The following is a 56734-nucleotide window of genomic DNA, read 5'->3' on the forward strand; positions in this document are numbered from 1 at the left end:
ATCACTTCGTGCTGGGCTGCATGGGCCGAATCGAGGCGCTGGGTCAGCTGCTGGACGGCCGGGCGGATGCCGCGCGGCTGGTCCACCTGCACTTGCTCCGTGATCGACAGATGCATGGACAGGTGCAGGAAAGGATTGGCTTGTCCCCCTTCGACGGAGTAATCGCGCGCCAGCGCCGCTTCCACGTCGGAGAGCTCGTTTTCATACTCGGGATGTTCGAGGATCCAGTCGAGTGCGATGGCTTCCATCGGCGTGAGGATGTCATGGGCGCGGTGCTTGCGCAAGGTGTCGCAAAAGAAGCGGCGCACATCGTCGGAAGAAGGATTGAACATCGTTTTGGCACGGGGCTGAAAAGGGCAGGCGATATTGTACCGCGTAGCCGTGATAAGTTCTCAGGCCCGGTCGATCCTGCCCGCATAACAACCACGCTTGGCATTGTGCACGTGGATATAGCTGACAGCCGGGTTCTCAAACAGCCGCGCGATCACGGTTTCGATGGCCGTGCCTTCCACCACATCGGCGTCGACCATCATCCCATCTTCCGTATAGCCGCGCAGCGACAGCAGCCGAATGCGCATCGATTCCGGCACCTGGTCGACGGCGTCATAGGTTTGCGTGGCTCCCTCACGGATAAAGATGGCGTGCGAGGCCCGGTAGGGCGTGTCCGCATCCTGGCAAACATGGTTCAGCAGCAGCACCGTGTCGCCGATCGCCGCGTCGCGCAGTTCGATGCGGTCCGGATAACCGGGCTGGCTGTCGACCACGTGGCGGATCATGCCCAGCGCGGCCAGTTCGGCGTCGGGCAGGCCGAAACAGGCCAGGAAAGGGGTGGGCAACAGGCCGCGGATACGAAAAGACATGGTCAAGCTCCGGTGTGGTCAAAGCGTTATCACACCACGATGGATACGGGCCCGCCATCCGTATCTTGCTCCGTATTGCGCCGTGCATTGCTGCATCAACTGGATTTTAACGCCTGGTTACCGTTAAATTAATACTCCACAGTAAGTGTTATCCACGATCCTGAGGGCCCGGCAAGGGCAAATAACGGTGATAAAATCGCTGTTCTTGATATTTGCTATGGACATTCGCCGTGTTGTGAGCTTGGCCCCGCGCGAGGGCCATCACAGCAGCGGCGCCGTGTTTTCCTTGTCCGCACCATCGCCACCCGATCGCTGCCGCAACTTGCGGCGCGGCGGCAGCATGCTTGCTTCATCACCATCGTTATCCTTTGATCCGGCCGTTTTTTTGCTGGAGGGATAGCCATTTCCGATGATCTGGCACTTGCCGCCCGGTGGCCTGGAAGAGCCACCCCTCAGTATTCATAACGGAGTTACCCATGCGTAAATCGCTATTACTTTTGATGTCGTGCCTGATCCTGGCGGCATGTAACAAGACCCCTCCGGCCTCGTCCGAAAAACCGGTCGACGTGCTGCTGATCGGCGCCGGCACCATGAGCGCCACCCTGGGCAGCATGCTCAAGGAACTCGACCCGTCGCTGACGATGGAAATGGTCGAGCGCCTCGATTCCGTGGCCGCCGAAAGTTCGGACGCGATGAATAACGCGGGCACGGGCCACTCGGCGTTTGCCGAACTGAACTACACGCCGGAAGCGGCCGATGGCAGCATCGAGACCAAGAAAGCCGTTGCCATCAACGAGCAATTCGAAATTTCCAAGCAATTCTGGGCCTATCAGGTCGCCAACAAGCATCTGGGTGCGCCGCAAACCTTCATCAACAATGTGCCGCACATGGCCTTTGTGTGGGGCGACGACAATATTGCCTTTTTGAAGAAGCGCTATGCCGCGCTGCAAAAGGAAAACCTGTTCAAGGGCATGCTGTTCTCGGAAGACCAGGCGCAGATCGAACAATGGGCGCCGCTCGTCATGCAAGGCCGCGACAAGGGCCAGAAAGTGGCCGCGACGCGCATGGAAATCGGTACCGACGTCAATTTCGGCAACCTCACGCGCGGTCTCGTGAAATACCTGACGGACAGCCACGGCATGGTCTTGCACCTGCGCCATCAGGTGGAAGACATCCAGCGCGGCGCCGATGGCGTGTGGAACGTCACGGTGAAAGACCTGGCCGCCGGCAAGGAAAAGACCATGCGCGCCAAGTTCGTCTTCATCGGCGCCGGCGGCGGTTCGCTGCCGCTGCTGGAAAAATCGGGCATTCCTGAAGCCAAGGGCTACGGCGGCGTGCCGGTCGGCGGCCAATGGCTGGTGACCACGAATCCGGAACTGGTGGCGGCGCATGCGGCCAAGGTCTACGGCAAGGCGTCCGTCGGTTCGCCGCCGATGTCCGTGCCGCATCTCGATACGCGCATCATCGACGGCAAGAAAGCCCTGCTGTTTGGCCCGTTTGCCACCTTCTCGACCAAGTTCCTGAAAAACGGTTCGTGGATCGACTTGCCTGCCTCGATCGGCACGGGCAATGTGAAACCGATGCTGCAAGCCGGTTACGACAATATTCCGCTGACGAAATACCTGGTGGAACAGGTCATGAACTCGCCGGAAGACCGTTTGAACACCCTGCGCGAGTACTTGCCGAACGCCAAGATGGAAGACTGGACCTTGCAAAACGCCGGCCAGCGCGTGCAGATCGTCAAGGATGACCCTGTCAAAGGCGGCTTGCTGCAGTTCGGCACGGAAGTCGTCGGCGCCGCCGATGGCAGCATCGTTGCCCTGCTGGGCGCATCGCCAGGCGCCTCGACCGCGCCGCCGATCATGATCAAGGTGCTGCAAACGGCATTCAAGAGCCGTCTGGCCACGCCAGAGTGGCAAGCCAAGATGGTGGAAATGGTGCCGTCGTATGGCCAAAAGCTGAACAACGATCCGGCCCTGGCCAACAAGATCCGCCACTACAGCAGCAATATCCTGGGCTTGAAAGCGATCACCCTGGATGTGGCACCAGCGCCAGCACCGGCGCCTGCGGCAAACTAAGTCAGCCTGACCGGCAGGGAAGTTTCCTGCCGGCATGAAAAAAGGGGCAGCCTGGTCAGGCTGCCCCTTTTGCGTGGGAGAGTGCGTTCATGGTGCGGCGGACTACTCCTTGCCTGGCAGAATCAGCTCCGGCGTACACCCTTCGGCGGCGATGCCGTCGCAAGGCTTGGCCAGTGCCGTACCATCCTGCGCCCGTGGCGCATGGGGCTGGCGCAGGTAGCGCGACGTGTGGCGGTGCGCTTGCTGTGCGTTGCCATGCACGGGCCAGGTCAGGAAGCGGGACAGCTCCTGCAAGGCGCGCTGGTAAACATCGCGCTTAAATTCAATGACGACATCGAGCGGGACCCAATATTCATGCCAGCGCCAGGCGTCGAACTCGGGATGGTCGGTCAGGCGCAGATTGACGTCGTTATCGCGCGCGCACATTCTCAGCAGAAACCAAATCTGCTTCTGGCCACGGTAATGGCCGCGAATCTCGCGCTTGATGAAGTGGTCTGGCACTTCATAGCGCAGCCAGTCGCGGGTGCGGCCGACAATTTTGACGTGTTCCTGTCTGAGTCCGATTTCCTCTTCAAGTTCGCGAAACATGGCTTGTTCCGGTGTTTCGCCATATTTGATACCGCCTTGCGGAAACTGCCATGAGTGCTCGCGCACCCGCTTGCCCCACCACACCTCGTTCTGGGCGTTTAGCAGGATGATGCCGACGTTGGGCCGAAACCCTTCACGGTCGAGCATAATGCACCTCAAACTTTCTGCGACAGTGCGTCTTTTTTTACATAATTACCCACAACTTCGCAAGCCGGTGACCTTTTCGGGGTGCGAAAAGCGCCGGAATCGCACCAATTGAGCGCATTTGTGTAAAGTATGGACGCATCAGCCAGCTAATCCTTTAAAATTAGGTTGATTATAACCCTCTCTTTTTAAAAAGAATTCACCGTTATGCGCGCCTCCCGTTTTTTTATTTCCACACTTAAAGATGCACCTTCTGACGCGGAAATCGTCAGCCACCAATTGATGATGCGTGCAGGCATGATCAAACGCCTCGGTTCCGGCATCTATACCTACATGCCGATGGGCTTGCGCGTGATCCGCAAGGTGGAAGCCATCATCCGTGACGAGATGAACAAAGCCGCCGGTATCGAACTGCTGATGCCGCTCGTGCAGCCAGCCGAACTGTGGCAAGAGACGGGCCGCTGGACCAAGATGGGCGACGAACTGATGCGCGTGAAAGACCGCCACGGCCGCGAATACGCGATCCAGCCGACGTCGGAAGAAGTCATCACTGACGTCGTGCGCACGGAAATCAAGTCCTACCGCCAGCTGCCGTTGAATTTTTATCACATCCAGACCAAGTTCCGCGACGAGCGCCGCCCACGCTTCGGCCTGATGCGCGGCCGCGAATTCACGATGAAGGACGCCTACTCGTTCGACCGCGACCTGGCCGGCATGCAAGCGTCGTACAAGGTCATGTTTGACGCCTACACGCGCATCTTCACGCGCTTCGGCCTGAAATTCCGCGCCGTGGCAGCCGACAACGGCGCCATCGGCGGTTCCGGTTCGCATGAATTCCACGTCATCGCCCACACGGGTGAAGACGCGCTCGTGTACTGCCCGACCTCCGACTACGCCGCCAACATGGAAGCGGCCGAAGCGCTGCCGCCAGCCGGCGAGCGCCCAGCCGCCGCCCAGGCACTGACGAAAACGGCCACGCCGGACACCGTCAAGTGCGAAACCGTGGCCGCCTTGCTGGGCCTGGAACTGTCGCGCACCGTGAAAACCATCGCCCTGACGGTGGAAACGACGGGCAAGGACGAGAAAGTCACGAAACAGCACTTCATGCTGCTGCTGCGCGGCGACCATGAATTGAACGACATCAAGGTGGGCAAGGTTGCCGGCCTGGCCGGTCATCGTTTCTCGACGGAAGCGGAAATCCTGGAAGTTTACGGCACGATTCCTGGCTACCTGGGCCCGATCGGCACGCAAGCCCCCGTCACCGTGGTGGCGGATCGCACGGTCGCCCACATGAGCGACTTCGTCTGCGGCGCGAATGAGGCCGGTTTCCACTACACGGGCGCCAACTGGGGCCGTGACGTGGCCGAGCCTGCCATCGTGGCTGATTTACGCAATGTCGTCGCCGGCGACGCTTCGCCGGACGGCCAGGGCGCACTCGCCATCGAGCGCGGCATCGAAGTGGGCCACGTGTTCCAGCTGGGTACGGCGTACTCGGAAAGCATGAAAGCCACCTTCCTCGACGAAAACGGCAAGCCTGCGCCGCTGCAGATGGGCTGCTACGGCATCGGCGTGACGCGCATCCTGGGCGCCGCCATCGAGCAGAACTTCGACGACAAGGGCATCATCTGGCCCGCGTCGATCGCGCCATTCGAGGTCGTGCTGTGCCCGATGGGCATGGACCGCAGCGAACTGGTCAAGGAAGAGACGGAGAAGCTGTACGCGGCCCTGCAAGGCGCTGGCGTGGACGTCATCGTCGACGACCGCGGCTTGCGCCCTGGCGCCATGTTCGCCGACTGGGAACTGATTGGCGTGCCGCACCGCATCGTCATCGGCGAGCGCGGCCTGAAAGAAGGCAAGCTGGAATACCAGGGCCGCCGCGATACGGAAGCTTCCGGCGTGGCACCGGACGAGATCGTCGCCTTCATCCAGGGCAAAATGGCGCAGTGAAGCGTTTATCTGTAAGCAAGACGGCTGGCGCGCTCGCGCTGGCCGCCGGCCTGGCCTGCGTCTCTCCGGCGCAGGCCGGCAACCAGAAGGAGGAGGCGCTGGCCGACTCCGTCCGTCTGGCCCTGTCGCACGCGATCCGCGACGAACGCCCGCCGCAACCCAAATTTGCCACGCCCGCCGACTTGCAGCGCTACCAGCAATGGCTGGCGCAGATGTCGTCGCGCCTGCAGCGCAAGCTGCCGGACGCCCAGCTGCGCACGGAATTCCTGGAAACCGTCTGGTATGAAGCGCGCCGCGCGGGCCTGGAACCGGCCCTCGTGCTGGGCCTGATCCAGGTGGAGTCCGCCTACCGCAAGTACGCCGTCTCGCTGGCCGGCGCGCGTGGCTACATGCAGGTGATGCCATTCTGGACGGGCGTCATCGGCGACCATGACCGCAGCAAGCTGTTTCACATGCAGACGAATCTGCGCTACGGCTGCGCGATCTTGCGCATGTACCTGGATATGGAAAAAGGCGATTTGTACCTGGCGCTGGGGCGGTATAACGGCAGCCGGGGGCGGGCCGAGTATCCGAATGCGGTCAGGGCGGCTTGGCGGCAGTGGGAATTCAAATGAAGGCTGGGGTCAGACCCAACGGGTCTGACCCCAAAAAAATGCCCCGCTCGCAGTAAAGCGGCGGGGCACTCACACGGCGCGAAACGCCCTGTGCGTATCTGATTATTTCAAATGATCGGAGATCAGTTTCGTCATTTCAAACATGGAGACTTGGGCTTTGCCGCCGAAAACTGCTTTCAGCTTGTCGTCCGCATTGATCATGCGGCGGTTGGCCGGATCTTGCAGATCGAGTTTTTTGATGTAATCCCATACCTTTTTGGTCACTTCCGTGCGCGGCAGTGGTGCTGCGCCAACAACGGCGGCCAGCTCTTTCGATGGCGTCATTGCTTTCATGAATGCTGCGTTTGGCTTGCGTGGTGTTGCCGGTGCTGCCGCTTTCTTCGCCGCTGCTGGTTTAGCTGCTGCTTTGGCTGCGGGTGCTGCTTTCTTGGCGGCTGCAGGCTTGGCTGCTGCTGCTTTGGCTGGCGCTGCTACTGGGGTTTTTTTGGCTGTTGCCATCTTCGAGCCTCCTTAACAAACACATGGGAAATTGCGCAATTAATCGCACGGCTAATATTGGTGTGGATTTACCTTGTATGCAAGTGTTTTTCACGTTTTCACGAGGAAAAAGCAGGGAAATGGCAATGCTGTCGCCCGGGCGCACCGCTTGGGAGCGCAGAACGGCGTTTTTGCCCGTAAATGGCATGGTTGCTGGCTATGCGGGGAGGGGCGCTGCCGGGGGAGGGAAGAGTGATGCCGGACACATGAAAATGCAATCTGGCATTATTTTATAACGGTGTTTCTTGATTCGAGATACGCCTCACGCGGCGTAAAAAAGGCCTTCAAAATCACAGCGAGCGGATGGTAATTGTGGCCGAGAAGCGCAACCGTACTTTAGTACGGTGAGCATCGCCGGCCGCAAAGACCACCGCGCAGCGGATTTTGAAGCCTTCCACTACCTCATGCCGGGCATCATGCCTTTCATACTGCGCATCATCTTCATCATGCCGCCGCCCGACAATTTCTTCATCATCGTCTGCATTTGCTCGAATTGCGTCAGCATGCGGTTCACTTCCTGCACTTGCACGCCGGCGCCGGCGGCGATGCGGCGCTTGCGCGTGGCCTTGATCAGTTCAGGCTTGGCGCGTTCCTGCGGCGTCATCGAATCGATGATGCCGCACATGCGGCGCACCTGTTTGTCAGCTTGATCCATGTTCTTGCCGCCTGCCGCCTGCTGGAACTGGGCCGGCAGCTTGTCCATCAGGTTGGCCATGCCGCCCATTTTCTTCATCTGGCCCAGTTGCGCCTTGAAGTCGTTCATGTCGAACTTGCCGCCGACCTTGATTTTTTGCGCCAGGTCGGCCGCCGCCTTGCTGTCGACGCCCTTGCGCGCCTCTTCGACCAGGGCGAGGATGTCGCCCATGCCCAGGATGCGGTTGGCCATGCGGGTCGGGTCGAACGCTTCCAGGCCGTCGAGTTTTTCCGAGACGCCGGCAAACTTGATCGGTTTGCCCGTGATGTGGCGCACGGACAGGGCCGCACCGCCGCGCGCGTCACCGTCAAGCTTGGTCAGCACGATACCGGTCAGCGGCAGCGCATCATTGAAGGCCTTGGCCGTGTTGATGGCGTCCTGGCCCAGCATGGCGTCGACGACAAACAGGGTTTCGATCGGTTTCACGGCGCCGTGGACGGCGGCGATTTCGCGCATCATCTCTTCGTCGATACCGAGACGGCCCGCCGTATCGATGATCAGCACGTCGTGGTAATGCTTTTTCGCCCAGTCCAGCGCGGCCAGGGCGATATCGACCGGCTTGTCCGTGCTGGTGGACGGGAAGAAGTCGGCGCCTACCTGGGCGGTGACCGATTGCAGCTGGGCGATCGCGGCTGGGCGATACACGTCGGCCGAGACGGTCAGCACTTTCTTCTTCTTTTCTTCCTTCAGATACTTCGCCAGCTTGCCGACGGTGGTGGTTTTACCCACACCCTGCAAACCGGCCATCAGGATGATGGCGGGCGGCTGCTGCGCAAAGCTGATCTGCGACGCTTCCGGTCCCAGGTCGGCGCCCATCAGGGCGGCCAGCTCGCGCTGCACCACGCCCACCAGGGCCTGGCCTGGCGTGAGCGAGGAAATGACATCCTCGCCCATGGCTTTTTCTTTGACTTTGGCGATGAATTCGCGCACGGCGGGCAGGGCGACGTCAGCTTCGAGCAGCGCCAGGCGCACTTCGCGCAGCATGTCGGCGGTGTTCGCTTCGGTCAGGCGCGCCTCGCCGCGCATGGTCTTGACGACTTTGGCAAGCCGTTGGGTGAGATTATCTAGCATGATGAACCTGCAATGAAAAGCTTGGGGGTGGGCGGCGCAAGCCGGACGATGGGCGCCATTTTACCCCATCGCGGGTGGCTGGCGGTCCCGCGCTGCGCCGCCTGGCGGTTGGCCTGCTTTTGAATTACTTGGTATTTCTGGCAATGCCGCGATTGCATGAATGGCAGGAACGCGGTTAGAATGAGAATAATTCTTATTTACATTCTCGGGCGCCGCACGCCCGGGCGGAAAGGGATGCCATGTCGGCCGCCGATTTTGCACAGCAACAAGACCTGCACGCGCTCTACAGCAGCCATCACGGCTGGCTGCAGGGCTGGCTGCGGCATAAGCTGGGCAATGCGGGCGAGGCGGCGGACCTGGCGCAAGATACCTTCGTCAGCGTGCTGACGGCCGATGCCGCGCCGCAGATCCGCGAAGCGCGGCCTTTCCTGGCCACCATCGCGCGCCGCCTGGTGGCGCACCGCTACCGCCGGCAAGTGCTGGAAGATGCGTATCTGGAGGCGCTGGCCTGCCTGCCGCCCGAGGTGGCGCCCGCGCCCGAGGAACGGCTGCTGGCGCTGGAAGCCTTGCAGGAAATCGACCAGGCCCTCGACGGCTTGCCGGCGCCCGTGCGCACGGCGTTCCTGCTGGCGCAGCTCGAAGGCCTCAGCTATGCCGAGATCGCCGCACGCCTGAACGTGTCTGCCAGCTCGGTCAAGCAATACCTGACGCGCGCCAACCGCCAGGTGTTTTTCTCGCTGCCGGCATGAGCAAGGTGGGCAATGCTGCGGCCCCGGCGGCCATCCGCGAGGATGTGCAGCAGCAGGCGGCCGAGTGGCTGACCATGCTGATGTCGGGCGAGATGGACGCGGCGCAGCACGCCGCATGGCAGCGCTGGCGCGAGGCCGGCCCTGAACATGAACGGGCCTGGCGGCATATCGAAGCCGTATCGCAGCGCTTCAACGGCTTGCACCGCGGTGCGGCCGCGCAGGCGCTGGCCGGCACGCAGCAGCAAGCCGTCAACGGCAAGCGGCGCCAGTTGCTGGCGTGGCTGGGCGTGGCGGCCGGCGGCGGCATGCTGGCCGCGCAGACGGATGCCTGGGATGGCGTGCGCGCCCTGCGCGCCGACTACCGCACGGCCACGGGCGAGCGGCGCGAGGTGGTGCTGGACGATGGCAGTGTGCTCAGCCTGAATACGGCTTCGGCCGTGAACGTGCGTTTCGACGCCAGCCGGCGCCTGATCGAGCTGCTGGCTGGCGAGATCCTCGTCACCAGCGGCCATGGCGCCGGCAGCGGCGCGCCTTTGGTGGTGGCCACGCGCGAAGGCCTGGTGCGCGCGCTGGGCACGCGCTTTGCCGTGCGCCAGCAGGATGACTACAGCACCGTGGACGTGTTGGAAAGCGCCGTTGAAATCCTGCCCCGCGATGGCAGCGGCGCGCCCTTGCTGCTGGCGGCCGGCCACGGCGTGGCGTTTTCCCGCCAGGCGCCTGACGCGCCGCACGCCATCGATGCGTATGCGCACGCCTGGTCGCGTGGGCAGCTGATCGTCGACGACGTGACCCTCGGCGATTTCCTTGCCGACCTGGCCCGCTACCGCCCCGGCGTGATCGATTGCGCACCGGCAGTGGCCCAGCTGCGCCTGTCGGGCGTGTTCCCGCTGGCCGATACCCAGCGCATCCTGAGCATGCTGCCCAATTCCTTACCAGTGCAGGTGCGCAGCCACACGCGGTATTGGGTCAGCGTCGAACCGGCGCCGTAGTACCCCACAAAAAATACTTGCAGCCGGACTGCCCGTTTTTCGTTTTCGCGGCACCTACAGAGTAGGGCGCCTGTTTTTCACCGTCTGATGATGCCACTACTATCAGGAACTTGCATGTTTCACGCTTTGAATTTTGTCAGTTTGCCATCTCCTCACTGCGCATTGCGTCCGCTGGCGCAAGCGGCTGCGGCCCTGTGCCTGGCCGCCAGCCTGCCGGCGCTGGCGCAGCAGGCCACGCCTGTCCTCCCTGCTGCCGAACAGACCATGCTCGGCGTGTCCGTCACGGCAGGACGCGATGCGACAACGGAAGGCAGCGGCTCCTACACGACGGGCGTGAGCAATACAGCCACCAAGCTGAACCTGTCGCTGCGCGAGACGCCGCAGTCGGTCAGCGTGCTGACGCGCCAGCAGATCGATGACCTGGGCATCACGACCCTGGACGACGCGGTGCAGTCGATCACGGGATTGGTTATGCAAAAGGGCAACTTTACGGGTGATTCGGGCAGTTTCAGCGCGCGCGGTTTCCCCGTCGAGAACATCCTGTTCGATGGCTTGCCTACCAGCCTGGGCGCGAACGGCACCTTCAATGGCGACAATGACGATCTGGCCATCTACGACCGCATCGAGGTGGTGCGCGGCGCCACGGGCTTGATGACGGGCAGCGGCACGCCCAGCGCGGCCATCAACATGGTGCGCAAGCGCCCGACGGCCACGCCGCAAGCGTCATTCTCGGCCAGCGTGGGCAGCTGGAGCAACTACCGCCTGGAAGCCGATGCGGCCAACGCGCTCAATGAAGCGAAGACCCTGCGCGGGCGCATCGTCGCGACGGTGCAGGACAAGAAGGATTTTGTCGACGTGCTGCATGGCCGCAATCACCAGCTGTACGGCATCATCGAGGCGGATCTGCGCCCGGACACCACCTTGACCGTGGGCGCCCACTACCGCAAGACGGATAACGACGGCGTCGCGACGGGCGTGGTGACGGCCGCCGACGGCAGCTTTTTGAACTTGCCCCGCTCGACTTACCTGGGCACCGACTTCGATGGCTGGCGCCAGACGGATAAAACCATCTTCGCCGAACTGGAACACCGCTTCGGCAATGGCTGGAAGGCCAAGCTGGCCGCCACGCGCAAGACGCCCGAGATCGACACGACGTTTTCCGGCATCAACCGCCGCGGCGACACCCTGCGCTTCAATTCGCAAAGCTACCGCGCCGAACTGGCCAATACCAGCTATGACGCGTATGCCAGCGGCAGCTACAGCCTGTTCGGCCGCGAGCACGAGCTGACGGTCGGCGCCAGCCACCGCCGTTCGTCGAAAAACAGCTATGGCGGCTGGGCGGCGTACACCCGGCAAGCGAGCGCGCCGGTGATCGACCCCTACCACTGGGATGTGGGCAGCGTGGCGCGCCCCGTCATCAATTACGCGCAGTGGGGCACGGCCAGCATCACCGAGCAAAGCGGCGTGTATGCGGGCACGCGCATGCGCCTGGCCGAGCCGCTGTCGCTGGTGCTGGGCGGGCGCGTGAGCTGGTACAAGGACGATGCCGGCTACTCGGTGGCGCGCGAATTCACGCCGTACGCCGGCGTCGTGTATGACCTCGACAAGCAGCATTCCGTGTACGCCAGCTGGACCGAGATCTTCCAGCCGCAAGCGGCCACCGACGCCAATGCGCAGCCATTGAAGCCGATCAGCGGCACCAACTATGAAGCGGGCGTAAAAGGCGAATACTTCGGCGGCGCCCTCAATGCCAGCGCGGCCGTGTTCCAGATCCGCCAGCAAAACCGCGGCGTGGACGACCTGGCCGGCCCGGATCCCTGCCCTGGCAGCACGTGGGGCTATTGCCAGCGCGCGTCGGGCGAAGTGCGCAGCGAAGGCGTGGAGCTGGACGTGGCGGGCGCGCTGACGCCCGACTGGCAGCTGTCGGCCGGTTTTACGTATGTGAAGGCGCAATTTACGCGCGACAGCGATCCGGCCAATATCGGCAAGGATTTCAACAGCCGCTATCCGCGCCAGCAGCTCAAGCTGGCCACCAGCTACCGCCTGTCCGGCGCGGCGCAGGGCTGGCGCATCGGCGCTTCGGTGTACGGGCAGGGCGCGACCGAGTCGAAGGAAGGCACCTACCATCTGCGCCAGGGCCGCTACGCGATCGTGGGTCTGAACGCGGCGTGGCAGATCGACAGCCGCGCCGAGCTGCGCCTGAACGTGAACAATGCGCTCGACAAGCGCTACTACCAGAGCATCTACTCCGATGTGGTGGGCAACCTGGTGGGCACGCCGCGCAACCTGATGCTGACCTTGAACTACACACTGTAAATAACCGCTTTTGAATGATCTATCTTGATGAAGGATGCATGGCTTATGGAAGTGCAGTTGAATCTGGCCCGCGCTGGCGCGCGCCAGCGTATGCCGCAGGGAGCGCCGCGATGATGAAATCGGCCCACATGATGTTGTTCTCGCGCGTGCTGGCCGCCATCTTTGGCGGCTATGCACTGACGTCCGGCGTGGCCGTGCTGCTGGCCGCCGTGCTGCCGCTGTCGCGCGCCGAAGCCGTGCTGACGGCCACCCTGAGCGCCTTCGTCGTCTACACCTGCGCCGTGATCTGGGTCTTTGCCGTGCAGGATCTGCGCCGCGCCTGGCTGGGCATGCTGCTGCCGGCGATTTTATGCGGCGGCCTTGGCCTGCTGCTGTCGCGAGGTGCAGCATGAACGCCGTCAAGGTAGATAAAGTGGTGAAAACGCCGCAGCAGGGCGGCTTGCGCCAGGCCATGGCCTGGCTGCATACGTGGAGCGGCCTGTGGATTTCCTGGCTGCTGTTCGCCATTTTCCTGACCGGCACCCTGGCCGTCTTCGACGACCCGATCGGCCACTGGATGACGCCCGAACACGCGCTCGAAGAGGCGGCGCATGCGAACGATCCGCCGCTGCCGAAGGTCACGGACCGTGGGCACCGCCTGGAACTGGCGCTCGACTTCATGGCCAAGGAACATCCGAAGGCGGACATGTGGGAAATCTGGCCCGTGCAGCGTCCCGGCCACGGCTTGTCCGCCTACTGGTTCCAGCCCGCCGGCGGCTACGGCTCGGCGGACCTCGATCCGCTGACGGGCGCCGTCATCGAACATGCGCGCGAGGCAACGCAGCGCGAGACCATCGGCGGCCACCATTTCGTCGATTTTCACTACGAGCTGCACGCGGGACGCATCGGCGTATGGATCGTCGCCATCACCACCATGATCATGCTGGTGGCGCTGGTGAGCGGCGTCATCACGCACAAGCGCATCTTCAAGGATTTCTTCACCTTCCGCCCGGCCAAGGGCCAGCGTTCGTGGCTCGACGCGCACAACGCGGTGGCCGTGCTGACCTTGCCGTTCCAGTTCATGATCGCCTACACGGGCCTGGCCTTCTTCAGCGATGACTATGTGCCGGCCCCCGTGGTGGCGCAATACGGCATGGACAATGCCAAGAAGGCCTTCCTGGCCGACTGGAACGATGTGGGTAAACCCGCGAAAACGGGCCAGCCGCTGGCCATTCCCGCGCTGGAATCGTACGCGCTGCGCGCCGAACAGGCCATCGGCCAGGAAATTCGCGCCGTGGTGCTGGACAACCCGAACGACGCGTCCATGCGCGTGTGCATGTACGGCTGGAATGAAGAGACGGACACGATGGAACGCCTCAGCGCCAACACGGGGCGGGCCTGCTATGCGCTGGCCACGGGCGAACAGGTCGCCTTGCGCCGGCCCGGCGAGTCGGATACGGGCGGCGCGGGCCTGACGCGCTCCGTCATGTCGAACCTGCACATGGTGGGCTTTGGCGGTACGCCGATGCGCTGGCTGTACTTCTTCTGCGGCCTGGCCGGCACGGCCATGATGGGCACGGGCGCCATCCTGTTCATGGTCAAGCGTCGCCAGAAGTCCGGCGGCGAGTTCGGCGCTTACACGCAGCGCGTGTACCGCGTCATCGCCTGCCTGAACGTGGCGGCGATCGCCGGCCTGTCCATCGCCTGCGTGGGTTTCCTGTGGGCGAACCGTTTGATCCCCGTCGGCATCGAGCACCGCGCCGGCTGGGAATTGCGGGCCTTCTTCGGCGTGTGGTTTGTGATGCTGGTGCACGCCTGCCTGCGTGCGGAAAAGCGCGCGTGGATCGAGCAACTGGGCTTGCTGGCCGCCCTGTGCCTGCTGCTGCCGGTGCTCAATGTACTGAGCACGGGCGATAACCTGGCGGCGCAAATCGCGCGCGGCGACTGGGAAAGCGCCGGCGTGGAGCTGGGCTGCATGGCCTTCGGCCTGCTGGCCGCCTGGGGCGCATGGAAAGTCCACAAGCGCAAGGAAAAACCACTGAAAAAGGCCGCGGCCAGGGAAAACGCTGCGCCCACGGCCAGCCTGCACGTCACTACGGAAGGACAGTCATGATCAATACCATCCTGTGCGCGCTGGGCCTGTCGTATGCGGGCATGGCCAGCCTGTCGCTGGCGATGGACCGCCACCATGGCCAGGTCTGGGGCAGGGACGCGGCGCCGAACGTGCGGCGCGCGCTGCAACTGGCCGGCACCGTCCTGCTGGCGCTGGCCATCTGGCCCTGCGTGGCCGGCTGGAGCGCCACCGTCGGCGTCGTCGCCTGGCTGGGATTCATCGGGGCGGGCGCGCTGCTGGTGGCCCTGCTGTTGCCGTATGCCCCCCGCTTGCTGTTTCGTAGTTCCCTGCTGGCAGCCGTCGCCGCGCTGGCAGGTCTTGTGACGTTCCTGCGGTGATGTTCACCGCCATTTTCAAGGATAGACTGATGCACTTTTCACGCCTGGCGACACCGATTGATGTGTTGAATGTATTGAAAGCGGCTGCCTGATGGCGGCCCGCCTGCCTACCCGCCGCGCCCGCATCCTGGGCGGCGTGGTCTTGCTGGCGCTGTTCGGCGCCGGCGCACTGTGGGCCACGCGCGGCCCGAAAACCGTGTTCGACACGGCGCCCGTCAAGCGGGGCAACATTGAGGCCAGCGTCACGGCCATCGGCACCCTGCAGCCGCAAACCTATGTCGACGTGGGCGCGCAAGTGTCGGGCCAGATCACGCGTTTGCACGTGCAGCCGGGCAGCGCCGTGGAAAAAGGCCAGCTGCTGGCCGAGATCGACCCCAGCGTGCAGCAAGCCACGGTCGACGCGGGCCGCGCCGCGCTGGCGGGCTTGCGCGCGCAGCTGGCCGACCAGCAGGCGCAGCACCGCCTGGCGGGCCAGCAGCATGTGCGCCAGAAACAGATGGCCAAGTTCGATTCCACGCCCTTGGCCGACCTGGAAACGGCCGAAGCCACGCTGGCCTCGGCCGGCGCCAAGATCGATCACCTGAAGGCGCAGATAGCCCAGACCCAGGCCAGCCTGAAGGCGGACGAGGCGCGCCTCGGTTACACGCGCATCTACGCGCCCATGGCCGGCAAGGTGGTGGGCCTGGATGCAAAAGAGGGGCAAACCCTGAACGCCACGTACCAAACGCCGAACATCCTGCGCATCGCCGACCTGTCGGCCATGACGGTATGGACGGAAGTGTCGGAAGCGGACGTGCGCCGCGTGCGCCCGGACATGCCCGTGTATTTCACCACCCTGGGCGGCGACCAGCGGCGCTGGAGCGGCAAGGTGCGGCAAGTGCTGCCGGCCCCGCCGGTTCCCGGTGGTTCCGCGGCCGGCACGGCCCTGGCGCCGTCGACCAGCAAGGTGATTTTATATACCGTGCTGTTCGACGTCGATAACGCCGATGGCGAATTGATGCCGCAGATGACGGCGCAAGTGGTATTCGTCACGGCCGCGGCGAACAATGTGCTGGCCGTGCCCTTGCCGGCCCTGAAACCGTCGACGGAAGAAGGCGCCAAGCCGGGGCAGTTCACGGCCCGCGTGATGGATGCGGACGGCAAGGTCGATACGCGCGCCGTCACCGTCGGCGTGCGCAACCGCCTTAGCGCGGAAGTGCTGCAAGGCTTGCGCGAAGGTGAATTGCTGGTCACGGGCGAACAGCCGGCCGGCAGCGGCAGCAGCAGGTTCCAGCTGTGAGCGCGATGAGCGAGGCCGTGTCGCTGGGGCAACCCGGAGAAGCTGGCCAGCCGGTTCCTTTGATTGAACTTGCCGGCATCCGCAAGCGCTACGGCGGCCATGACGGCGCACCGGCCGTGGAAGTGCTGCGCGGCCTGACCCTGTCGATTGGCGCCGGCGAATTCGTCGCCATCGTCGGCGCCTCCGGTTCCGGCAAGTCGACCCTGATGCATTTGCTGGGATGCCTGGACCGCCCCAGCGACGGCACCTACCGCTTCGCCGGCCAGGACGTGGCCAGCCTGAATCCCGATGAACTGGCGTGGCTGCGGCGCGAAGCGTTCGGCTTCGTCTTTCAGGGCTATCACCTGATCGCCACGGAATCGGCGCGCGAAAACGTGGAAGTGCCGGCCCTGTATGCGGGCATGCCGGCCGCCGCCCGCCATGCGCGTTCCGCAGCGCTGCTCAAGCGCCTGGGACTGGGAGAACGGCTCGATCACCGGCCAAACCAGTTGTCGGGCGGGCAGCAGCAGCGCGTGTCGATCGCGCGCGCGCTGATGAATGGCGGGCGCATCATCCTCGCCGATGAACCGACGGGGGCATTAGATAGCAGCAGCGGCGCCGAAGTCATGGCGCTGCTGGGCGAACTGGCCGACGCGGGCCACACCATCATCCTCATCACGCATGACCGCAAGGTGGCGGCCCAGGCGCGCCGCGTAATCGAGATCAGCGATGGCGAAATCGTCGAAGACTCTGGCGCCATCGCCATTCCCGCCACGTCGACGGCCCTGCCGCCGCTGGACATGTCGCGCGCCGCCCACGATACGGGCGCGTCGCTGGGCACGGAATTGCTCGACGCGGCGCGCGCGGCATGGCGCGTGCTGTGGATCAACCGCTTCCGCACGGGCTTGACCTTGCTCGGCATCGTCATCGGCGTCGCCTCGGTCATCGTCATGCTGGCCATCGGCCTGGGCACGCGCCAGCAGGTGATGGCCCAATTGGGCGCGTTCGGTTCAAACTTGCTGTACATGGCGTCGCGCGGCGAAAGCTCGCGCATTCCGGGGCGCAGCATCACCCTGGCCGACCTCGATGCGCTCAAGGACGTGCCGGGCATCACCCACGTGCTGCCGAATGTCACGGGCAACAAGGTGATACGCCACGGTAACCTCGACGTGCAGACCTATGTGCGCGGCACGGGGCCGGCCCTGCCGCAGATCCAGACCTGGCCCGTGGCCAAGGGCGGCTTCTTTACCGAGGAAGACGAGCGCGAGATGGCCACCGTGGCCGTGCTGGGCGCGCACCTGGCGGAAAAGCTGATGCCCGACGTGGCCAATCCCGTGGGGCAGAATATCCTGATCGGCAACGTGCCGTTCCAGGTGATCGGCGTGATGAGCGCGAAGGGTGCGCTGACGGGCGAGAAGGATGAAGACGACGTGCTGCTGCTGCCGTTTTCCACGGCCGGCATCCGCGTCTTCGGCCAGCGCGAGCCCACGTACACCGTCATGGCGGTGGCCGACGTCAAGCGCGTGACGGAGGTGGAGGCGGCGGTCGACGCCACCATGTTCGAGCGCCACCGCATCCGCGACTACGGCATCAGCAACGCGGCCGCGTCGATTGCCGCCGAAGCCAAGACGCAGGACAACATGACCATGATGCTCAGCCTGATCGCCGCCGTCTCGCTGGTGGTGGGCGGCATCGGCGTCATGAACGTGATGCTGATGACGGTGCGCGAGCGCACGCGCGAAATCGGCATCCGCATGGCGACGGGCGCGCGCCGGCGCGACATCCTGCGCCAGTTCCTCACCGAAGCCGTGCTGGTGTCGGTGGTGGGCGGCGTGGCCGGCATCGTGGTCGGCGTGACGGTGGCCGGCTTGCTGCTGGTATGGGACGTGCCGGTGATTTTTTCCCTGAGCGCCATCGCCGGCGCATTCGCCTGCGCCGTGGTGACGGGGCTGGTGTTTGGCTTCATGCCGGCGCGCAAGGCGTCGGGACTCGACCCCGTCGTGGCGCTGGCTGGCCAGTAAGGCCGGCTGTTGTAAAAACGCCGGCGCAGTGCCTGCCATCGCGGCCAGGCATTGCGCCGCCGTTGTTGTTTCGGCTAAAATGAGAATAATTCTTATTTGCATTGGTGCCAGGCGCCTGACAGGAAAGGATGCCCATGTCGGCCGCCGACTTCGCCCTACAGCAAGACCACTCTTCTCCCACGCATGCCGCCGGGGCGCTGTACCAGCAGCACCACGGCTGGCTGCATGGCTGGTTGCGCTACAAGCTGGGCAATGCCGCCGACGCGGCCGACCTGGCGCACGACACCTTCATCCGCGTCCTGGCGCGGCGCGACCTCGGCGCCATCAGCCAGCCGCGCGCCTACCTGACGACGGTGGCGCGCGGCATCCTGATCAACTGGTATCAGCGCCAGGCGCTCGAACGCGCCTATCTTGACGCCATCGCCCTGCTGCCCGAAGCGCAAGCGCCTTCATGCGAAGAGCAATTGCTGATCCTGGAAACCCTGCACCAGGTCGACGCCATGCTCGATTTCCTGCCGGCCGCCGTGCGGCGCGCCTTTCTGCTGTCGCAGCTGGAAGGGTTGACGTATGACGCCATCGCCGCGCGGCTGGACGTGTCGCTGGCCAGCGTGAAGCGCTATATGAAGCAGGCGTTCCTGGCGTGCCTGCGGCTCGATGGCGACTAGCTTGGGCGCCCGCGTTCCCATCGATCCGCGCGTGCTCGAACAGGCGGCTGACTGGCTGATGCAACTGCACTCGGGCGCGGCCAGCGCGCAGCAGCGGCGCGAATGCGAACGCTGGCGCGCGAGCGACCCGGAACATGCGCGCGCCTGGCAGCGTGCCGAAGCGCTGCTGGGCAAGCTGGGTGGCCTGCCGCCGGAGCTGGCCATGCCGGCGCTGGACCGATCCCGCGCATCGCGAACCTTGGCGCGCCGCGCCGCGCTGCTGAAACTGGCGGCCTTGCTGGCCGTGGTGCCCGGCGCCTGGCTGCTGATGGAGCAGCAGGGCTGGCGCCATGACTACCAGACGGCGACGGGCGAGCGGCGCGACATCGTGCTGGCCGATGGCAGCCGCATCAGCCTCAACACGGCCACCACCCTGGACGTGCAATTCGATGGCGCGCAGCGCCTGCTGACCCTGCGGCGCGGTGAAATCGCCGTGCACACCGCGCCCGATGCGCAGCGCCGCCCCTTCTTCGTCGCTACTGCCGAAGGCCGCCTCGAAGCGCTGGGCACGGTGTTTTCCGTGCGCCAGGAAGATGGCCAGACGGCGCTGGCCGTGCGGGAAAGCCGCGTGCGCGTGCAGGCGCGCAGCGGTGCGCAGCACATCATTGCGGCGGGTTCGCAGGTGGACTTCACGGCGGCGGCCATCGGCGAACCGCGAGCGCTGGACGGCGGCGCGCTGGCGTGGCAGCGCGGCATGCTGCTGGCCGACGCCATGCGCCTGCACGACTTCGCGCTGGAACTGGGCCGCTACCGGCCCGGCATCGTGCACTGCGATCCCTGCGTGGCCAATGTGCGCGTCTCGGGCGCCTTCCCCATCACGGATACGGATGCGGCGCTGGTGATGCTGGTGTCGACCTATCCCGTGGCGGCGCGCACGCGTCTTGGCGGCTACTGGGTCACCCTGGATGCGCCTGAATAAATAGTTGAAGAAACCTGACACTTTTTTCGCGCCGGGCTGGCAAGGGGAGGAAGATCCCATTGCCATGTAAAGGAAACGTCATGCCCGCCGCCCCCCTCCGTTCCATCGTTTTTCTCTCCGTCCACCTTGCCATGCTGGCCATGGCGGCACCGGCCCATGCGGTGTCGCTCGATGCGCCCGCCGCGCGCAGCATTGAACTGCCGGCCGGCCCCCTGGGCCGCAATCTCTCCACCGTGGCTGTCGAAGCGGGCATCGCCCTGTCCTTCGATCCAGCCCTGGCGGCGGGGCTGAGCAGTCCCGCGCTGAGCGGCAGCTATACCCCGCGCGCAGCGCTTGCGCGCCTGCTGGCCGGCAGCGGCCTGGAAATCACCGGCCGCAGCGACGGCAGCTACACCTTGCAAAAAGCGCTGCCCGCCACCGCAGCCACCGCTGCCAGCGCCGCCGGCGCCGCCGGCGAACAAACCCTGGCCGCGATCCGCGTGCGCGCGCGCCGCGCCGCCGATGGCAGCACGGAAGGAACGGCTTCCTACACGAGCCGCGTCACCAGCATCGCGTCGAAGACGGACCAGTCGTTCCGCGAGATTCCCCAGTCGGTGTCGGTGGTGACGCGCCAGCAGCTCGATGACCAGGACGTCAAGGATATCGGCGGCGCCATGGCGCTGACGCCGGGCATCACTTTGCAGCGCGTAAACGGCCACGCCTACAATTTCTACTCACGGGGCTTCCAGATCGACAGCATGCAGATCGATGGCGGCGCGCCCTTCAATATCGGCAGCTACACCGCGACGGCAATCCAGGACATGGCGATGTACGACCGGGTCGAGGTGATGCGCGGCGCGTCCGGCCTGCTGGCCGGTGCCGGCGATCCCGGCGGCATCATCAACCTGGCGCGCAAGAAACCGCTCGAGCACCGGCAGCTGACGGCCGGCTTGTCGGCGGGCAGCTGGAGCAATTATCGCGCCGACATCGACGCCACGGGCCCGCTCACTGACGACGGGCGGCTGCGCGGGCGGGTGGTGGCCATGTATGAAAATGATGGCTCCTTCATGCGCCACTTCCGCACGGAAAAGGCACTCGTGTATGGTGTGCTGGAAGCGGACCTGCCCACGGGATCGCTATTGACCGTGGGCGGTTCGCATGGCAAGCGCGATACGACTGGCAGTGGTTCCGGCTTGCCCCGTTATGCGGACGGCGCAGATGTGCACTTGCCGCGCTCGACCAACCTGAGCCAGCCTTGGGGCTACGTCGACAATGAGGTCACGGAACTGTTTGCCCAGCTTGAACACCGTTTTGCCACTGGCTGGAAGCTGAAATTGAATGCCAGCCATGTCGAGCAGAGCGCCAAGGGGCGCGGCACGTTTACCACTGGCGCCGTGCAGCCCGGCGGCAGCGACGGCGTCGTGTGGGCCGGCACGCGTAACAATGCCTGGAATCACCAGAATGTGCTGGACCTGAACCTGACGGGCAATTTCAAGCTGCTGGGACGCACGCATGAGTTGCTGCTGGGGGCCGACAGGCAGAAGGTCACGAGCTACTGGGATTCGGCCCGGCAGACGGGGGCGGGCATCACGCCGGCCAATCCCTTCGATCCCGATGCCACGCCCTGGGCGGGTGGCGATAATGGCCCTGTCTGGTACCGTTTCCATCCATGGGAGCAGGAACAATATGGCGCTTACGGCACCGTGCGCCTGCATCCCAGCGACCAGCTGCACGTGGTGCTGGGCGCGCGCCTGGCCCGCTACAAGTTCAAGCAATATGTGGCATCCCTGGACGGCGACACGGGTGTGTGGTCGCCCGATTCGGACAGCCGCTTCAGCGAGCCGACCAAGCTGACGCCGTATGGCGGCATCATTTACGACCTCAATCCACAGTGGTCGGCGTATGCCAGCTATTCCGCCATCTTCAAGCCGCAGGCGCTGTACAAGGCGGGGCCAGTGCCGGGCACCTCGCTCAAGCCCATCACGGGCAAGAGCTATGAAGGCGGCCTCAAGGGCGAATTGCTTGAGGGCCGACTGAATGCCACCTTCAGCCTGTTCCATGTCGAACGCAGTGGCGAGGCCGTGCTTGACCCTGGCTATCCGGAAGAAACCGACCTGTATGCTGGCAATTGCTGCTATTTGCCGCAGGGCAAGGTGACCAGCCGCGGCGTGGATATGGAAGTGGGCGGCGAACTCTTGCCCGGCTTGCAGGCCGCCGCCGGCTATACCTTTAACCACAGCAAGAATGACAGCACGGGCTTGCCTTTCAGCAGCATCACGCCCAAGCATCTGTTCAAGCTGTCGACGGCGTACACCTTGCCTGGCGCCTGGTCGGCCTGGAAGGTGGGCGGCAATGTCGCCATCCAGAGCGCCAACTACACGAGCGGCACGGTGGTCACGCGCGATGGCGGCGAGCAGGACTTTCAGTTTACGCAGGGCGGCTATGCCGTCTGGAGCGCTCTGGCGCAGTACCGCATCGATCCCCGCTGGTCGCTGGCCCTGAACGTCAATAACGTCTTCGACAAGCGCTACTATGAAAAGACGGGCTACACGGGGGGCGGCAACTGGTATGGCGCGCCACGCAATGCGAGCCTGACCCTGCGCGCCACGTTTTAAGCAGGATGGGCTGGCCAGGGCAAAAAAATGTTGCCCTGGCTCCAACACGCGGTACTATCTCCTGATAATAAAAGCAGTGTTTCGCGTGCCCTTGCGGGCACACACCAACCACCACAGGAGAACCCGATGCAGAAAAAATCAACCTTGAACAAAGTGAGCTTGAAGAGCGGTATCGCCGCCGCCCTCGTGCTGGCCTTCGGCATGGGCGCCGTGCAGGCGCAGGAGGTCGTGCGCCTGGGTAATTTGAAATTCGCCCATTACGGCGCCGTGTCGTACATCAAGGAAATCGCGCCCAAGTGCGGCATCAAGGTCGAAGAGCATATCTTCGCCAAGGGCCTCGACGTGATGCAGGCGATTATCGCGGGCGAGTTGGACGTGGGGGCGACGGCGTCCGAGGCGGCCATTTCCGGCCGCGCCGGCGGTGCCCCGATTTACGTGGTGGCCGGTTTTGCCAAGGGCGGCGCGCGCCTGGTCGCGGGTGCGGGGCAAAAAATTACCAGTGTCAAGGAACTCAAGGGCAAGCGCGTGGGCGTGACGCGCGGCGGCATCCAGGAAGTGTTGCTGCTGGCCGAGCTGTCGCAAGCGGGCCTGACGTATTCCGAAACCAAGGGCAAGGATGTGCAACTGGTGTTCCTCGCCTACGCCGACTTGAACCAGGCGCTGATGGGCAAGAATATCGACGCCATGATGCAGTCGGAGCCGCAATCGTCGCAGGCCATCAACAAGGGCTTCGGCACCGAAGTCATCAAGCCGTACGACACGCCGATCGGCGAACCCGTGCGGACCATGGTGATGACGGAAAAGTTCTACAAGGAACGCCGTCCCGTGGCGGAAAAATTCATGCGCTGCTTCGTCGAAGCCACCAAGACCTTTATCGACAACAAGGCGACGGCGGAAAAGTATGTGCGTGAAGTGGTGTTCCGCGGCCAGATCACGAAGGATGACTTCGACGACGCGATCAGCAATTCGCCGTATTCATATGACATCTCGCCCGAGCATATCCAGATCACCACCGACGTGATGGTGAAAACGGGCGTGGGCCGCATGACGAAGCCGCCCGTGGCCAAGGACTGGGTCAAGACGGACTTGCTGGAACAGGCGAAAAAGAGCCTGAACGTGAAGTAAATCAGGCAGCCATGAAAAAACCTCCGGACCAGCGATGGCGCGGAGGTTTTTTGATGGAGGAGTGGCCTTAGCGGGCGTTAAAACCCATCCAGCCCTTCTCGGTCTGGCGGAAGCTCAGCGTGTAGATGCGGGTCAGCTCATCGCCTTTCTTCAACTGGCGGTTGATGATGGCGCCGTAATTGTCTTGCACGATCTGGTCAGACCACTGCAGCAGGTTCTCGAAACGCTCGGCCGTCATCGCCGCCTGGCGGGCCCGCAGGGGCGCGGGGATCGCTTTCTTTTCCTGCTGCTGTACCCAGAATTCGCGGAAAACCTTGTTTTCGCCGCCCATGCCGCGCGCCATCAGGCCCAGGCCCATGGTCATGCCCACGGAGCCATCCGTCTTCGCCTCCGCCTCGAGCTTGTTGGCCACGTCGGCCAGCAATTCCAGGTAGCCAACCTTGGCGCGCAGCACGGCCGAGCCCTTGATTTCGTACTGTTCGTTTTCTTTCCAGCCATTCAGCTTTTCCAGCTTCGCGATGTCGAAGTATTCCTTGTACAGGTCATAGCTCTGGATGGACGTACGGAAGTATTCCTCGTACGTGGATTGGGAAGGCGCGTCTTTCATGCAGCCGCTTAATAGAGTGCAGGCAGCCAGCAGGAGGCAGGTCCAGGACAATTTTCGAAAAGACATGGCGAGGGGCGGTGGCGTAAGGGTGGATAAATATTGCTATGTGGACATAATTATAGGACTGGCTCATAGGGATGGCAACGTGGCTGCGGCGCGGCGACCGTGCGCCGCAGGAAAGATTGCCGAAATCTTGAGGGTGCGCCACCCCGTCATGCCTCAGGCGCGATATCATGGCAGGCTTGCGGCATTGGATGGCGGCGTCGTGCCTGTCACCCGGGCTGTCGCCTGAATCGCGCTTGCCGGCTATGGTGTAAACTTAAACTATGCAGATCTATTTCTTTTTCATCGCCGCCCTGTTGTACGCGGCGTGCGCGGTACTTCCTTCTTCCCGTGCCCGGCTCATTGCCGGCCTGACCGGCGTCGCCTGGCTGGCGCACGCCGCCACCCTGTGGTTCGACCTGATGGCGCCGGGCACCTTGCGCTTCGGTTTTTCCGCCATGCTGTCGGCCGCGCTGTGGGTCTCGGTGGGCGCCTACTGGATAGAGAACCGCAATTTCAGCCTGGACGGACTGCGCCGCATGGTCATGCCCAGCGCCGTCCTCGCCATTGGCCTGGCCTGGGCCTTTCCGGGCAGCCAGGTCAGCATGGAAGGCAAGTCGGCCGTCTTCGGCTGGCATATTGCCGTCGCCGTGCTCGCCTACAGCACCCTGACGATTGCCGCCTTTCACGCCGTGCTGATGGCGCTGCAGGAATCGCGTTTGCATACGCGCAGCGAAAGCCGCGGCTTCATCGGCACGGCGCTGGACCAGCTGCCGGCCCTGCTGACGATGGAAAAGCTGCTGTTCCGCATGATCGGCCTGGGTTTTATTTTGCTCAGCCTGACCGTGCTGTCGGGCATCGTATTTTCCGAACAACTGTTTGGCAAGGCCCTGAACTGGGATCATAAATCCGTGTTTACCATGCTGTCGTGGCTGCTGTTTGCCTCGCTGCTGGCAGGCCGGCGCTTTCGCGGCTGGCGCGGCAAGACGGCCCTGAGCTTTACCCTGGCCGGTTTCGCCACCTTGCTGCTGGCCTATGTCGGCAGCCGTTTTGTACTGGAAGTGGTTTTACACCGAGGATTCGCATGACACGTGTTTTATTCTGGCTGGCGCTGGTGTTCCTGGTGCTGTTTGCTATCCGCAGCAAGATCCGTGGCATGCAGCAGCGGGCCCGCGCGCAGCAGCAACAGCAGCCCAATCCGTATGCGTCGCCCGCGCGGCCGCAGGAATTGCCGGATGCCGAGCTGATGCTGTGCTGCGCCCATTGCGGCGTGTATTACCCGGCCTCGGAAAATGTGCAGGCCAAGGGCCACGATTACTGCAGCCACGCGCACGCCACGGTGTAAGGGCAGGCCGGCAGGTTTGCGCGCGTTGCTCAGCCGTATCGTAACGTCGTCCGGCATCCGTCCGGCGTAGCATCTGCATGAGGCGGTTCGTCGCCGCCATTGCGGAAAGGCGCGCTCCCCATGTCAAGTCCAAGCCCCCGTCCCAGTCCCAGCCAGCTTCCTGTCGCCGGCATGCCGCCGGCGCCGCAACTGAGCGGCAACTCGCTGCCCATGCAGGCGCTGCGCGCGCAGATCGGCCGCATCGCCCGCTGCGGCGCGCCGGTGGCCATCCGTGGCGAATCGGGCACGGGCAAGGAACTGGCGGCGCGCGCCATCCATGCCCAAGGCGCGCGTGCCAGCTTCCCGTTTATCGCCGTCAACTGCGGCGCCATTCCCGAAGCGCTGATGGAAGCGGAATTCTTCGGCTGCCGCCCGGGCGCCTATACGGGCGCGCTGCACGAGCGCCAGGGCTTGTTTCAGGCGGCCCACGGCGGCAGCTTGCTGCTTGACGAAGTCGACGACCTGCCGCTGGCCATGCAGGTAAAACTGCTGCGCGTGCTGCAGGAGCGCCGCGTGCGCAAGCTGGGCGGCAGTAGCGACGAAGCCATCGACGTGCGCATCCTGTGCGCCAGCCAGCATGGCCTGGCGCGCGGCGTGGCCGCTGGCACGTTTCGCCAGGACCTGTTTTACCGCCTGCATGTGATCGAGCTGGCGCTGCCGCCGCTGCGCGAGCGGCGCGGCGATCTGCAGGTATTATGTGAGGTGATCCTCGCGCGCCTGTCGCCACGCCGGACCGTGAGTCTGGCGCCGCCGGTGCTGGCGGCCCTGGCCGCGTATGCGTTTCCCGGCAATGTGCGCGAACTGGAAAACGTGCTGGAGCGGGCGCTGGCCTTTGCCGACGGCGGCGTGATCGCGCTTGACGGGCTGGCCTTGCCGACCGAGGCGGGCGGCATGCCCTTGCGGGCGGCGCCGGCACCGCCGGCCTTGCCGGAACGGCAACTGTGCCTGCCCGGCATGGCGGCGCATGGCTTGGCCCCGGCCTTGCCGCTGGACGTGTATTTGCGCCAGGCCGAGCGCGACATGATCGTGCTGGCGCTGGTGCAGGCGCGCTACCACCGGGCGCGGGCGGCGCGCCAGCTGGGCCTGAGCGTGCGCCAGTTGCGTTACCGCATGCAGAAATTGACGATACAGGAAAGCCTACTTGATGCGCGCATGGACGATAGATGAAGACGGCTGGTGCGACGGCGCGCTGCGCTACGACTCGCCATACCACGACGCGCGCCCGGACGGTGCGCAAGTCGATTTGCTGGTGATCCATAACATCAGTTTGCCGGGCGGCCACTTCGGCGGGCCGCATGTGTCGGACTTGTTTACGGGCCGGGTAGATTATAATGCCGATCCTTCTTTCGCCGACCTGCGTGGCTTGCAGGTGTCGGCGCACTTTTTTGTGCGGCGCGATGGTGCGCTGCTGCAATATGTTTCTGCTGATCAACGTGCCTGGCATGCGGGCGCTTCCACCTTCGAAGGACGCCCGCAGTGCAATGGCTATTCCATCGGTATCGAAATGGAAGGCGCGGACGATGTACCCTTCCAGCGGCGGCAATACCATGTGCTGGCGGCGTTGACGGCGGCGCTGGTGGCGCGCTACGGCTTGTCGCAGGTGCGCGGCCACGAGCATATCGCGCCGGGGAGGAAGACGGATCCGGGGCCATTTTTCGACTGGTCTTTTTACCAAGAGTGCTGGCTGGAAACCTTGCGCGGGCAGCCTGCGTTAGCGCTTACTTCGCGGGGATTGGGCTTTCCATCCATACCCTGAAAAGTCAACCGAAATCGTATATGAAAATACAAAAAATTACGCCGACGGATGCCGGAAAACTATTGCATCGCCCTTCGATGGGCACTACAATTAGTGCAGAAGTTGGACGTAAAGACTATATGTAGTGCCATCACAGACGTTTTCAGAATTATTGTCAAAGCTACCCGGATTGCTGATAAAGCACTGGAACTGGCGGTTCACCACCCTTGATCGTGTTTCGCGCCAGCCGGGCAGTGCGGTGTGGCGAGATGGATTCTGACACTGTTTTATGCATTATGAATTTACTATTTAGCAACAAATACCTGAAGAAACCCTGACCATCGGGCGTTCTATTCAACAACACACGCGGCAGCAAAACTGCAGGCTGACTTTAGCTGACAACGGGAGCTTCAATGCAATCACCACAAGATATTTCCATCCATCCAACGCCAGTATCGCCAGCGCCAGGCGCGGCCAACAGCGTGGCGAGCACGGGCGCGGCATTGGGCGACTATCGCATCATCCGCCGCAACGGCGCGGTGGTGGCATTTGAGCCTTCGAAGATCGCCATCGCCATGACCAAGGCGTTTTTGGCCGTTAACGGCGGCCAGGGTGCAGCCTCGGCACGCATCCGCGAACTGGTGGAACAGCTGACCGACGGCGTCGTCGCCGCGCTGGTGCGCCGCCATCCGGGCGGCGGCACCTTCCATATCGAAGACGTGCAAGACCAGGTGGAACTGTCGCTGATGCGTTCGGGCGAGCACGACGTGGCGCGTGCCTACGTGCTGTACCGCGCCAAGCACATGGAAGAGCGCCGCCTGCAGAAGGAAGCGCTGGGCGCTTCCGCGCAAGTGACCGCGCCCCAGCTGAACGTCACCGACAACGGCGTGCGCCGCCTGCTGGACATGCAGGAAGTGCGCGACCTGATCAACGCCGCCTGCGCCGGCCTGGAAAAGCACGTCGATGCCGACGCCATCCTGGCGGAAACGGTGAAAAACCTGTACGACGGCGTGCCCGTCGAAGAGCTGCACAAATCGGCCATCCTGGCGGCGCGCGCGCTGATGGAAAAAGACCCGGCCTACAGTCAGGTCACGGCCCGCATCCTGCTGCACACGGTGCGCAAGGAAGTGTTCGGCAAGGAAGTGCCGCAAGCGGCCGCTGCCGCCGAATACCTGACGTATTTCCCGCAATACATCGCCAAGGGTATCGCCGCCGAGCTGCTGAACCCGGTACTCGCCAGTTTCGACCTGGAGCGCCTGGCCAAAGCCATCGTGGCCGACCGCGACTTGCAGTTCGGCTACATCGGCCTGCAAACCCTGTACGACCGCTACTTCCTGCACATCCAGGACGTGCGCATCGAAATGCCGCAGGCGTTCTACATGCGCGTGGCCATGGGCCTGGCGCTGAACGAAGCGGACCGCGAAGCGCGCGCCATCGAGTTCTACAGCCTGCTGTCCTCGTTCGACTTCATGAGCTCGACCCCGACCCTGTTCAACTCGGGCACCCTGCGCTCGCAGCTGTCGTCGTGCTACCTGAGCACCGTCTCGGATGACCTGGAAGGCATCTACGACGCCATCAAGGACAACGCATTGCTGGCCAAGTTCGCCGGCGGCCTGGGCAACGACTGGACGCCAGTGCGCGCCCTGGGCGCCCACATCAAGGGCACCAACGGCAAGTCGCAAGGCGTGGTGCCGTTCCTGAAAGTGGTCAACGACACGGCCGTGGCAGTCAACCAGGGCGGCAAGCGCAAGGGCGCCGTCTGCGCCTACCTGGAAACCTGGCACATGGACATCGAGGAATTCCTCGACCTGCGCAAGAACACGGGCGACGACCGCCGCCGCACGCATGACATGAACACGGCGAACTGGATTCCCGACATGTTCATGAAGCGCGTCATGGAAAAAGGCGACTGGACCCTGTTCTCGCCATCGGACACGCCAGACCTGCACGACAAGGTCGGCAAGGCCTTTGAGCAGGCTTACCTGGGCTACGAAGCCAAGGCCGCCGCCGGCGAAATCCGCGTCTTCAAAAAGATCGCCGCGCTGGACCTGTGGCGCAAGATGCTGTCGATGCTGTTTGAAACGGGCCACCCATGGATCACGTTCAAGGATCCTTGCAACATCCGCAGCCCGCAGTCGCACGTCGGCGTCGTCCACAGCTCGAACCTGTGCACGGAAATCACGCTGAACACGGGCCCTGACGAAATCGCCGTCTGCAACCTCGGTTCCGTCAACATGCCGGCGCACATGAAGGAAGGCAAGCTCGATCACGTCAAGCTGGCCAAGACCGTGCGCACCGCCATGCGCATGCTCGACAACGTCATCGACATCAATTACTACGCCGTCGAGAAGGCGCGCAATTCGAACATGCGCCACCGTCCGGTCGGCATGGGCGTGATGGGCTTCCAGGACTGCCTGCACATGATGCGCATCCCGTTCGCCTCGGACGCCGCCGTGTCGTTCGCCGACACCTCGATGGAAGCCGTCTGCTACTACGCCTACCTGGCGTCGACGGAACTGGCCGAAGAGCGTGGCCGCTATGAATCGTATGCCGGTTCGCTGTGGGACCGCGGCATCCTGCCGCAAGACTCGGTCAAACTGCTGGCCGAAGAACGCGGCGGCTACCTGGAAGTCGATTCCTCGTCGGCCATGGACTGGACCCCGGTGCGCGAACGCATCGCCAAGTTCGGCATGCGCAACTCGAACTGCGTGGCGATCGCCCCGACGGCGACGATCTCGAACATCATCGGCGTGTCGGCCTGTATCGAGCCGACGTTCCAGAACCTGTACGTGAAATCGAACCTGTCGGGCGAATTCACCGAGATCAACGGCTACCTGGTGCGCGACCTGAAGGCGCGCGACCTGTGGGATGAAGTCATGATCTCCGACCTGAAGTACTTCGACGGCTCGCTGGTGAAGATCGACCGCATCCCGCAAGACCTGCGCGACATCTACGCCACCGCCTTTGAAGTGTCGCCAAGCTGGCTGGTGGAAGCGGCTTCGCGTCGCCAGAAGTGGATCGACCAGGCCCAGTCGCTGAACATCTACATGGCTGGCGCATCGGGCAAGAAACTCGACGAGACCTACAAGCTGGCATGGCTGCGTGGCCTGAAAACCACCTACTACCTGCGTACCATCGCCGCTACCCACATGGAGAAATCGACCTCCAAGACAGGCGCCCTGAACGCCGTGGCAGTCGATGGCGGCATGTCGGCCAGCGCCCAAAGTGCACAAACCAGCGCCCAGGCAGCCGTCGTGGCGGCAGCAGCGGTGGCCGTGGCGCCAGTGACGGCAGCGGCAGCGGACGACGCCGATGGCGAAGCCTGCTACCTGCGTCCGGGTGATGACGGTTTCGAAGAATGCGAAGCCTGCCAGTAAGATTTTAGTTGTCAGCCCAGTACTTCTGGGCTGATTCAATGTTGTCAATGTCCGCATTGTCCGATTCAACGGGCCTGTTGCGGATCGCCGGCTCGCCGGCATGGAAAGGAAGAAGAATATGTCGTTGTCATGGGATGATGAAACCACGTCGGCAGCTGTGCCGCGTTCGGCGCAGCAAGCGCCACTGGGTAATACCGAATTGAACCTGCCGGCAGGTGCCGAGCCGTCCGAAGCGAACGCCGAGCAAGTGGCGCGCCGCGTGAATGCCGACGACAAGCGCATCATCAACGGCAAGACGGACGTCAACCAGCTGGTGCCGTTCAAGTACAAATGGGCGTGGGACAAATACCTGGCCGGTTGCGCCAACCACTGGATGCCGCAGGAAGTGAACATGCAGCGCGATATCGAGCTGTGGAAAAACCCGAACGGCCTGACGGACGACGAGCGCCGCCTGGTCAAGCGCAACCTGGGCTTCTTCGTGACGGCCGACTCGCTGGCCGCCAACAACATCGTGCTGGGCACCTACCGCCACATCACGGCGCCCGAGTGCCGCCAGTACCTGCTGCGCCAGGCGTTCGAGGAAGCGATCCATACGCACGCCTACCAGTACATCGTCGAATCGCTGGGCCTGGACGAAGGCGAGATCTTCAACGCCTATAACGAAGTCAAGTCGATCCGCGACAAGGATGAATTCCTGATCCCGTTCATCAACACGCTGACCGACCCGGCGTTCGTCACCGGCACGGTGGAAAACGACCAGAAGCTGTTGAAATCCCTGATCGTGTTTGCCTGCCTGATGGAAGGCCTGTTCTTCTACGTCGGCTTCACGCAGATCCTGGCGCTGGGCCGCCAGAACAAGATGATGGGCGCGGCCGAGCAGTATCAGTACATCCTGCGCGACGAATCGATGCACTGCAACTTCGGCATCGACTTGATCAACACGATCAAGATGGAAAACCCGCAGCTGTGGACGGCCGAATTCCGCGAAGAGATTAAAGTGTTGTTCATGCAGGCCGTGGAACTGGAATACGCATACGCGGAAGACACCATGCCGCGCGGCGTGCTGGGTCTGAACGCGCCGATGTTCAAGGGCTATTTGCGCTTCATCGCCAACCGCCGCGCGCAGCAGATCGGCATCGAGCCGCTGTTCGCCCAGGAAGAAAATCCATTCCCGTGGATGAGCGAAATGATCGACATGAAGAAGGAACGCAACTTCTTCGAGACGCGCGTGACCGAGTATCAAACGGGTGGTGCGCTGAACTGGGAGTAAACCTTTTTCAGTCAACGACAAGAAGCGCCGTCATCGTGACGGCGCTTTTTTTTCGCGTGCATGGCGGCAGAAAAATGCGTCCATCATCGGGTCATGCGACGACGCTTGCGCCACGATTTTCGGCTGCCGCGAATGGCCGCATCACGAACCCAAAAAATCATTTCCGGAGACGCTGGCGGCGGCATTTGCCGCGCGATTGTGCGATAGCACGCGTATCGTGCAAAAAAGCGGGCGAAAACGTGTCGTGCCGGTTGCGCATTGACAAGGTTTTCGTGTACTTTATGAGATTGCAAATGCGAGCGTTAGAATGCGGGGTTTTTTAACCAGCGCGGTAGCGAAAAAACCTCGCAAAACAGGGATACAGATTTACACGGATATGCACAAAACCACACCGTTTTCGTCTGCCGCCGTGCCCGAATTTTTTCAGGCATGGCGGTTTTTTATTTGACGCATCGGTGTTGTGGCGAGCGCGATGCGAGGAGCGAAAAAACGCACGGCATCGAAAACGAATGACCGAATTCAGACTTTGCCACCAGCTGCGAGATAAAGCAGGGTGGCACCGACGATGGCTGAAGTGCTGCAAACGTGAGGAGTTGCAGCAGTTCAGCTGGTGCCGAATTCATTAGCGCAAACGACCGTTTGTGCCGATGAATAATTCGCCTGGCCTATCCCTGTGGTGGGTCGGACGGGTTTAAATCTTGTAGCTTAAATTTCTCATCTCAGATGAAGGAGAGACAAATGGCAACAGCCGCTAAGAAATCAGAAGTAAAGAAACCAGCCGCCAAGGCTGCTCCTGCCGCGAAGAAGCCGGCAGCCGCAGCGAAGACGGTTGCCGCTAAACCAGTCGCTAAACCAGCTGCCAAGGCCGCAGCGAAACCAGCAGCAAAACCAGCAGCAAAACCAGCCGCCAAAGCAGCAGCCAAGCCTGCGGCAAAAGTGGCTGCCAAGCCAGTAGCGAAAGCCGCAGCGAAACCAGCGGCCAAGGCAGCAGCGAAACCGGCAGCCAAGCCAGCAGCGAAAGCCGCAGCGAAACCTGCCGCCAAGGCAGCAGCCAAGCCTGCCGCGAAAAAAGCCGCAGCCAAACCGGCCGCCAAGCCAGCAGCAAAAGCCGCAGCAAAACCAGCGGCCAAAGCAGCAGCGAAGCCAGCAGCAAAAGCTGCAGCCAAGCCAGCAGTGAAAAAAGCCGCAGCGAAACCTGCAGCCAAGGCAGCAGCGAAACCGGCCGCCAAGGCAGCAGTCAAGCCAGCAGCGAAAAAAGCCGCAGCAAAACCAGCAGCCAAGCCGGCCGCCAAAGCAGCAGCCAAGCCAGCAGCTAAGCCAGCAGCAAAAGCTGCAGCCAAGCCAGCAGTGAAAAAAGCCGCAGCGAAACCTGCAGCCAAGGCAGCAGCGAAACCGGCCGCCAAAGCAGCTGCCAAGCCAGCAGCGAAAAAAGTCGTCGCCAAGCCAGCAGCAAAAGCTGCAGCGAAGCCAGCCGCAAAAGCGGCAGCCAAGCCAGCCACCAAGGTAGCAGCGAAGCCAGCCGCAAAAGCAGCAGCCAAGCCAGCCGCCAAGGTAGCAGCGAAGCCGGCAGCAAAGGCAGCAGCCAAGCCGGCAGCCAAGGCAGCAGCGAAGCCAGCAGCCAAGCCGGCAGCCAAAGCAGCAGCGAAACCTGCCGCCAAGGTTGCAGCAAAACCTGCAGCCAAGCCAGCGGCCAAGGTAGTAGCGAAGCCAGCAGCAAAAGCTGCAGCCAAGCCAGCCGCCAAGCCAGCAGCGAAAGCAGCAGCGAAACCTGCCGCCAAGCCAGCCGCAGCGCCAGTCGTGGCAGCCGCACCAGCAGCAGCGCCGGCAGCAGCTCCAGCGGCACCAGCCGCCGTGGCAGCCAAGCCAGCCGCCAAGAAGGCCGCGCCTAAAAAGGCCGCACCGAAGAAGGCAGCTCCTGTCGCCAAGCCATCGGCGCCTATCGCACCTGTAGCAAAAACCGTGTTGGCACCGGCTGCAGCCTGGCCATTCCCAACCAGCACCCGCCCATCGTAATTCCTGCGATACGGGTGCCTGGATGAGGCAACACGCCGCTGTGTGACTCAATCACACAGCGGTTTTTTTTTGGAGAATTAGTCGTGCTGATCGTTATCCTTACATTGATCGTTGATACCATCGCTACCTTGCTGGGCGGCGTGTTGCTGCTGCGCTTCTGGATGCAGGCGGTGCGCGTGCGGCCGCCCTCGTCGGTGGCGCAATTCACGTTTCAATTGTCCGACTGGCTGGTGCGCCCCCTGCGCCGCGTGGTGCCGGGCGTGGGCGGGTACGACTGGGCCAGCCTGATCGGCGCCTTCCTGATCGTTCTGCTGGCCAGCTCGGTGCTGTTTATTACCGGCGCTCCCGTCGAAGTGGTGCTGCTCAAGTCGCTGCAACGCTTCCTGCAATGGATACTGTACGGTTTCATGGCCTTGCTGATCATCGAAGCCATCTTCAGCTGGGTTAACCCGCATGCGCCGCTGGCGCCGTTTGTACGGGCCCTGAACGAGCCGCTGCTGCGTCCGATCCGCAAGGTGGTGCCGCTGGTCGGCAGCCTGGATTTATCTTTGCTGGTGGCTTTGATCCTGCTGCAGATTGCGCAAGTGCTGGTGGGGATGATTATTGTGCTGCGATGATGGTGATGTGGTGGCGTAGGTCGGGTTAGCGTAGCGTAACCCGACGTTACCCGCCATGCCAATGATGTTGTCGGATTACGCGTGGCTGCGCCCCGCTAATCCGACCTACGAGCTACATATTAATAGCGGTAAGCAAACGCCGCTTCGAACTGATCGGCGATGCTTTCAGGCGTAAACACATGGTTTTGCGCGCCCTGGGTGGCGATCTTGATGGCGCCCAGCAGGCTGGCCAGGCGGCCGCTGGTTTCCCAGCCCAGGTCGTTGGTGATGCCGAACAGCAAGCCGGCACGGTAGGCGTCGCCGCAACCGGTCGGGTCCAGCACTTCCTTGGCGGTCACGACAGGAATGTCGATGCGCTTGCCGTCCGTATAGATTTCCGATCCTTTTTCGCCACGCGTGACGATCAGCGCTTCCAGGCGGCTGGCGATGTCCGCCAGGGTCAGGCCCGTGCGTTCCATCAACATTTCCATTTCATAATCGTTGGCCGACACATACGTGGCTTTGTTGATGAAGTCGATCAGCTGTTCGCCATTGAAACGTGGCAACTGCTGGCCCGGATCGAACATGAAGGGGATGCCCAGTTCGGCCAGGTCGGCGGCGTGCTTGAGCATGCCCTGGTCGCCGTCCGGCGAAATGATGGCGACCTTGGCCGGGCCCGCATTGGCGATCGGGTTTTCATGCGCAAACGACATGGCGCCCGGGTGGAAGGCATTGATCTGGTTGTTGTCCGCGTCGGCCGTGACGAAGCACTGCGCGTTGTAGCTGTCGGCCTTGATCAGGATGTTGGCGGTGGAAATGCCCAGCTTTTGCAGGCGCTCCAGGTAGGCGGCGCTGTCTTGCCCCATGACGCCGACGATGCGCGGGTCGCCGCCCAGCATTTTCAGGCTGTAGGCGATGTTGCCCGAGCAGCCGCCGAACTCGGTGCGCATGGTAGGTACGAGGAAGGAGACGTTCACCTTGTGCAACTGGTCGGCCAGCAGGGATTCGCCGAAGCGGCCAGGGAATTGCATGATGGTGTCGGTGGCAAGCGAGCCGCAGATCAGCGATGTTTTGGTCATGATAGTGTCGGTTAAGGGTAAAAGATGGCGATATGGTAGCCAGACGCCGTGAGCTGGTCTAATGCAAAGTACAGTTTGATGGTTTGTTCCGAGCGCGGCGCAAAGCCCTTGCTCACGTCGATCGTGGCCGGCAGGTAGTCGCGCGGCGCGATCACGCGGCGCAAGACGGGCTTGTCGTTGGCGTCGTTGAGGATCAGTTCAATGCTGGGCCAGGCTTGCACGCTGCGGCTCTGGTTGCGCAGCAGCGAGACATAGGAAAAGGTGTGCTCCTTGATGGTCTGCAACTCGCCTTGCTCGATGGCCAGCGCCTCGATCTGCGCCGGCAAGTCGACCTGGCAGCCACTGAGCTTGCACAGCGTGACCAGGGTCGGCTTCCACTGCGGAAATTGCGCCGCCAGCGGATTGCGGAAGGTGGTCATTACTTGCAGGAACAACAAAAGCAGCAGCACCACGGAGCCTGCGGCCATGGCGACGCGCAGGGCCTTGCCGCTCTGTTCGCGGCGCCGGCCCAGGGTCACAAAGGCAGGCTCGTCGTCGGCTGGCGGCTGGACGGGGACTTGCTGCTCTTCGGCTGCTTCCGGCGCGATGGGGGCGGCGGGCAGCGGCGTAAAGGAATGGTCGGCCAGCGTCGGTTCCCGGCGTGCGGGCGCAGGCTTGTCCAGGCTGACTTTTTCGGCCGCGGGCAGCGCCGGTGCGGCGCCAGTTTCCAGATTCGGTTCGCGGCGGCTATCGCGCAAATACGTGGCGAAGGCGGGCGCGTCATCGACCTGGCGGCGCTTGAAGGGCGCCATCGGCTGGGGCAACGGTGGTTCGGGCAGTGCTTCCGGTGCTTCTACCGGTGTTGCTTCAGGTTCAGGTCTATCGAGCGGTATGTCGAGCGGTGCGGCGGCCGGTACCTCTTCGGGCAGGGCCACGTCGAGGTCCAGTTCGATGTGCTCGCCATCGTCTTCATCGTCCTTGAGCTGCGCCGTTTCCGGCAGGATGCCGAACGGGTCGAACGAGGTGTCGAAGTCGAGGGAATAAATGGGTTCGTCGTCCGTGGCGGACGGCAGGCTGGCGTCAAGCGGATAATCGGTCGGCAGCGGGGCGGCAGTGCCGGGAGCGGAGGTTAAAAACGGCGATGCCGCGGCTGGATCGACCAGCGCGGCATTGCCGTCAAACACTTCCCTGCACGTGCCACAGCGCACGATGCCCCCACGTAACTTCAACTGGTCAGCAGCGACCCGAAATATCGTGTTGCAATGGGGGCATTTGGTGGCGAGGGCCATTGCTGTGCTTATGCACCTTCCGCGCGGGGCGCAGGCGCTTGCGTGCTGCCCAGGCGGCCATGCAGGGCCACCCAGCCGTCTTGCTCGGCCCACACACCCAGTTGGATGAACGGAGCGTAGGCAGCGGCCACTTCTTCCGCCTGGCGTGCCAGCACGCCGGACAGGATCAGCGCGCCGCCGTCGGCGACACGGCCCGACAGCATCGGCGCCATCAGCTTCAATGGGCTCGACAGGATGTTGGCGACGACGATGTCAAACTTGGCCGTGGCGTGTGCCGAGGTGGCAAACGTGTCTGGCAAGAAATATTCGATGTCGCACTGGTTGCGTTCGGCATTGTCGCGCGCCGATTCGATCGCCTGCGGGTCGATGTCGACGCCGGCCACCGTTTGCGCGCCGAGCTTCTTGGCCACCATGGCCAGGATGCCGGAACCGCAACCGTAGTCGAGTACGGTCTTGCCTGGAGCGGGGTTCGCTTCCAGCCATTCCATGCACAAACGCGTGGTCGGATGGCTGCCCGTGCCGAAGGCCAGGCCCGGGTCCAGTTCCAGGATCAGGCCGTCAGGGTCCGGTGCCTCGTGCCAGCTGGGCACAACCCAGATATTCTTGCCGATGTGAATCGGGGCGAATTGCGACTGCGTCAGGCGCACCCAGTCCTGCTCTTCCACAGGACGCATGGTAAAGGCAGGCACTTCCGTCATGCCGACCGCCTGGGCGGCGGCGGCCACGATGGCGGCCTGGTCGGCGTCGACGTCGGTCAGCGCCACCACGCGGCTGCGTTCCCACGCCGCTTCCTTCGGTTCCATGCCGGGCTCGCCAAACAGGGGCTGCTCGGCATCCGTGCCTTCATCGGCGTCTTCCACCGACACCGACAGGGCGCCCGCTTCCATCAACGCGTCGGACATGGCCTCGGCGTTGTCACGGGCGATTTCGATGACGATTTCCGTCCAGCTCATGCGCCCGCCTTGATTTCGGACTTCTTGGCGATGCTGGGGCTGCCGCCATTCAGGTTCTTGCCCAGATCCGGCATGTCGGCCAGTTTCTGTTCCAGATAGTGAATGTTGGTGCCGCCTTCGATGAAGCGCGCGTCGATCATCAGTTCGCGGTGCAGGGCGATGTTCGTGTTGATGCCTTCGACCACCATTTCGGACAGGGCGATCTGCATGCGGCGGATCGCTTGCTCGCGCGTGGCGCCGTAAGCGATCACTTTGCCGATCATCGAGTCGTAGTGCGGCGGCACGTAGTAGCCGGCGTAGGCGTGCGAATCGACGCGGATGCCAGGGCCACCCGGTGCATGCCACGACACGATCTTGCCTGGCGATGGCGTGAACTTGAATGGATCTTCAGCGTTGATGCGGCACTCGATGGCGTGGCCAGACAGCAAGACGTCGCGCTGGCGGAAACGCAGTTTTTCGCCGGCGGCGATGCGGATCTGCTCTTGCACGATGTCGATGCCGGTGATCATCTCGGTGACGGGATGCTCCACTTGCACGCGGGTATTCATTTCAATGAAATAGAACTCGCCGTTTTCGTACAGGAATTCAAACGTGCCGGCGCCGCGGTAGCCGATCTTGCGGCAAGCTTCGGCGCAACGGTCGCCAATTTTCTCGATCAGTTTGCGCGGGATGCCCGGCGCTGGTGCTTCTTCGATCACTTTCTGGTGGCGGCGCTGCATGGAGCAGTCGCGCTCGCCCAGCCAGACGGCGTTCTTGTGTTCGTCGGCGAGGATCTGGATTTCCACGTGGCGTGGATTTTCCAGGTACTTCTCCATATACACTTCAGGGTTGCCGAAAGCCGTGCCGGCTTCCGTCTTGGTCATCGCCACGGCGTTGATCAGGGCTGCTTCCGTGTGCACCACGCGCATGCCGCGTCCGCCACCGCCACCGGCGGCCTTGATGATGACCGGGTAGCCGATCTTGCGGGCAATTTGCACGATCGCTTTCGGATCGTCCGGCAACGCGCCTTCCGAGCCGGGTACGCACGGTACGCCAGCCTTGATCATGGTTTGCTTGGCCGACACTTTGTCGCCCATCAAACGGATCGATTCGGAGCGGGGGCCGATGAAGACGAAGCCCGATTTCTCGACGCGTTCGGCAAAGTCGGCATTTTCCGACAGGAAGCCATAGCCTGGGTGAATCGCTTGCGCATCCGTCACTTCAGCGGCGCTGATGATGGCGGGCATGTTCAGGTAGCTCAGGGACGACTGTGCCGGGCCGATACAAACGGATTCGTCGGCCAGCTTGACGTATTTCGCGTCCTTGTCGGCTTCGGAGTGGACTACAACCGTTTTAATGCCCATTTCGCGGCAGGCGCGCTGAATACGGAGGGCAATTTCACCACGGTTGGCAATCAGGATTTTTTCAAACATGGTAGGTTCGCGTATGTCTGTGAGAGCCGGCGAGCCGGCGAAACAACAAGTGTGAGGGGCTAAAACTGCAAACGGCCGTTGCCGGCCGTGTGGACTGGGTTTTAGCCGATCACAAACAAGGGTTGACCGAATTCGACCGGTTGGCCGTTTTCGACCAGGATCTGGGTCACGACACCGGCTTTATCGGAGTCGATTTCATTCAGGAGCTTCATCGCTTCGATGATGCACAGGGTATCACCTTCCTTGACAGTCGAGCCCACTTCAACATAGGCGGCGGTGCCAGGAGCGGAGGAGCGGTAGAAGGTACCGACCATCGGCGACTTGACCACATAGCCCGTTGGTTCGGCGGCGACCACGACGGCGGCTGCCGCAGCGGGGGCGGCGGCTGGCGCGGCTGGCTGGTATTGGGCTTGCATGCCTTGCGGCTGCATCATGACCATCTGGTTTTGCGGCATGGCCGACGATTTGACGATGCGAACCTTGCTTTCGCCTTCGGTAACTTCCAGCTCTGCGATATCCGATTCGGCGACCAGGTCGATCAAGGTCTTGAGTTTTCGTAGATCCATGTAAAACCCCTAGGAATGTAGTTTGTTTTATGAGTGATGCGGTGATGTCCAGAACCTATCGCCGCGCTAAATGCGTGCAGATCGCGTAGATTAACGTTTTTTAAGCGCAAAGTCGATGGCAAACCGATATCCATCGATACCCAGGCCGCAGATCGTCCCCTGCGCGATCGCGCTGAGAAATGAGTGATGTCGAAACGTTTCGCGTTGATAAATATTCGAGATATGGACTTCCACGAACGGGATGGCGACCCCGGCCAGCGCATCGCGCAAGGCAACGCTGGTATGGGTCAGGCCGCCCGGATTGATGACGATGGCATCGATCCCTTCCGCTCGCGCGGCATGGATGCGGTCGATCAGCGCGCCTTCATGGTTGCTTTGAAAGCAGACCAGGTCGGCACCGGCCGCCATGGCTTGCGCCATTGCTGCCTGCTCGATATCGGCCAAGGTGCTGGCGCCGTAGACCTCAGGCTCGCGCGTTCCCAGCAAATTCAGGTTGGGACCGTTGAGCAGAAGGAGGTTTTTTGCCATGTATGGAAGACCGTTTTAGCGAAAGTTCCGCATTTTGCCGCCAAAGATACGCATTGGCAAGAGAAAAAAGCACGCTCCGAATTTACAATTTATCCAGATCGGCGCGCAACTGATCAAATTTCAAGCGGCCCAGATAGGTCTTTTTGACTTCGCCATCGGCGCCGATCAGCACCGTAAAGGGCAAACCGCCCGTGGCATTGCCAAAATGGCGCGACAGGTCGGTACCGCTCATGCCGGACACATACACGGGATAAGCAATCTTGACCTTGCTGGCAAAAGTAGCAATATTGCTGGCCGAATCGATGCCGATACCGATCACCTGCAGGTTTTTCCCCGCATAGTGGCCTTGTACTTCGGATAACTCCGGCATTTCTTCAACACACGGCGGGCACCACGGCGCCCAGAAATTCACCAGCAAGTTCTTGCCTTTCCATTGCGACAAGGCTTGCGTGGCGCCCGCCGCGTCCGGCAGGGACAGCGCATACAGTTCGTTGACGGGGCCCGTCGCGCCTGGTGCGATGGCGGTCGTCTGCGGTCCCGCTTCCTTCGCTTTTTCCTTGCTCAAACCGACGTAAGCGCCCATGCCGGCAAACATCAGCGCCACGATGGCGCAGGCGATCCAATTCTTTTTTGTCATAACTTTATCTATATCAATGTTAGTCGGCAGCCGGCACGCCATCGGCGAGGCTGGCGGCCAGCAGGCTGCGCAGCCCGGCGATGTCGGTGCGCAGCACCTTGCCGTCCGCCTTGGCTTTCAACGCGCCGCGCATATCGTCGAGCTCATACATGGCCGCGTGCACGCCTTCGTTTTTCCACAAGAAACTGGCTGTCTCGACCGCATCATAACGCGCTCCCTTGAAATGCGGGCTTTCCGACATATCGAGCACGATATTTTTATTCAGCAGGAAGATGTGGATTTCCTTGGCGCTCTCGGCAAACAGCTGCAGATAGATCTCGTCGTGGGGGCCGGCCGTGCCATTGAGCACGGGGCCGCTGAGCAGAGGATGAAATTGTTGCAACGCTTCCATCACCTGCAGCGCAATCGTGCGCAGCTGGAACAATCGTGCCGGCTGGCTGTCGGCCAGGAACAGGGCATTGTATTGCCGCACCTGCTCTTCGATCATGTCGTTGTCAGGCAGTGTATTGGGCCGATTCGTGGGCCGGTTCGGCGCGTCGCCGAGGACTTGCCGCGCCGCCTTGCGCTTGGCGCTGCCATAATCGGCGCCATCCTGCGCCACGAGGCGCGCGGCAGCGGCGGCGATTTCCAGGCGCAACTGCGCGCTATCGTCAAATGCATCGTTCGTCATGAGCGAGATGATACTCCGAAGCGGAAAAAGTCATGGCGTCAGGTAAAATCCTGCACTTGCTGTTTTTTATCTCACCGTCTTCTTACTTAAGCGTGCACCTTTCGCACTGATCACATGCATATTCATATTCTCGGCATTTGCGGTACCTTCATGGGCGGCCTGGCTGTCCTGGCCAAGGAAGCCGGCCATAAAGTCACCGGTTGCGATGCCAACGTGTATCCGCCGATGAGCACCCAGCTGGAATCGCAGGGAATCGAACTGATCCAGGGTTTCGATCCGGAACAAACCAAGCTGAACCCGGATTTGTATGTGATTGGCAATGTGGTTTCGCGCGGCAACCCGCTGGTGGAAGAAATCCTCAACCGCAGCTTGCCATACGTGTCCGGCCCGCAGTGGATCGGCGAACACATCTTGCGCAATCGGTGGGTACTGGCCGTGGCCGGCACGCATGGCAAGACGACAACATCAGCCATGCTGGCCTGGATACTCGAAGACGCGGGCTACGCGCCGGGCTTCCTGATCGGCGGCGTGCCGATGAACTTTGGCATTTCCGCCCGCCTCAGCGGCAAGATCGACGGCAAGAGCGCCGATTCGGACTTCTTCGTCATCGAAGCCGATGAATACGATACGGCCTTCTTCGACAAGCGCAGCAAGTTCGTGCATTACCACGCGAAGACGGCCATCATGAATAACCTGGAATATGATCACGCCGACATCTTCCCCGATCTGCACGCGATCGAGACGCAATTCCACCATCTGGTGCGCACGGTGCCCGGCATCGGCCGCCTCGTCTTCAACGGCGACGAAGCGTCGCTGCAGCGCGTGCTGGCGCGCGGTTGCTGGAGCGAAAAAGAAAGTTTTGGTCAAGATGCTAATTGGCAACTGCAAGAGCAGGCCGATGGCAGCTTCGACGTGTATTTCAATGGCCAGCAGGAAGGCCATGTGGCGTGGGCGCTCACGGGCAAGCACAACCGCAGCAATGCGCTGGCGGCCATCGCCGCCGCGCGCCACGTAGGCGTGCCGATTGCCCAGGCGTGCGCTTCCCTGGCCAGCTTCGAGAGCGTCAAGCGCCGCATGGAAGTGCGTGGCGTCGTCAACGGCATGACCGTGTACGACGATTTCGCGCATCACCCGACGGCCATTGCCACCACCGTGGGCGGCCTGCGCCAGAAGATAGGCAACACCGGCCGCATCCTGGCCGTGCTGGAACCGCGTTCAAACACCATGAAGCTGGGCGCCATGAAAGATGCGCTGCCGGGCAGCCTCAAGGATGCGGACCTCGTTTTCGGTTTCGGCAGCCATGCCGCGCTGGGCTGGAGCCTGGGCGACGCGCTGGCGCCGCTGGGCAAGATTGCCAGCGCCTATGAAGACATCGACACCCTGGTGGCGGCCGTGGCGGCCAGTGCCCGTCCCGGCGATCAGATCGTGGTGATGAGCAACGGCGGCTTTGGCGGCGTGCACCAGAAGTTGCTGGAGGCCCTGGGCCGATGATTCTGTACCTGCATGGATTCCGCTCGTCGCCCCTGTCGATGAAGTCGCGCCTGCTGGCCGCGCAGATGCAGGCGCTGGGCCGCGAGGCACAGTGGCTGTGCCCGCAATTGCCGGCTTCGCCCAAGCTGGCCATAGCACTGGCCTTGTCGCTGGTCAAGGACGTGGCGCCGGCTGAGCTGACGATAATCGGCTCGTCCCTGGGCGGCTATTACGCCACCTGGCTGGCCGAGCAGCTCGGTTGCCGCGCCGTCTTGCTCAACCCCGCCATCGTGCCCTTGATCGACCTGGAACAGCATGTGGGCGTGACGACGGAGTTCCATTCGGACAAGCCATTCGAGTTCAAGCGCGAGTACATCGATGAGCTGCGCACATTTTCCGTAGAGAAAATTACGCAGCCGCAACGCTATTTCCTGATTGCCGCCACGGGCGATGAAGTGCTCGACTACCGCGACATGGTGGCGCATTATCAGGGGGCGCGGCAGTTGGTCATCGATGGCAGCGACCATGGCATCAGCGAATTTGCCGATTATCTGGCGCCCGTGCTGGCCTTTTGCGGCATCGATGCGGACGCCGCCAAGTGAGGCCGGGTTCGCTGCGGCAGGCGCAATGGCATGCGCACGTGAATGCCGTCAATGCGCCGCCGGCCTTGCGTCACTGGCTCACGGGCGGCGGTTCGCTGACGGCCAAGCTGAAAGCGCATAGCAGCGCGTTTCGCGTGCAATGTTTGCATCAGGAAACAGCACGTTGCTTGAGCGACGAGGCTGCCATCATTGGTTTGCACCGCGCGGGCCGGGTGTGGGAACGCGAGGTGCTGTTGCGTTGTGATGACAAGCCGGCCGTGTTTGGCCATACCGTCGTGCCCATGCAGGCGACGGCCACGGACTGGCCCTTGTTTTCCGCGCTGGGCGAACGTTCGCTGGGCACGACCCTGTTTGGCGACCGCATGGTACGCCGCGGGGAACTGGAATTTGCCCGCTTGCGTGCCGGGCACCCGCTGGTGCAGCGGGCGCAGGCGGCGCTGGCAGGGGATGGGCGGCGCGCCGACGAGCAGGCGCTGTTTTTTGCCCGCCGCTGCCTGTATCAGCGTCACCAGGGATTGCTGCTGGTAACCGAAGTATTTTTGCCGGCGGTGCTGGAGTTGACGTCCGTCACTCGCACCGTTGCAACCGACACATTAATAAACAAAGCATAACAATGAATCTATTTTTTGAAGAATCCGGCGATTTCAAGGTCGGCACGGTCCTGTCGCAAGCGGGTGAAGCCTACCAGGTCGAAATGGCCAGCGGCAAGCGCACCAAGGTCAAGGTCAAGGATGTGCTGCTGCAGTATGAAAAGCCGGCCCCGGCCGAGTTGCTCGAGCAAGCCAAGGCGGTTGCCGCCGAGATCGATCTCGATTTCCTGTGGGAAGTGGCGGGCGAAGACGAGTTCGGCTTTGCCGAGCTGGGCGCCGAGTACTTCGGCCATGCACCGTTGCCGCCGGAAGCGGCCGGCCTGATCCTGGCCCTGCATTCGGCGCCCGTATATTTTTACAAGAAGGGCCGTGGCCGCTACAAGGCGGCGCCGGAAGCCTCGCTGAAGGCGGCTCTGGCCGGAATTGAAAAGAAAAAGCAGCAGGCGCTGGTGCAGGCAGGCTATGTGGAAGAGCTGAAGCAGAACCGCTTGCCCGCCTCGATGCAGCCCATGGTGCTGCAACTGCTGTTCAAGCCGGACAAGAACACGATTGAATACAAGGCGCTGGAAGCGGCGTGCACGGAATTGCACACGACGCCGCCGCGGCTGTTGCTGGCCGTCGGTGGTATTGCTTCGCCAAAAGACTTGCACCTGTCGAAATTCCTTTTCGAAAATTTCCCGAAAGGCGCCGGTTTCCCGAACGTGCCCGTGCCGTCCGTGACGGCCAAGCTGCCGCTGGCCGACGTGGCCGCCTTCTCGATCGACGACGTGACGACGACCGAGATCGACGATGCCTTCTCCGTGCAGCCCTTGCCCGATGGCACCGTGAAAGTGGGCATCCACATCGCCGCGCCGGGCCTGGGCATCCGCCCGGAAGACGTGATCGACAAGATGGCGCGCCAGCGCATGTCGACCGTCTACATGCCAGGCGACAAGATCACCATGCTGCCGGATGAAATCGTCAACGCGTTTACGCTGGCGGAAGGCACGACGTGCCCGGCCCTGTCGCTGTACGCGACCTTGGACCCGAAAGCCGACTGGGCCGTGGTCAGCACGCAGACGCGCGCCGAGCTGGTGCCGATTGCCAGCAATTTGCGGCATAACCAGCTCGACGACCTGGTCAACGAGGAAACCCTGGCCAGCGGTGAGGGCGAGTATCCGCACAAGGCCGATTTTGCCGTGCTGTGGCAATGGGCGCAGCAGCTGGAGCAGGGCCGCATGAAGAAACGCGAAGCGTTTGGCTTGAAGCCGGAACAGAACAACCGTGTCGATTTCAACTTCTATGTGGAAAACGACATCGTCACCGTGGCGCGCCGCAAGCGTGGCGCGCCGCTCGACAAGATCGTCGCCGAACTGATGATTTTTGCCAACAGCACGTGGGGCAAGATGCTGCACGACCATGGCGTGCCAGGCATCTACCGCAGCCAGGGCGGCGGCAGCGGCAATAGCTGGGCGGCAAAGATGCAGGTGCGCATGGTTACCCATGCGGCGCCGCACCAGGGCCTGGGCGTGGATCAATACGCGTGGAGCACTTCGCCTTTGCGCCGCTACACGGACCTGGTCAACCAGTGGCAAATCATCGCCTGCGCCGAACACGGCGTGACGGCGCCGCTGGTGGCCCCGTTCAAGCCGCGCGACGCGAATCTGTTCGCCATCGTCTCGGCCTTCGACGCCGCGTATGCCGCGTATGGCGATTTCCAGTCGAACATGGAACGCTATTGGTGCTTGCGCTGGCTGCACCAGGAAAACGCGCGCCAGGTCGACGCCGTCGTGTTGAAAGACGAGATCTTGCGCCTGGTCGACATTCCGCTGGTCATCAAGCTGCCGGGCATGCCATCGGTGGCGCGCGGCGCCCAGGTGAAACTGGACTTGCTGCGCTGGGATGAAGTCGACCTGAGCATCGAAGCGCGCCTGCTGGAAATTGCCGCCGTGCCCGATGCGGCGGCCGACGCCGAGCTGGACTATGAGGAAGAGTCTGGCGACGAAGGCGCCGATGAAGGCGACGTGGCAGCGGAAGCCGCGCCGGAAGCGGCCAACCAGGTCGGCGACGCCGAGGCGGAAGTGGCGGAACTGGCCAGCGAAGACGTGGTCAGCGAGCCCGAGGTCAAGTAAGGCATTCCTCACGCCATCAAGGCGGTGCTGAAAACTGTTGCCGGCACCGCCCTTTGACGTAGAATTCAGCCATCTTGTATGGTGTGCTTGTTGCGAACTGGGTTGCGCGTGAAGTCTTTCCGAGAGAATCGTTTCCTGATGATAGCCGTGGCGGTATCGCTGCTGGCGCACGGCGCCTTGCTGGCGATGCATTTTGTCGCCCCGGCGCCGCAGCGGGCCGTCGCCACCGATCCTGGCCTGGAAGTGATCCTGGTCAACGCCAAGCATGCGAACAAGCCGTTGAAGGCCGATGCCCTGGCGCAAGCCAACCTCGATGGTGGCGGACAGGCCGACAAGGGCCGCGCCAAGTCGCCCTTGCCCGACATGCGCAAGGTGGAAGAGGGCGACAGCGTCAAGGCCAGCGCCCGGCGTATTGCCGAGCTGGAGCAGAAGCAGCAGGAACTGCTGACGCAGGCGGCCAGGCCGACGCCTTACAGCGCCGCGCCCGTCACGGAAAAGGACAAGCCCAATCCCCTGGCCACCGGCTCGGACTTGATGGAAAGCAGCAAGGCCATCGCGCGCATGGCGGCCGAGATCAGCCAGACCGTGGAAGACCAGAACAAGCGACCGCGCAAGACGTTCATTACGCCCAGCACGCAGGAGGTCGGCTATGCCATGTATTACAAGACCCTGCAAAAGCGCATCGAGGAAATCGGCACCCTGAATTTCCCGCAAAAGAATGGCCGCAAGATGTATGGCGAACTGGTCGTCTATATTCCCATCTTCCAGGACGGCACGATTTACCAGAAAGAGGGCGGCGCCCGCGTGGAAAAAAGCTCGGGCAACCCGGCACTCGATGCGGCGGCCCTGGCCATCGTGCGCCGCGCGGCGCCGTTTGGCCGTTTCCCACCGAACATGTTGTCGAGTGACAAGGATGACCTGTGGGTCGTCATCACCCGCTTCAAATTTACGCGCGAAGAAAAAATGGAAGCTAACCTGACTGGCGGCAGCAATTGAACAAGCAAGCAATGAATCACGATCAATATTGTGTCTTCGGCAATCCCATCGCCCACAGCAAGTCCCCATTGATCCACGCCGCGTTTGCCCTGCAGACAGGGCAAGCGTTGGTCTATGAGCGCCGGCTGGCGCCGCTCGACGGCTTTGCCCTGGCGGCCCGCACGTTCGCCGCCGAGGGTGGCAAGGGCGCGAACGTGACGGTGCCCTTCAAACTGGACGCGTGCGCGCTGGCCAGCGAGCTGACGCCGCGGGCTAGGGCCGCCGGCGCCGTCAATACCCTGCGTTTCGATGGCGACACCATTCTTGGCGACAATACCGATGGCGCGGGCCTGGTGGCCGACATCGTGCGCAACGCCGGCGTGAAGGTCGCCGGCAAGCGCGTCCTGCTGCTGGGCGCGGGCGGCGCCGCGCGCGGCGTCGTGCTGCCCTTGCTGGAACAGGGACCGCAGGAAATCTTCATTGCCAACCGCACCGTGGCCACTGGCGAGGCGCTGGTGGCGCAGTTTGCCGACGCGCTGGCCCACCCCGGCCAGCTGCGCGCCGGCGGTTTCGCGCAGCCCGATGGCGTCTTCGATATCGTCATCAACGCCACCTCGGCCAGCCTGGCGGGTGACTTGCCGCCCGTGCCGCCCGGTATCTTCGGCAGCCACACCTTGGCGCTGGACATGATGTATGGTGCCCAGCCCACCGTCTTCATGGACTTTGCCGCACAGCATGGCGCGCAGGTGCGCGACGGCCTGGGCATGCTGGTGGAGCAGGCGGCCGAAGCATTTTACGTGTGGCGCGGCGTGCGGCCGCAGACGCAGGACTTGCTGGCGCAATTGCGCAGTGCCCTGTGAGCGCCGGCAAGAAGGGCCAGCGCAAGGGGGGCAGCGGCAGCCGCTACGGCTGGATCAAGTGGCTGTTCATCGTCCCCATATTGGCGTTTATCGTCGTGCAACTGTACTTCTTCCTGCAAATCTGGTGGTGGGTCGACCATAACCCGTCCAGCACGGCCTTCATGCGGGAACAGTTGTCCGTCTTGCAGGACAAGAATCCCAATGCCACCATCAAGCAGACGTGGGTGCCGTACAACCGCATCTCGAACAATCTGAAACGGGCCATCATCGCCTCGGAAGACGCAAATTTCTCCGAGCACGAAGGCGTGGACTGGGACGCCTTGCAAAAGGCGTATGAAAAAAACAGCAAGAAGCAGAAGGTCGTGGCGGGCGGCTCCACCATCACGCAGCAGTTGGCGAAGAATCTGTTCCTGTCCGGTTCGCGCAGCTATGTGCGCAAGGGTCAGGAACTGATCATCACGTACATGCTGGAAAACCTGATGGAAAAGCAGCGCATTTTCGAGATTTATCTGAATGTGGTGGAGTTTGGCACGGGCACCTTTGGCGCCGAAGCGGCCGCGCGCCACTATTACAAGGTCAGCGCGGCGGGCCTGAGCGCGGGACAGGCGGCGAAACTGGCCGTGATGCTGCCGAATCCCCGTTTTTATGACCGTCACCGCGATACGGGCTACCTGAACCGGCGCACGGGCGTGATCCTGCGCCGCATGGGGGCGGCGGAATTGCCTTGAGTGCAGCGGGCTTTCTTTGCATAAAATTAAAGCTGTTTGATTGGCACTATTGCGACGCAGCATCTTAATCGGCCCCGCTTGGTGCAACGCCGCACTTTTTCCGTGAAAAAGCGGTGCCGGGGGTGGTCGTGAAAAGGCCTTTGCGGGTACACTTGCGCTGTTTTCATTTTTGGCGCCAGCGCCAGCACATCACGATAACCCCACATCCGGCTGAGAGCGCGCATGATCAATGTCTTTGTATTACAGAATGGCCGGCTCAACCAGGTGCCGATCGACAGCCGCGCAGACCTCGAAAATGCCGAACCGGTGTGGGTCGACCTGACCGATCCCACCGATGATGAACGGGCCTGGGTCAAGGCCATCTACAACGTCACCCTGCCGGGCGAAGACGAAGTCAAGGATATTGAAGCGTCGGCCCGCTATTACGAAGCGGAAAACGGCGACTTGCACCTGCGCACGGACTTCCTGCGTGAAGAGGACGATGGCCCGTCGCGCGTCATCACGGTGGCCTTCATTCTTGCCCGCAAGATTTTGTTTTCCATGCATACGGACGACTTGCCCGTGTTCCGCCTGGTGCGCATGCGCGCCCGTTCGCGGCCAGGCTCGATTGCCGACTACATGGACGTGCTGCTGGACCTGTACGCCACCGATGCCGAATATTCGGCCGACGTGCTCGAAGGCATCTACCAGAACCTGGAAGAAGTCAGCACGCGCGTGCTGCAAAAGGAATTTACCGACGCGCACGCGGCCGAAGCGCTGAATGCCATTGCCCATGAGGAAGATTTGAATGGCCGTATCCGCCGCAACATGATGGATACGCGCCGCGCCGTGAGCTTTCTGATGCGCGGCCGCTTGCTCAATTCCGAGCAGTTCGAGGAAGCGCGGCAGATTTTGCGCGACATCGAATCGCTGGACGGCCACACCTCTTTCCTGTTCGACAAGATCAACTTCCTGATGGATGCCACCGTCGGTTTCATCAACATCAACCAGAACAAGATCATCAAGATATTCTCGGTGGCCAGCGTGGCCTTCCTGCCGCCGACCCTGATCGCCAGTGTGTACGGCATGAACTTCAAGCTGATGCCGGAACTGGAATGGTCGTTCGGCTATCCATGGGCCTGGGGCTTGATGATCACCAGCGCCATCGCGCCCTTCCTGTACTTCCGCCACCGCGGCTGGCTGAAATAAGCCGCATCGCCGGGGCGCTTCCGCGTCCCGGTGTCAAGATGAACGCAGCGAATTCAAAAATCGGCGATAATCACTGGTATTGTGTGGTATTGAATTGGTATTGCGTGATTGCTCATTGCTCATTGCTCATTGCCGATTGATGCCTGCCGCCTGCTGCGCAGAAAAGTATCGTCATCGAGACGTTTTCTGCGTGGTGGCGTCCGCCTGTTCCACCTATGATCGTTACGATGCCGGCCTTGGCCGGCTGGCCGCCGCATTTCCCGTCACCGTTGTCTTCTGGAGAGTCCATGCCTGATACCGCCATCACCCCACCGCGCTTTACCCATCTGATCAGCGACTGCGATGGCGTGCTGATCGACAGTGAAGCCGTGGCCCTGCAAGCGCTGCTGGAATTGCTGGGGCCGCGCCTGCAAAACCTGCCCGAGGGTGTCACCCTGCAAGGCTTGATCGAGCCGCGCCTGGGCCAGCGCCTGGTGCCGCTGATGCAGGATATCTACAAGGAACTGGGCCTGCCGCAATTGCCGGCCGATGACATCATGGCCATCGGCAACGCCGTCGACGCGGCCTGCGATGCGCAGCTGCGCGCCGTGCCCGGCGTGGCGCAGGCGCTGGCCGCCATTCCCCTGCCCAAGGCCGTCGCCTCGAACAGCGTCAGCGCGCGCGTGCTGTCGGCGCTTGAGCGTACTGGCATGGCGCCGCTGTTCGACAAGCGCGTATTTACGCCCGACCTGGTGGGCCATGCCAAGCCCCATCCGGGCCTGTACCTGGCGGCAGCGGCCGCCTTTGGCGTGCCGCCAGGCCAGTGCCTGGTGCTGGAAGACAGCGTCACGGGTGTGACGGCCGCCGTGGCGGCGGGCATGACGGTATTGGGCTTCATCGGCGGCGGGCATATTGCGCCCGGCCAGGAAGCGCGCCTGAAGGCGGCCGGCGCGCATGTCGTGTTCAGCGACATGGCCAGTTTGCCGGCGCTGGTGGCGGCCCTGCTGCAGCCGGCCGCCGAGCCGCAAGTCGCTTAATTGCAAGTGATTTAGCGGCAGGTATAGCCGCCATCGATCGGCAGGCTGACGCCGCTGATCATGGCGGCGGCGTCGCTGAGCAGGAACAAAATGGGGCTGGCTACCTCTTCCGGGGTGGCAAAACGGCGCAGCGGGATGGCGGCCAGCATGGGGCCGCTTTTTACCGGATCGCTCCAGTCCCGTTCCGCCATCGGCGTCAGGGTCACGGTGGGGTTGACGCTGTTGACGCGGATGCCGTGCGGCCCCAGTTCCAGGCACAGGCTGCGGGTGATCGCATCCATGGCCGCCTTCGAGGCGCAATACGCCAAGTGATGCTCAAGCGCTACCAGCGCCGCCTGGCTCGAGACATTCACGATGCTGCCCGGCCGTCCTTCGCGCAGCATGCCCTGCGCCACATGGCGCGCCATCATGGCCGCGCCGCGCGCATTGACCACCATCACGCGGTCAAAGCTGGCCGCATCGACTTCCAGGCTCGGGCCCAGCTGCGAGATGCCGGAGCAATTGACGAGGCCATCGATGTTGCGCAGCGGCGCCAGCGCAGCCGCCATGGCGTCGCTGTCGCTGATGTCGAGCTGCAGCGGCTCGCAACCGGTTTCGTCGGCCAGCGCGGCCAGCCGTTCGGCGTTTTGTCCGATGGCAATGACGCGCGCGCCGGCCGCGCTCAGCATGCGCGCCGTGACGAGGCCGATGCCGCTGGAAGCGCCCGTGACGATGAATTTTTTGTGGCGGAAATCGAATAGCATGGTCATCCTCAGTTTGGGTTGGCGTGGTTGATACGGTGCATCAGGGGCCGCAAGGCGGGATAGGCATCGCGGTACAGGGAAAAGGTGCGGCGGTACACCTCGCTGGCGTCCGCTTGTGGCTTGCTGCGCGGCACCAGGGTGACCCAGCCCCGCTGGGCCGCGTCCTTGCTGACCAGGCCGGCACCGAGCGCCGCCAGCAAGGCCGCGCCCAGCGCCGCCTCGACGTTTTCCGCGATGGTGTAGACGGGATAGCCCGTGATGTCGGCAATGATCTGCATCCACAGGGGCGAGTGCGCGGCGCCGCCGACGACGATCAGCTTGTCGTCGAGCGCCACCGTGCCGGTACCCCTGGCGCCCGCCTCGATATTGTGTTGCAGGGCAAAGCTCACGCCTTCGAGCACGGCGCGGTACAGATGGGCGCGGCTGTGGTACAGGCTCAGGCCCAGGAAGGCGCCGCTGGCCCTGGCGTCCCAGATGGGGCTGCGCTCTCCCATCAGATAGGGCAGGAACAGCACGCCATCGGCGCCGGGCGGCACGGCCTGCGCCTGCTCTTCCATCAGCTGGTGCGCATCGGCATGGCCCAGCCGTCTGGCCGCCTCCACGTCGGCCTGGCAAAACTCGTCGCGGAACCAGCTGACGGAGGCGCCGGCCGTGATGGCGCCGCCAAACACATACAGGTCGGACTGGCTGTTGAACACGTGCGGCATGCTGATCAGGCCGTGGCGCGCATCGACCTGCTGGTGGATATAACCCCAGCACATGCTCGTGCCGATCATCGCCACATGCTGGCCCGCGCGGCTGGCGCCGGCGGCGAAGGTGGCCACGGCCGCGTCGACCCCGCCGGCGATGACGGGCGTGCCTGCCAGCAAGCCCAGCTGTTGGGCCGCCAGCGGCAGCAGGGAGCCTACCACCTCGGACGAGTCGACCAGGCGCTGCGGCATCATGCGCGCGGGAATGCCGAGTTCCTCCAGCATGGGGGCCGACCAGCCGCGCGCGGCCAGATCGTACACGCCGCCGATATTGCCGGCCGAACTATGGTCGACGGCCACTTCCCCCGTCAGCAGATAGTTGATGTAGCTGTTCGGCGGCAGAAAGTAGTGCGTGCGGTCCCACACCTCGGCGCGGTGGCGCTTGAGCCACAGCATCTTGGTATAGCCGTAATAGCTGTCGACGCCGTTGCCTGTCGTCGCGTACAGCCGCTCCAGGTCGACGTGCTGCTTGACCCATTCCACCTCGTCGGTGGCGCGCCGGTCCATCCAGATCAGGCACGGGTGCAGCGGCTGCATGGCGGCATCGACGGGAATGCCGGAGCCGCCATACAGGCTGCTCACGCAGATGGCTCTGACGTTCTGCGCCGGCACGCCGCTGGCGTGCAGTACCTGCCGCACGCAGCTCACGACGGCGTCGTACCATACGGCCGGCCACTGTTCAGCCCACAGGGGACGCGGCGTGTCGACCTGGTAGCCCTGTGCATGCTGGGCCACGATGGCGCCGCCGCTGGTGACGAGCAGGGCCTTGGTGCTTTGCGTGCCGATATCGACACCGATGACGTAATCCATGCCGGTTTCCCCATTAATGTTGCGCTGGCTTCAGCAATACCTTGATGGAATCGAGCGAGTTGGCCAGCGCGAACGCCTGCTCCCAGTCTTCCAGCGGAAAGTCGTGCGTGACGATGCCTTTCGACGTGACCAGTCCGCGTTCGAGCAGGTCGATGGCGACCGGGTAGCAATACGGTCCCAGGTGGGCGCCGCGCACGTCGAGTTCCTTGCGGTCGCCGATGATGGACCAGTCGGCGCTGGTTTCCTTGCCGAAGACGCTGAATTCGACGAAGCGGCCCAGCTTGCGAATCACATTCAAGCCCTGCGTCACGCCGGCCGGCACGCCCGTCGTCTCGATATACACATCGCAGCCGTAGCCGTCCGTCAAGCCGTGGATGATGGCCAGCGCATCGTCGGTGGCGGGATTGATGGTGACGTGGGCGCCATACTCGCGCGCCAGCGCCAGGCGCTCCGGCACCATGTCGATCACCACCAGTTTTTTCGGCGTCTTCAGGGCGGCGATCTGCGTCATCATCAGGCCCAGCGGCCCGGCGCCGGCGATTACCACCACGTCGTCGAGCTGCACTTCGGCGCGGTTGACCGTGTGGATGGCGCACGCCATCGGCTCGATGATGGCCGCGTCTTCCAGCGAAATGCTCTCGGGAATTTTATGCACGAGGGCGGTGGGCGGGATGCGCATGTATTCAGCCATGCCGCCATCGGCCACTTCGCGCTGGAAGCCGAAGATATTGTGCACTTCGCACATCCAATATTTGCCCGATTTGCAAAAGCGGCACTTGCCGCAAGGCACGATCTGCTCGGCAATGATGCGGTCGCCCACCTTCACGCCAAAGTGTTCCTCGCCGTGCTCTCCCGCCTCGACCACGTAGCCGAAGAATTCGTGGCCGGGGATCACCGGCGGCTTGACCCACGACGGCTGGCCGTCGCCGCCCCAGAACATGGCGGCGCCCGAGTGGCATTTGCAGTCGCTGGCGCAGATGCCGCAGGCGGCGATGCGGATCAGCAACTCGTTCAGGCGTGGCTTCGGGCGGCTGATCTTTTGCAGGCGGTAATCTTTCGGACCGTGGCAAACGACGGCTTGCATCTCGACTTCGGTGTACTTCATGGCAGGCTCCAGGTGATAAAGGTGGTGGTCAGGCGCGCTTGCTGCTGTTGCGGCTGATGTAAATGGCGAGCAGGATAATCACGCCCTTGATGATGTTTTGCAGGTAGGGCGAGACGCCCATCATGTTCAGGCCATTGTTGAGTACGCCGAGCATGACGGCGCCGATCAGGGTGCCGACGATGGAGCCGCGTCCGCCCGTGATGGCCGTGCCGCCCATGACGACGGCGGCAATCGCGTCCAGTTCGAAGCCGATGCCGGCGTTCGGCTGGCCGCTCATCAGGCGCGAGGTCAGCACCAGGCCCGCGATGGCGGCCGTGCCGCCGCTGATGGCATACACCAGCAGCTTGTAGCGCGCCACGCGCACGCCGCTCAGGCGCGTCGCTTCCTCGTTGCCGCCGATGGCGTAGATATAGCGGCCCAGCGGCGTATGGTCGAGCAGCACATAGGCGACGAGGAAGACCAGCAGCATGGCCAGGATCGGCGTCTGCACCCCCAGCACCGTGCCGCGGCCAAAGAATTCGAACCAGTCCGGCAAGTCGTTGATCGGGTAGCCGCCCGTGTACAGCAGGGCCAGTCCGCGCGCGATGCCCATGGTGGCCAGGGTGACGATAATCGGCGGCATCCTGGCGTAGGCGACAAAGAAGCCATTGCCCACGCCAAAGGCGATGCCCACGGCCAGGCCGGCCGCGATGGCCAGCCCGGGCGGCAGGCCGGCCACCATCAGTCCCGCCGTCAAGGTGCCCGTCAGCGCCATCACGGAGCCGACGGACAGGTCGATGCCGCCGCTGAGGATGGCGCACGTCATGCCGACGGCGATGATGGCGTTGATCGACACTTGCCGCGCGATATTGACCAGGTTATCGCTGGAAAAGAAATGGTCGGTGGTGGCCGCCATCGCGGCCGACACCAGCAGCAGGCCCAGCAGCGGCAGGAAGGCGGGCGACTGCTTCAGCATGGCCCACAGGCGCCTGGCTGGCAGGGGAGGGACGGCGCGGCGCGGCGCCGCGAGGGATTCAGTGTTGACCGGCTGTTGCATGGCGCATTACCTCGCTGGAGTGAATGGACGTGCCTTCCAGCATGGCCACGATGGCGCCCTGCTTGAACACGGCGACCCGGTCGCACATGCCGGTGATTTCCGGCAGCTCCGATGAAATCAGAATGATGGAATAGCCATCGCTGGTGAGGGCGCGCATCAGGCGGTAGATTTCCGCCTTGGCGCCCACGTCGATGCCGCGCGTGGGCTCGTCGAAGATGAGGATCTTGCAGTGATGGTTGAGCCAGCGGGCGATCACCACTTTCTGCTGGTTGCCGCCGCTCAGGGTGCCCACCCGCGTGCCCGGGCCGGGTGCCTTGACGCCCACCTTGGCCATCATGGCCCGCGTGGCGGCCAGCTCGGCGGGGCGGCGTATCAGTCCCGCACCCGTGTATTTCCCCAGGTTATTGATGGACATGTTTTCCGTGATGCTGAAATCGAGGATCAGCCCTTCGGTCTTGCGGCTTTCCGGCAACAGGCCTATGCCGTGCCGCAAGGCATCGGCCGGATCGCGCAGGCTGGCGCGCTTGCCGTGGATGCGGATATCCTTGTGCCAGGCCGGGTGGGCGCCCATCACGGCCAGCGCCAGTTCCGTGCGGCCGGAACCGACCAGGCCGGCAAAGCCGAGGATTTCGCCCTGCTGCAATTGGAAGCTGTTGGCGGGGCCATCCTTGCTCAGGCGCACGTCGCGGGCGTCGAGCACGATGGCGGGCGAGGCGGGGCGCGCCGGCTTGGCGGGGAAGTTCGCTTCCAGCTTGCGCCCGACCATCATTTCCACCAGCTGGCCGATATCGGTGGCGGCCACGTCCGTCATGCCCACGTACTGGCCATCGCGCAGGACAGTGATGCGGTCGCATACGTCGAAGATCTCTTCCATGTGATGCGAAATGAAGATCATCGCCACGCCTTGCTGGCGCAGTTCGCGCATGATGGCGAACAGATGTCCGGCTTCGCTGGGTGTCAGCGTGGCCGTCGGTTC

Annotated in this window: 52 protein-coding genes (2 of these 52 only partly in view); 31 read left to right on the forward strand and 21 right to left on the reverse strand. The window is 62.9% G+C overall.

From position 1 onward, the window contains the following. Positions 1-332, reverse strand: the 5' portion of a protein-coding gene (locus ACPJXG_RS03505) for a DUF1841 family protein (protein ID WP_035822173.1). 91 nt of this gene lie to the left of the window's left edge; the window shows 332 of its 423 coding nt (coding positions 1-332); it begins with the start codon at positions 330-332; its stop codon lies off the left edge, out of view. 60 nt (positions 333-392) lie between these two features. Beyond that, positions 393-860, reverse strand: a complete 468-nt coding sequence (locus ACPJXG_RS03510) for a DUF1203 domain-containing protein (protein ID WP_176387378.1) — start codon at positions 858-860, stop codon at positions 393-395. Between the two features lie 476 nt (positions 861-1336). Here ACPJXG_RS03510 and mqo point away from each other — a divergent pair, with 476 nt between their 5' ends. After that, on the forward strand, positions 1337-2938 hold the full coding sequence (gene mqo, locus ACPJXG_RS03515; RefSeq protein ID WP_035822170.1) for a malate dehydrogenase (quinone): 1602 nt from the start codon (positions 1337-1339) through the stop codon (positions 2936-2938). A gap of 102 nt (positions 2939-3040) precedes the next feature. Here mqo and ACPJXG_RS03520 read toward each other — a convergent pair whose 3' ends face one another. Further along, the gene (locus ACPJXG_RS03520; protein WP_034780273.1) at positions 3041-3673 is read right to left on the reverse strand and encodes an RNA pyrophosphohydrolase; all 633 of its coding nucleotides are present in this window, start codon (positions 3671-3673) and stop codon (positions 3041-3043) included. A 204-nt stretch (positions 3674-3877) separates the two neighbouring features. On the opposite strand from ACPJXG_RS03520, the gene ACPJXG_RS03525 reads away from it, so the two are divergent. Continuing rightward, complete coding sequence (locus ACPJXG_RS03525; protein ID WP_278317024.1) at positions 3878-5617, forward strand: proline--tRNA ligase; 1740 nt, start codon at positions 3878-3880, stop codon at positions 5615-5617. Continuing rightward, positions 5614-6231 carry a lytic transglycosylase domain-containing protein gene (locus ACPJXG_RS03530; RefSeq protein ID WP_278317023.1) on the forward strand — a complete coding sequence of 206 codons (618 nt, stop codon included), beginning with the start codon at positions 5614-5616 and terminating at the stop codon, positions 6229-6231. The genes ACPJXG_RS03525 and ACPJXG_RS03530 overlap by 4 nt, the downstream gene beginning before the upstream one ends. Positions 6232-6333: 102 nt before the next feature. Here ACPJXG_RS03530 and ACPJXG_RS03535 read toward each other — a convergent pair whose 3' ends face one another. Together ACPJXG_RS03535 and ffh are read right to left on the reverse strand one after the other, a co-directional pair. Beyond that, entirely contained in the window at positions 6334-6729 is a 396-nt protein-coding gene (locus ACPJXG_RS03535; RefSeq protein WP_071653383.1) for an SWIB/MDM2 domain-containing protein, read from the reverse strand. A 436-nt stretch (positions 6730-7165) separates the two neighbouring features. Further along, positions 7166-8533, reverse strand: coding sequence for a signal recognition particle protein (ffh, locus tag ACPJXG_RS03540; protein WP_034746567.1), 1368 nt, complete (start codon positions 8531-8533; stop codon positions 7166-7168). A gap of 239 nt (positions 8534-8772) precedes the next feature. On the opposite strand from ffh, the gene ACPJXG_RS03545 reads away from it, so the two are divergent. The 12 genes from ACPJXG_RS03545 to ACPJXG_RS03600 all read left to right on the forward strand — a co-directional run bounded on the left by ACPJXG_RS03545 (position 8773) and on the right by ACPJXG_RS03600 (position 23638). Beyond that, complete coding sequence (locus ACPJXG_RS03545; RefSeq protein WP_425253422.1) at positions 8773-9282, forward strand: sigma-70 family RNA polymerase sigma factor; 510 nt, start codon at positions 8773-8775, stop codon at positions 9280-9282. Beyond that, positions 9279-10271 (forward strand): FecR domain-containing protein, encoded by a 993-nt coding sequence (locus tag ACPJXG_RS03550; protein WP_425253423.1) that lies wholly within the window; start codon positions 9279-9281, stop codon positions 10269-10271. The genes ACPJXG_RS03545 and ACPJXG_RS03550 overlap by 4 nt, the downstream gene beginning before the upstream one ends. A 114-nt stretch (positions 10272-10385) precedes the next feature. Next, on the forward strand, positions 10386-12587 hold the full coding sequence (locus ACPJXG_RS03555) for a TonB-dependent siderophore receptor (protein WP_425253424.1): 2202 nt from the start codon (positions 10386-10388) through the stop codon (positions 12585-12587). Between the two features lie 110 nt (positions 12588-12697). Further along, entirely contained in the window at positions 12698-12979 is a 282-nt protein-coding gene (locus ACPJXG_RS03560) for a hypothetical protein (protein ID WP_099401612.1), read from the forward strand. After that, entirely contained in the window at positions 12976-14679 is a 1704-nt protein-coding gene (locus tag ACPJXG_RS03565; protein ID WP_425253425.1) for a PepSY-associated TM helix domain-containing protein, read from the forward strand. Before ACPJXG_RS03560 ends, ACPJXG_RS03565 begins: the two co-directional genes overlap by 4 nt. Then, a complete protein-coding gene (locus tag ACPJXG_RS03570) occupies positions 14676-15017 on the forward strand; it encodes a DUF3325 domain-containing protein (RefSeq protein WP_035822157.1) in 342 nt (113 codons plus the stop codon). The genes ACPJXG_RS03565 and ACPJXG_RS03570 overlap by 4 nt, the downstream gene beginning before the upstream one ends. 91 nt (positions 15018-15108) lie before the next feature. Then, positions 15109-16296 (forward strand): efflux RND transporter periplasmic adaptor subunit, encoded by a 1188-nt coding sequence (locus tag ACPJXG_RS03575; protein ID WP_425253426.1) that lies wholly within the window; start codon positions 15109-15111, stop codon positions 16294-16296. Positions 16297-16301: 5 nt separating this feature from the next. Continuing rightward, the gene (locus ACPJXG_RS03580) at positions 16302-18296 is read left to right on the forward strand and encodes a MacB family efflux pump subunit (RefSeq protein ID WP_425254709.1); all 1995 of its coding nucleotides are present in this window, start codon (positions 16302-16304) and stop codon (positions 18294-18296) included. Positions 18297-18430: 134 nt separating this feature from the next. Further along, the gene (locus ACPJXG_RS03585; RefSeq protein WP_425253427.1) at positions 18431-18961 is read left to right on the forward strand and encodes a sigma-70 family RNA polymerase sigma factor; all 531 of its coding nucleotides are present in this window, start codon (positions 18431-18433) and stop codon (positions 18959-18961) included. Beyond that, complete coding sequence (locus ACPJXG_RS03590; protein WP_425253428.1) at positions 18951-19919, forward strand: FecR domain-containing protein; 969 nt, start codon at positions 18951-18953, stop codon at positions 19917-19919. Before ACPJXG_RS03585 ends, ACPJXG_RS03590 begins: the two co-directional genes overlap by 11 nt. 80 nt (positions 19920-19999) lie before the next feature. Continuing rightward, positions 20000-22513, forward strand: a complete 2514-nt coding sequence (locus ACPJXG_RS03595; protein WP_425253429.1) for a TonB-dependent siderophore receptor — start codon at positions 20000-20002, stop codon at positions 22511-22513. 126 nt (positions 22514-22639) lie between these two features. Further along, a complete protein-coding gene (locus ACPJXG_RS03600) occupies positions 22640-23638 on the forward strand; it encodes an ABC transporter substrate-binding protein (RefSeq protein ID WP_425253430.1) in 999 nt (332 codons plus the stop codon). A gap of 67 nt (positions 23639-23705) precedes the next feature. Here ACPJXG_RS03600 and ACPJXG_RS03605 read toward each other — a convergent pair whose 3' ends face one another. Then, positions 23706-24245 (reverse strand): hypothetical protein, encoded by a 540-nt coding sequence (locus ACPJXG_RS03605; protein WP_425253431.1) that lies wholly within the window; start codon positions 24243-24245, stop codon positions 23706-23708. Between the two features lie 326 nt (positions 24246-24571). On the opposite strand from ACPJXG_RS03605, the gene ACPJXG_RS03610 reads away from it, so the two are divergent. The 6 genes from ACPJXG_RS03610 (at position 24572) to ACPJXG_RS03635 (ending at position 32053) form a co-directional block, all read left to right on the forward strand. Further along, complete coding sequence (locus tag ACPJXG_RS03610; RefSeq protein ID WP_046684240.1) at positions 24572-25375, forward strand: cytochrome C assembly family protein; 804 nt, start codon at positions 24572-24574, stop codon at positions 25373-25375. After that, on the forward strand, positions 25372-25632 hold the full coding sequence (locus tag ACPJXG_RS03615; RefSeq protein ID WP_035822137.1) for a PP0621 family protein: 261 nt from the start codon (positions 25372-25374) through the stop codon (positions 25630-25632). The genes ACPJXG_RS03610 and ACPJXG_RS03615 overlap by 4 nt, the downstream gene beginning before the upstream one ends. 120 nt (positions 25633-25752) lie before the next feature. Further along, the gene (locus ACPJXG_RS03620; RefSeq protein ID WP_425253432.1) at positions 25753-26838 is read left to right on the forward strand and encodes a sigma 54-interacting transcriptional regulator; all 1086 of its coding nucleotides are present in this window, start codon (positions 25753-25755) and stop codon (positions 26836-26838) included. After that, entirely contained in the window at positions 26816-27427 is a 612-nt protein-coding gene (gene ampD / locus ACPJXG_RS03625; RefSeq protein WP_425254710.1) for a 1,6-anhydro-N-acetylmuramyl-L-alanine amidase AmpD, read from the forward strand. Before ACPJXG_RS03620 ends, ampD begins: the two co-directional genes overlap by 23 nt. Before the next feature lie 392 nt (positions 27428-27819). Then, the gene (locus ACPJXG_RS03630; protein ID WP_099401603.1) at positions 27820-30783 is read left to right on the forward strand and encodes a ribonucleoside-diphosphate reductase subunit alpha; all 2964 of its coding nucleotides are present in this window, start codon (positions 27820-27822) and stop codon (positions 30781-30783) included. Positions 30784-30901: 118 nt separating this feature from the next. After that, complete coding sequence (locus ACPJXG_RS03635; protein WP_099401602.1) at positions 30902-32053, forward strand: ribonucleotide-diphosphate reductase subunit beta; 1152 nt, start codon at positions 30902-30904, stop codon at positions 32051-32053. Positions 32054-32772: 719 nt separating this feature from the next. On the opposite strand, the gene ACPJXG_RS03640 is transcribed toward ACPJXG_RS03635, so the two are convergent. Both ACPJXG_RS03640 and ACPJXG_RS03645 read right to left on the reverse strand, forming a co-directional pair. Beyond that, positions 32773-33432 carry a hypothetical protein gene (locus ACPJXG_RS03640; protein WP_425253433.1) on the reverse strand — a complete coding sequence of 220 codons (660 nt, stop codon included), beginning with the start codon at positions 33430-33432 and terminating at the stop codon, positions 32773-32775. Next, positions 33366-33896 (reverse strand): hypothetical protein, encoded by a 531-nt coding sequence (locus ACPJXG_RS03645; RefSeq protein WP_425253434.1) that lies wholly within the window; start codon positions 33894-33896, stop codon positions 33366-33368. Before ACPJXG_RS03645 ends, ACPJXG_RS03640 begins: the two co-directional genes overlap by 67 nt. Before the next feature lie 253 nt (positions 33897-34149). Here ACPJXG_RS03645 and ACPJXG_RS03650 point away from each other — a divergent pair, with 253 nt between their 5' ends. Next, positions 34150-34683 (forward strand): YggT family protein, encoded by a 534-nt coding sequence (locus ACPJXG_RS03650; RefSeq protein ID WP_035822131.1) that lies wholly within the window; start codon positions 34150-34152, stop codon positions 34681-34683. A 119-nt stretch (positions 34684-34802) separates the two neighbouring features. On the opposite strand, the gene ACPJXG_RS03655 is transcribed toward ACPJXG_RS03650, so the two are convergent. The 8 genes from ACPJXG_RS03655 to ACPJXG_RS03690 all read right to left on the reverse strand — a co-directional run bounded on the left by ACPJXG_RS03655 (position 34803) and on the right by ACPJXG_RS03690 (position 41775). Further along, a complete protein-coding gene (locus ACPJXG_RS03655; protein ID WP_225242594.1) occupies positions 34803-35741 on the reverse strand; it encodes a carbohydrate kinase family protein in 939 nt (312 codons plus the stop codon). 11 nt (positions 35742-35752) lie between these two features. Beyond that, positions 35753-37009 carry a DUF3426 domain-containing protein gene (locus ACPJXG_RS03660; RefSeq protein WP_425253435.1) on the reverse strand — a complete coding sequence of 419 codons (1257 nt, stop codon included), beginning with the start codon at positions 37007-37009 and terminating at the stop codon, positions 35753-35755. A gap of 8 nt (positions 37010-37017) precedes the next feature. Beyond that, the gene (gene prmA / locus ACPJXG_RS03665; RefSeq protein WP_176387395.1) at positions 37018-37962 is read right to left on the reverse strand and encodes a 50S ribosomal protein L11 methyltransferase; all 945 of its coding nucleotides are present in this window, start codon (positions 37960-37962) and stop codon (positions 37018-37020) included. Further along, the gene (gene accC / locus ACPJXG_RS03670; protein WP_034746622.1) at positions 37959-39374 is read right to left on the reverse strand and encodes an acetyl-CoA carboxylase biotin carboxylase subunit; all 1416 of its coding nucleotides are present in this window, start codon (positions 39372-39374) and stop codon (positions 37959-37961) included. Before accC ends, prmA begins: the two co-directional genes overlap by 4 nt. A 101-nt stretch (positions 39375-39475) precedes the next feature. Beyond that, a complete protein-coding gene (gene accB, locus ACPJXG_RS03675) occupies positions 39476-39940 on the reverse strand; it encodes an acetyl-CoA carboxylase biotin carboxyl carrier protein (protein WP_035822119.1) in 465 nt (154 codons plus the stop codon). A gap of 90 nt (positions 39941-40030) precedes the next feature. Continuing rightward, positions 40031-40468 (reverse strand): type II 3-dehydroquinate dehydratase, encoded by a 438-nt coding sequence (gene aroQ / locus ACPJXG_RS03680; RefSeq protein WP_034746628.1) that lies wholly within the window; start codon positions 40466-40468, stop codon positions 40031-40033. A gap of 82 nt (positions 40469-40550) precedes the next feature. Continuing rightward, on the reverse strand, positions 40551-41105 hold the full coding sequence (locus ACPJXG_RS03685; protein ID WP_425253436.1) for a TlpA family protein disulfide reductase: 555 nt from the start codon (positions 41103-41105) through the stop codon (positions 40551-40553). A gap of 19 nt (positions 41106-41124) precedes the next feature. Next, positions 41125-41775, reverse strand: coding sequence for a hypothetical protein (locus ACPJXG_RS03690; protein WP_425253437.1), 651 nt, complete (start codon positions 41773-41775; stop codon positions 41125-41127). A gap of 114 nt (positions 41776-41889) precedes the next feature. Here ACPJXG_RS03690 and mpl point away from each other — a divergent pair, with 114 nt between their 5' ends. The 9 genes from mpl (at position 41890) to ACPJXG_RS03735 (ending at position 51315) form a co-directional block, all read left to right on the forward strand. Further along, complete coding sequence (gene mpl / locus ACPJXG_RS03695) at positions 41890-43266, forward strand: UDP-N-acetylmuramate:L-alanyl-gamma-D-glutamyl-meso-diaminopimelate ligase (RefSeq protein WP_425253438.1); 1377 nt, start codon at positions 41890-41892, stop codon at positions 43264-43266. Then, positions 43263-43847, forward strand: coding sequence for a YqiA/YcfP family alpha/beta fold hydrolase (locus tag ACPJXG_RS03700; protein ID WP_425253439.1), 585 nt, complete (start codon positions 43263-43265; stop codon positions 43845-43847). Before mpl ends, ACPJXG_RS03700 begins: the two co-directional genes overlap by 4 nt. After that, positions 43844-44458 (forward strand): chorismate--pyruvate lyase family protein, encoded by a 615-nt coding sequence (locus ACPJXG_RS03705; protein ID WP_425253440.1) that lies wholly within the window; start codon positions 43844-43846, stop codon positions 44456-44458. The genes ACPJXG_RS03700 and ACPJXG_RS03705 overlap by 4 nt, the downstream gene beginning before the upstream one ends. Before the next feature lie 2 nt (positions 44459-44460). Beyond that, the gene (locus ACPJXG_RS03710; protein ID WP_425253441.1) at positions 44461-46548 is read left to right on the forward strand and encodes a ribonuclease catalytic domain-containing protein; all 2088 of its coding nucleotides are present in this window, start codon (positions 44461-44463) and stop codon (positions 46546-46548) included. A gap of 138 nt (positions 46549-46686) precedes the next feature. Next, positions 46687-47544 (forward strand): energy transducer TonB family protein, encoded by an 858-nt coding sequence (locus ACPJXG_RS03715; RefSeq protein ID WP_034746649.1) that lies wholly within the window; start codon positions 46687-46689, stop codon positions 47542-47544. 11 nt (positions 47545-47555) lie between these two features. Continuing rightward, positions 47556-48383: a shikimate dehydrogenase gene (gene aroE, locus ACPJXG_RS03720; RefSeq protein WP_425253442.1), complete on the forward strand. Its 828-nt coding sequence runs from the start codon at positions 47556-47558 to the stop codon at positions 48381-48383. Continuing rightward, positions 48365-49111, forward strand: a complete 747-nt coding sequence (gene mtgA, locus ACPJXG_RS03725; protein ID WP_425254711.1) for a monofunctional biosynthetic peptidoglycan transglycosylase — start codon at positions 48365-48367, stop codon at positions 49109-49111. The genes aroE and mtgA overlap by 19 nt, the downstream gene beginning before the upstream one ends. Before the next feature lie 222 nt (positions 49112-49333). Further along, on the forward strand, positions 49334-50299 hold the full coding sequence (gene corA, locus ACPJXG_RS03730) for a magnesium/cobalt transporter CorA (protein WP_034746658.1): 966 nt from the start codon (positions 49334-49336) through the stop codon (positions 50297-50299). 287 nt (positions 50300-50586) lie between these two features. Then, positions 50587-51315: an HAD family hydrolase gene (locus ACPJXG_RS03735; protein WP_425253443.1), complete on the forward strand. Its 729-nt coding sequence runs from the start codon at positions 50587-50589 to the stop codon at positions 51313-51315. Between the two features lie 11 nt (positions 51316-51326). Here ACPJXG_RS03735 and ACPJXG_RS03740 read toward each other — a convergent pair whose 3' ends face one another. The 5 genes in view from ACPJXG_RS03740 to ACPJXG_RS03760 are tightly spaced (at most 28 nt apart) and all read right to left on the reverse strand, a layout consistent with a single transcriptional unit that may run on beyond the window. Next, positions 51327-52064, reverse strand: coding sequence for an SDR family oxidoreductase (locus tag ACPJXG_RS03740; protein WP_425253444.1), 738 nt, complete (start codon positions 52062-52064; stop codon positions 51327-51329). 2 nt (positions 52065-52066) lie between these two features. Next, on the reverse strand, positions 52067-53617 hold the full coding sequence (locus ACPJXG_RS03745) for an FGGY-family carbohydrate kinase (RefSeq protein ID WP_425253445.1): 1551 nt from the start codon (positions 53615-53617) through the stop codon (positions 52067-52069). Between the two features lie 13 nt (positions 53618-53630). Continuing rightward, positions 53631-54722 carry an alcohol dehydrogenase catalytic domain-containing protein gene (locus ACPJXG_RS03750; RefSeq protein WP_176387405.1) on the reverse strand — a complete coding sequence of 364 codons (1092 nt, stop codon included), beginning with the start codon at positions 54720-54722 and terminating at the stop codon, positions 53631-53633. A gap of 28 nt (positions 54723-54750) precedes the next feature. Then, positions 54751-55758 (reverse strand): ABC transporter permease, encoded by a 1008-nt coding sequence (locus ACPJXG_RS03755; protein WP_425253446.1) that lies wholly within the window; start codon positions 55756-55758, stop codon positions 54751-54753. Then, a protein-coding gene (locus ACPJXG_RS03760) for a sugar ABC transporter ATP-binding protein (protein WP_425253447.1) crosses the window boundary here: on the reverse strand, positions 55736-56734 show its 3' portion. It continues 498 nt past the right edge of the window; the window shows 999 of its 1497 coding nt (coding positions 499-1497); its start codon lies off the right edge, out of view — the gene reads right to left on this strand; it ends in the stop codon at positions 55736-55738. Before ACPJXG_RS03760 ends, ACPJXG_RS03755 begins: the two co-directional genes overlap by 23 nt.

The organism is Janthinobacterium sp. NFX145 (assembly GCF_049810325.1).
GTDB lineage: Bacteria > Pseudomonadota > Gammaproteobacteria > Burkholderiales > Burkholderiaceae_D > Janthinobacterium > Janthinobacterium rivuli.

What these genes read in the sequence shown, in the direction of transcription:
- ACPJXG_RS03510 (WP_176387378.1), bottom strand. Translation starts at nt 860, where the DNA reads ATGTCTTTTCGTATCCGCGGCCTGTTGCCCACCCCTTTCCTGGCCTGT.
- mqo (WP_035822170.1), top strand. Translation starts at nt 1,337, where the DNA reads ATGCGTAAATCGCTATTACTTTTGATGTCGTGCCTGATCCTGGCGGCA.
- ACPJXG_RS03520 (WP_034780273.1), bottom strand. Translation starts at nt 3,673, where the DNA reads ATGCTCGACCGTGAAGGGTTTCGGCCCAACGTCGGCATCATCCTGCTA.
- ACPJXG_RS03525 (WP_278317024.1), top strand. Translation starts at nt 3,878, where the DNA reads ATGCGCGCCTCCCGTTTTTTTATTTCCACACTTAAAGATGCACCTTCT.
- ACPJXG_RS03535 (WP_071653383.1), bottom strand. Translation starts at nt 6,729, where the DNA reads ATGGCAACAGCCAAAAAAACCCCAGTAGCAGCGCCAGCCAAAGCAGCA.
- ffh (WP_034746567.1), bottom strand. Translation starts at nt 8,533, where the DNA reads ATGCTAGATAATCTCACCCAACGGCTTGCCAAAGTCGTCAAGACCATG.
- ACPJXG_RS03545 (WP_425253422.1), top strand. Translation starts at nt 8,773, where the DNA reads ATGTCGGCCGCCGATTTTGCACAGCAACAAGACCTGCACGCGCTCTAC.
- ACPJXG_RS03550 (WP_425253423.1), top strand. Translation starts at nt 9,279, where the DNA reads ATGAGCAAGGTGGGCAATGCTGCGGCCCCGGCGGCCATCCGCGAGGAT.
- ACPJXG_RS03555 (WP_425253424.1), top strand. Translation starts at nt 10,386, where the DNA reads ATGTTTCACGCTTTGAATTTTGTCAGTTTGCCATCTCCTCACTGCGCA.
- ACPJXG_RS03560 (WP_099401612.1), top strand. Translation starts at nt 12,698, where the DNA reads ATGATGAAATCGGCCCACATGATGTTGTTCTCGCGCGTGCTGGCCGCC.
- ACPJXG_RS03565 (WP_425253425.1), top strand. Translation starts at nt 12,976, where the DNA reads ATGAACGCCGTCAAGGTAGATAAAGTGGTGAAAACGCCGCAGCAGGGC.
- ACPJXG_RS03570 (WP_035822157.1), top strand. Translation starts at nt 14,676, where the DNA reads ATGATCAATACCATCCTGTGCGCGCTGGGCCTGTCGTATGCGGGCATG.
- ACPJXG_RS03575 (WP_425253426.1), top strand. Translation starts at nt 15,109, where the DNA reads ATGGCGGCCCGCCTGCCTACCCGCCGCGCCCGCATCCTGGGCGGCGTG.
- ACPJXG_RS03580 (WP_425254709.1), top strand. Translation starts at nt 16,302, where the DNA reads ATGAGCGAGGCCGTGTCGCTGGGGCAACCCGGAGAAGCTGGCCAGCCG.
- ACPJXG_RS03585 (WP_425253427.1), top strand. Translation starts at nt 18,431, where the DNA reads ATGTCGGCCGCCGACTTCGCCCTACAGCAAGACCACTCTTCTCCCACG.
- ACPJXG_RS03590 (WP_425253428.1), top strand. Translation starts at nt 18,951, where the DNA reads ATGGCGACTAGCTTGGGCGCCCGCGTTCCCATCGATCCGCGCGTGCTC.
- ACPJXG_RS03595 (WP_425253429.1), top strand. Translation starts at nt 20,000, where the DNA reads ATGCCCGCCGCCCCCCTCCGTTCCATCGTTTTTCTCTCCGTCCACCTT.
- ACPJXG_RS03600 (WP_425253430.1), top strand. Translation starts at nt 22,640, where the DNA reads ATGCAGAAAAAATCAACCTTGAACAAAGTGAGCTTGAAGAGCGGTATC.
- ACPJXG_RS03605 (WP_425253431.1), bottom strand. Translation starts at nt 24,245, where the DNA reads ATGAAAGACGCGCCTTCCCAATCCACGTACGAGGAATACTTCCGTACG.
- ACPJXG_RS03610 (WP_046684240.1), top strand. Translation starts at nt 24,572, where the DNA reads ATGCAGATCTATTTCTTTTTCATCGCCGCCCTGTTGTACGCGGCGTGC.
- ACPJXG_RS03615 (WP_035822137.1), top strand. Translation starts at nt 25,372, where the DNA reads ATGACACGTGTTTTATTCTGGCTGGCGCTGGTGTTCCTGGTGCTGTTT.
- ACPJXG_RS03620 (WP_425253432.1), top strand. Translation starts at nt 25,753, where the DNA reads ATGTCAAGTCCAAGCCCCCGTCCCAGTCCCAGCCAGCTTCCTGTCGCC.
- ampD (WP_425254710.1), top strand. Translation starts at nt 26,816, where the DNA reads ATGCGCGCATGGACGATAGATGAAGACGGCTGGTGCGACGGCGCGCTG.
- ACPJXG_RS03630 (WP_099401603.1), top strand. Translation starts at nt 27,820, where the DNA reads ATGCAATCACCACAAGATATTTCCATCCATCCAACGCCAGTATCGCCA.
- ACPJXG_RS03635 (WP_099401602.1), top strand. Translation starts at nt 30,902, where the DNA reads ATGTCGTTGTCATGGGATGATGAAACCACGTCGGCAGCTGTGCCGCGT.
- ACPJXG_RS03655 (WP_225242594.1), bottom strand. Translation starts at nt 35,741, where the DNA reads ATGACCAAAACATCGCTGATCTGCGGCTCGCTTGCCACCGACACCATC.
- ACPJXG_RS03660 (WP_425253435.1), bottom strand. Translation starts at nt 37,009, where the DNA reads ATGGCCCTCGCCACCAAATGCCCCCATTGCAACACGATATTTCGGGTC.
- prmA (WP_176387395.1), bottom strand. Translation starts at nt 37,962, where the DNA reads ATGAGCTGGACGGAAATCGTCATCGAAATCGCCCGTGACAACGCCGAG.
- accC (WP_034746622.1), bottom strand. Translation starts at nt 39,374, where the DNA reads ATGTTTGAAAAAATCCTGATTGCCAACCGTGGTGAAATTGCCCTCCGT.
- accB (WP_035822119.1), bottom strand. Translation starts at nt 39,940, where the DNA reads ATGGATCTACGAAAACTCAAGACCTTGATCGACCTGGTCGCCGAATCG.
- aroQ (WP_034746628.1), bottom strand. Translation starts at nt 40,468, where the DNA reads ATGGCAAAAAACCTCCTTCTGCTCAACGGTCCCAACCTGAATTTGCTG.
- ACPJXG_RS03685 (WP_425253436.1), bottom strand. Translation starts at nt 41,105, where the DNA reads ATGACAAAAAAGAATTGGATCGCCTGCGCCATCGTGGCGCTGATGTTT.
- ACPJXG_RS03690 (WP_425253437.1), bottom strand. Translation starts at nt 41,775, where the DNA reads ATGACGAACGATGCATTTGACGATAGCGCGCAGTTGCGCCTGGAAATC.
- mpl (WP_425253438.1), top strand. Translation starts at nt 41,890, where the DNA reads ATGCATATTCATATTCTCGGCATTTGCGGTACCTTCATGGGCGGCCTG.
- ACPJXG_RS03700 (WP_425253439.1), top strand. Translation starts at nt 43,263, where the DNA reads ATGATTCTGTACCTGCATGGATTCCGCTCGTCGCCCCTGTCGATGAAG.
- ACPJXG_RS03710 (WP_425253441.1), top strand. Translation starts at nt 44,461, where the DNA reads ATGAATCTATTTTTTGAAGAATCCGGCGATTTCAAGGTCGGCACGGTC.
- ACPJXG_RS03715 (WP_034746649.1), top strand. Translation starts at nt 46,687, where the DNA reads ATGATAGCCGTGGCGGTATCGCTGCTGGCGCACGGCGCCTTGCTGGCG.
- aroE (WP_425253442.1), top strand. Translation starts at nt 47,556, where the DNA reads ATGAATCACGATCAATATTGTGTCTTCGGCAATCCCATCGCCCACAGC.
- corA (WP_034746658.1), top strand. Translation starts at nt 49,334, where the DNA reads ATGATCAATGTCTTTGTATTACAGAATGGCCGGCTCAACCAGGTGCCG.
- ACPJXG_RS03735 (WP_425253443.1), top strand. Translation starts at nt 50,587, where the DNA reads ATGCCTGATACCGCCATCACCCCACCGCGCTTTACCCATCTGATCAGC.
- ACPJXG_RS03740 (WP_425253444.1), bottom strand. Translation starts at nt 52,064, where the DNA reads ATGACCATGCTATTCGATTTCCGCCACAAAAAATTCATCGTCACGGGC.
- ACPJXG_RS03745 (WP_425253445.1), bottom strand. Translation starts at nt 53,617, where the DNA reads ATGGATTACGTCATCGGTGTCGATATCGGCACGCAAAGCACCAAGGCC.
- ACPJXG_RS03750 (WP_176387405.1), bottom strand. Translation starts at nt 54,722, where the DNA reads ATGAAGTACACCGAAGTCGAGATGCAAGCCGTCGTTTGCCACGGTCCG.
- ACPJXG_RS03755 (WP_425253446.1), bottom strand. Translation starts at nt 55,758, where the DNA reads ATGCAACAGCCGGTCAACACTGAATCCCTCGCGGCGCCGCGCCGCGCC.